The sequence below is a fragment of the Halopseudomonas sp. genome (assembly GCF_038130085.1).
GTDB lineage: Bacteria > Pseudomonadota > Gammaproteobacteria > Pseudomonadales > Pseudomonadaceae > Halopseudomonas.
In genome coordinates, this window is sequence record NZ_JAYPMU010000009.1 from 99203 (window position 1) to 154436 (window position 55234).

At 60.8% G+C, this 55234-nt stretch carries 44 protein-coding genes and 1 tRNA gene (1 of these 45 only partly in view); 14 read left to right on the plus strand and 31 right to left on the minus strand.

The genetic code is table 11. The features are described from left to right. From AAFM31_RS09005 to AAFM31_RS09035, 7 genes are all read right to left on the minus strand, one after another. Positions 1–436: the beginning of a PepSY-associated TM helix domain-containing protein gene (locus AAFM31_RS09005; protein ID WP_341707582.1), read on the minus strand. Its footprint begins 1247 nt before the window's first position; 436 of the gene's 1683 nt are visible here — the first part of the coding sequence; it begins with the start codon at positions 434–436; its stop codon lies off the left edge, out of view. After that, entirely contained in the window at positions 430–738 is a 309-nt protein-coding gene (locus tag AAFM31_RS09010; protein ID WP_341707583.1) for a hypothetical protein, read from the minus strand. Before AAFM31_RS09010 ends, AAFM31_RS09005 begins: the two co-directional genes overlap by 7 nt. Before the next feature lie 259 nt (positions 739–997). Further along, positions 998–1987, minus strand: coding sequence for an NADP-dependent oxidoreductase (locus AAFM31_RS09015; RefSeq protein WP_341707584.1), 990 nt, complete (start codon positions 1985–1987; stop codon positions 998–1000). A 97-nt stretch (positions 1988–2084) separates the two neighbouring features. Then, positions 2085–3509, minus strand: a complete 1425-nt coding sequence (locus AAFM31_RS09020) for an efflux transporter outer membrane subunit (RefSeq protein WP_341707585.1) — start codon at positions 3507–3509, stop codon at positions 2085–2087. Next, the gene (locus AAFM31_RS09025; RefSeq protein WP_341707586.1) at positions 3506–6643 is read right to left on the minus strand and encodes a multidrug efflux RND transporter permease subunit; all 3138 of its coding nucleotides are present in this window, start codon (positions 6641–6643) and stop codon (positions 3506–3508) included. Before AAFM31_RS09025 ends, AAFM31_RS09020 begins: the two co-directional genes overlap by 4 nt. Continuing rightward, positions 6643–7809, minus strand: a complete 1167-nt coding sequence (locus AAFM31_RS09030; RefSeq protein ID WP_341707587.1) for an efflux RND transporter periplasmic adaptor subunit — start codon at positions 7807–7809, stop codon at positions 6643–6645. The genes AAFM31_RS09025 and AAFM31_RS09030 overlap by 1 nt, the downstream gene beginning before the upstream one ends. 199 nt (positions 7810–8008) lie before the next feature. After that, positions 8009–8611 carry a TetR/AcrR family transcriptional regulator gene (locus AAFM31_RS09035; protein WP_341707588.1) on the minus strand — a complete coding sequence of 201 codons (603 nt, stop codon included), beginning with the start codon at positions 8609–8611 and terminating at the stop codon, positions 8009–8011. Positions 8612–8754: 143 nt separating this feature from the next. On the opposite strand from AAFM31_RS09035, the gene AAFM31_RS09040 reads away from it, so the two are divergent. From AAFM31_RS09040 to AAFM31_RS09055, 4 genes are read left to right on the plus strand one after another with little or no spacing between them, the layout of a single operon-like run. Then, positions 8755–9453 carry a paraquat-inducible protein A gene (locus AAFM31_RS09040; protein WP_341707589.1) on the plus strand — a complete coding sequence of 233 codons (699 nt, stop codon included), beginning with the start codon at positions 8755–8757 and terminating at the stop codon, positions 9451–9453. Continuing rightward, entirely contained in the window at positions 9450–10067 is a 618-nt protein-coding gene (locus tag AAFM31_RS09045) for a paraquat-inducible protein A (RefSeq protein ID WP_341707590.1), read from the plus strand. The genes AAFM31_RS09040 and AAFM31_RS09045 overlap by 4 nt, the downstream gene beginning before the upstream one ends. Next, on the plus strand, positions 10060–11670 hold the full coding sequence (pqiB, locus tag AAFM31_RS09050) for an intermembrane transport protein PqiB (RefSeq protein ID WP_341707591.1): 1611 nt from the start codon (positions 10060–10062) through the stop codon (positions 11668–11670). Before AAFM31_RS09045 ends, pqiB begins: the two co-directional genes overlap by 8 nt. Then, a complete protein-coding gene (locus tag AAFM31_RS09055) occupies positions 11667–12236 on the plus strand; it encodes an ABC-type transport auxiliary lipoprotein family protein (RefSeq protein WP_341707592.1) in 570 nt (189 codons plus the stop codon). Before pqiB ends, AAFM31_RS09055 begins: the two co-directional genes overlap by 4 nt. Positions 12237–12247: 11 nt before the next feature. Here AAFM31_RS09055 and AAFM31_RS09060 read toward each other — a convergent pair whose 3' ends face one another. Then, positions 12248–13051: a mechanosensitive ion channel domain-containing protein gene (locus AAFM31_RS09060; protein WP_341707593.1), complete on the minus strand. Its 804-nt coding sequence runs from the start codon at positions 13049–13051 to the stop codon at positions 12248–12250. Continuing rightward, a complete protein-coding gene (locus AAFM31_RS09065) occupies positions 13044–15833 on the minus strand; it encodes an ATP-binding protein (RefSeq protein WP_341707594.1) in 2790 nt (929 codons plus the stop codon). Before AAFM31_RS09065 ends, AAFM31_RS09060 begins: the two co-directional genes overlap by 8 nt. A gap of 214 nt (positions 15834–16047) precedes the next feature. Between AAFM31_RS09065 and AAFM31_RS09070 the strand changes: the two genes are divergently transcribed. The 4 genes from AAFM31_RS09070 to AAFM31_RS09085 all read left to right on the plus strand — a co-directional run bounded on the left by AAFM31_RS09070 (position 16048) and on the right by AAFM31_RS09085 (position 24820). Beyond that, a complete protein-coding gene (locus AAFM31_RS09070; RefSeq protein WP_341707595.1) occupies positions 16048–17031 on the plus strand; it encodes a helix-turn-helix transcriptional regulator in 984 nt (327 codons plus the stop codon). Positions 17032–17137: 106 nt separating this feature from the next. After that, entirely contained in the window at positions 17138–18799 is a 1662-nt protein-coding gene (locus AAFM31_RS09075) for a ShlB/FhaC/HecB family hemolysin secretion/activation protein (protein WP_341707596.1), read from the plus strand. 60 nt (positions 18800–18859) lie between these two features. Continuing rightward, positions 18860–23302: a GLUG motif-containing protein gene (locus AAFM31_RS09080; protein ID WP_341707597.1), complete on the plus strand. Its 4443-nt coding sequence runs from the start codon at positions 18860–18862 to the stop codon at positions 23300–23302. Positions 23303–23539: 237 nt separating this feature from the next. Beyond that, positions 23540–24820 carry an MgtC/SapB family protein gene (locus tag AAFM31_RS09085; RefSeq protein WP_341707598.1) on the plus strand — a complete coding sequence of 427 codons (1281 nt, stop codon included), beginning with the start codon at positions 23540–23542 and terminating at the stop codon, positions 24818–24820. A gap of 172 nt (positions 24821–24992) precedes the next feature. On the opposite strand, the gene guaA is transcribed toward AAFM31_RS09085, so the two are convergent. After that, a complete protein-coding gene (gene guaA / locus AAFM31_RS09090) occupies positions 24993–26570 on the minus strand; it encodes a glutamine-hydrolyzing GMP synthase (protein WP_341707599.1) in 1578 nt (525 codons plus the stop codon). Positions 26571–26682: 112 nt separating this feature from the next. After that, positions 26683–28155: an IMP dehydrogenase gene (gene guaB / locus AAFM31_RS09095; protein WP_341707600.1), complete on the minus strand. Its 1473-nt coding sequence runs from the start codon at positions 28153–28155 to the stop codon at positions 26683–26685. A gap of 174 nt (positions 28156–28329) precedes the next feature. On the opposite strand from guaB, the gene xseA reads away from it, so the two are divergent. From xseA to leuA, 3 genes are all read left to right on the plus strand, one after another. After that, the gene (xseA, locus tag AAFM31_RS09100; RefSeq protein WP_341707601.1) at positions 28330–29706 is read left to right on the plus strand and encodes an exodeoxyribonuclease VII large subunit; all 1377 of its coding nucleotides are present in this window, start codon (positions 28330–28332) and stop codon (positions 29704–29706) included. Between the two features lie 3 nt (positions 29707–29709). Then, positions 29710–30552 (plus strand): peptidoglycan DD-metalloendopeptidase family protein, encoded by an 843-nt coding sequence (locus tag AAFM31_RS09105; protein ID WP_341707602.1) that lies wholly within the window; start codon positions 29710–29712, stop codon positions 30550–30552. 214 nt (positions 30553–30766) lie between these two features. Then, positions 30767–32437 (plus strand): 2-isopropylmalate synthase, encoded by a 1671-nt coding sequence (leuA, locus tag AAFM31_RS09110; RefSeq protein ID WP_341707603.1) that lies wholly within the window; start codon positions 30767–30769, stop codon positions 32435–32437. A 32-nt stretch (positions 32438–32469) separates the two neighbouring features. On the opposite strand, the gene AAFM31_RS09115 is transcribed toward leuA, so the two are convergent. Continuing rightward, on the minus strand, positions 32470–32931 hold the full coding sequence (locus AAFM31_RS09115) for a helix-turn-helix domain-containing protein (protein WP_341707604.1): 462 nt from the start codon (positions 32929–32931) through the stop codon (positions 32470–32472). A gap of 36 nt (positions 32932–32967) precedes the next feature. Here AAFM31_RS09115 and AAFM31_RS09120 point away from each other — a divergent pair, with 36 nt between their 5' ends. Continuing rightward, positions 32968–34074: an alkene reductase gene (locus AAFM31_RS09120; RefSeq protein ID WP_341707605.1), complete on the plus strand. Its 1107-nt coding sequence runs from the start codon at positions 32968–32970 to the stop codon at positions 34072–34074. A gap of 51 nt (positions 34075–34125) precedes the next feature. Here AAFM31_RS09120 and der read toward each other — a convergent pair whose 3' ends face one another. From der to trmJ, 12 genes are all read right to left on the minus strand, one after another. After that, positions 34126–35547 (minus strand): ribosome biogenesis GTPase Der, encoded by a 1422-nt coding sequence (der, locus tag AAFM31_RS09125; protein ID WP_341707606.1) that lies wholly within the window; start codon positions 35545–35547, stop codon positions 34126–34128. Positions 35548–35639: 92 nt separating this feature from the next. Further along, positions 35640–36776 (minus strand): outer membrane protein assembly factor BamB, encoded by a 1137-nt coding sequence (bamB, locus tag AAFM31_RS09130; protein ID WP_341707627.1) that lies wholly within the window; start codon positions 36774–36776, stop codon positions 35640–35642. An 8-nt stretch (positions 36777–36784) separates the two neighbouring features. Further along, positions 36785–37429, minus strand: coding sequence for a tetratricopeptide repeat protein (locus AAFM31_RS09135; protein WP_341707607.1), 645 nt, complete (start codon positions 37427–37429; stop codon positions 36785–36787). A 39-nt stretch (positions 37430–37468) separates the two neighbouring features. Continuing rightward, positions 37469–38746 (minus strand): histidine--tRNA ligase, encoded by a 1278-nt coding sequence (hisS, locus tag AAFM31_RS09140; protein WP_341707608.1) that lies wholly within the window; start codon positions 38744–38746, stop codon positions 37469–37471. Positions 38747–38771: 25 nt separating this feature from the next. Further along, positions 38772–39884, minus strand: a complete 1113-nt coding sequence (ispG, locus tag AAFM31_RS09145) for a flavodoxin-dependent (E)-4-hydroxy-3-methylbut-2-enyl-diphosphate synthase (protein ID WP_341707609.1) — start codon at positions 39882–39884, stop codon at positions 38772–38774. 14 nt (positions 39885–39898) lie between these two features. Continuing rightward, positions 39899–40855, minus strand: coding sequence for a RodZ domain-containing protein (locus AAFM31_RS09150; protein ID WP_341707610.1), 957 nt, complete (start codon positions 40853–40855; stop codon positions 39899–39901). Then, positions 40852–41607: a type IV pilus biogenesis/stability protein PilW gene (pilW, locus tag AAFM31_RS09155; protein ID WP_341707611.1), complete on the minus strand. Its 756-nt coding sequence runs from the start codon at positions 41605–41607 to the stop codon at positions 40852–40854. The genes AAFM31_RS09150 and pilW overlap by 4 nt, the downstream gene beginning before the upstream one ends. A gap of 26 nt (positions 41608–41633) precedes the next feature. Continuing rightward, complete coding sequence (gene rlmN, locus AAFM31_RS09160; protein ID WP_341707612.1) at positions 41634–42791, minus strand: 23S rRNA (adenine(2503)-C(2))-methyltransferase RlmN; 1158 nt, start codon at positions 42789–42791, stop codon at positions 41634–41636. 39 nt (positions 42792–42830) lie between these two features. Next, entirely contained in the window at positions 42831–43256 is a 426-nt protein-coding gene (ndk, locus tag AAFM31_RS09165) for a nucleoside-diphosphate kinase (protein ID WP_341707613.1), read from the minus strand. Positions 43257–43368: 112 nt separating this feature from the next. After that, complete coding sequence (locus AAFM31_RS09170) at positions 43369–44520, minus strand: IscS subfamily cysteine desulfurase (RefSeq protein ID WP_341707614.1); 1152 nt, start codon at positions 44518–44520, stop codon at positions 43369–43371. An 11-nt stretch (positions 44521–44531) separates the two neighbouring features. Continuing rightward, positions 44532–45347 (minus strand): serine O-acetyltransferase, encoded by an 816-nt coding sequence (gene cysE, locus AAFM31_RS09175; RefSeq protein WP_341707615.1) that lies wholly within the window; start codon positions 45345–45347, stop codon positions 44532–44534. Positions 45348–45349: 2 nt separating this feature from the next. Beyond that, the gene (trmJ, locus tag AAFM31_RS09180; RefSeq protein WP_341707616.1) at positions 45350–46129 is read right to left on the minus strand and encodes a tRNA (cytosine(32)/uridine(32)-2'-O)-methyltransferase TrmJ; all 780 of its coding nucleotides are present in this window, start codon (positions 46127–46129) and stop codon (positions 45350–45352) included. A gap of 136 nt (positions 46130–46265) precedes the next feature. Here trmJ and suhB point away from each other — a divergent pair, with 136 nt between their 5' ends. Next, positions 46266–47081 (plus strand): inositol-phosphate phosphatase, encoded by an 816-nt coding sequence (suhB, locus tag AAFM31_RS09185; protein ID WP_341707617.1) that lies wholly within the window; start codon positions 46266–46268, stop codon positions 47079–47081. A gap of 154 nt (positions 47082–47235) precedes the next feature. On the opposite strand, the gene secF is transcribed toward suhB, so the two are convergent. The 5 genes from secF to queA form a co-directional block, all read right to left on the minus strand. Continuing rightward, positions 47236–48150 (minus strand): protein translocase subunit SecF, encoded by a 915-nt coding sequence (gene secF / locus AAFM31_RS09190; protein WP_341707618.1) that lies wholly within the window; start codon positions 48148–48150, stop codon positions 47236–47238. Between the two features lie 10 nt (positions 48151–48160). Further along, entirely contained in the window at positions 48161–50029 is a 1869-nt protein-coding gene (gene secD / locus AAFM31_RS09195) for a protein translocase subunit SecD (protein ID WP_341707619.1), read from the minus strand. Between the two features lie 61 nt (positions 50030–50090). Continuing rightward, positions 50091–50423 (minus strand): preprotein translocase subunit YajC, encoded by a 333-nt coding sequence (gene yajC, locus AAFM31_RS09200; RefSeq protein ID WP_341707620.1) that lies wholly within the window; start codon positions 50421–50423, stop codon positions 50091–50093. A gap of 103 nt (positions 50424–50526) precedes the next feature. Beyond that, complete coding sequence (gene tgt / locus AAFM31_RS09205; protein WP_341707628.1) at positions 50527–51645, minus strand: tRNA guanosine(34) transglycosylase Tgt; 1119 nt, start codon at positions 51643–51645, stop codon at positions 50527–50529. Positions 51646–51650: 5 nt separating this feature from the next. Next, positions 51651–52700 (minus strand): tRNA preQ1(34) S-adenosylmethionine ribosyltransferase-isomerase QueA, encoded by a 1050-nt coding sequence (gene queA / locus AAFM31_RS09210; RefSeq protein ID WP_341707621.1) that lies wholly within the window; start codon positions 52698–52700, stop codon positions 51651–51653. A 156-nt stretch (positions 52701–52856) separates the two neighbouring features. Here queA and AAFM31_RS09215 point away from each other — a divergent pair. Beyond that, positions 52857–52943 (plus strand) — tRNA-Leu (locus tag AAFM31_RS09215). A gap of 40 nt (positions 52944–52983) precedes the next feature. Here AAFM31_RS09215 and AAFM31_RS09220 read toward each other — a convergent pair. Both AAFM31_RS09220 and AAFM31_RS09225 read right to left on the minus strand, forming a co-directional pair. Next, positions 52984–54864: a DUF4105 domain-containing protein gene (locus AAFM31_RS09220; protein ID WP_341707629.1), complete on the minus strand. Its 1881-nt coding sequence runs from the start codon at positions 54862–54864 to the stop codon at positions 52984–52986. Between the two features lie 2 nt (positions 54865–54866). Continuing rightward, positions 54867–55178 (minus strand): DUF2388 domain-containing protein, encoded by a 312-nt coding sequence (locus AAFM31_RS09225; protein ID WP_341707622.1) that lies wholly within the window; start codon positions 55176–55178, stop codon positions 54867–54869. Positions 55179–55234: the final 56 nt, after the last annotated feature.

Consider the following 55234-nt stretch of genomic DNA (forward strand, 5'->3'; position numbering starts at 1 on the left):
ACAGGAACTCGCCAGTACGCGGGTCAACTGTCGCCCGGCCATGCACGTGCAGATGGTCATCCGCAGGGTCCTTCGGCTGATTGGGAATACCGAATTCACCGCCGATCAGCAGCACCGGATCGCGATGGGTGGTATAGGCAAACAACGACACCAGCGGCATGGCATCGGTGTCGGGCAATTCGCCGACGACCCGCTTGGCTGTCGCCGCCATATCGACCGGGTCCGGTTTCAGGCGGGTATACACATCGGCCAGCAGGTTATCGTAGGACGGCATCGGCTGTGGCTCGAAACGGGTCGCCGGCACCGCCCAGCGGTCAATCTCACGGTCGAATACCGACAGCGCACCGAAGAAGAAAGCGACCATCAGCACGAAACCGAGCACCAGCCCGAACCAGGTGTGTACCCAGGCCATGGAAAGACGGAAGTTGTTCAGCATACGGCCTCCGGGCAGAGCAGCAGCGGTTGCAGCAGCCAGGCCGCCGACAGCATCAGCGCCGCCCCGAGGCCGAGAACCAGCCAGATCCGCAGCAGACTGTTGGCCGCGAACACCCAGATGAACAGTGCAACGTAGAGCAGCAGCCCGAGCATGAGCATGCTCTGCTCAGCACTGTGGAATTCCACACCGATGGCGCTCAGAGCCACCATGCCGAGGGTGACAACGCCCCAGATAAAGGCATACACACCCAGCACCGCCGCGAGCACGCGGGAGACGATCAGAAAACGGGGAGCAGTCGTCATGGGCATGACGCTCCGCTAGAAGAAGGCACCATAAGATTCACCGCAGTGGCTTGTGCTCACACCCTTGCCGAGCGTGAGATGAACTTCTCCCTTGGGCTGCCAAGAGAACGAAGAGTCAAATGATAGTTATTATCATTACGATAAACAAGCCAAAGCTGCCGTCGGTGCTCAGTGACCGACGACACTTTAACGGCAATGTCCCTTTGCAGGTCATTACCGGCGCTTGCCGGTGGTTAGTCACCGGCAAGCGCAATCGTACTTACAGTTCAACCAGCAGCTTGCCCTGGTTACGGCCGTCGAACAGCATGTTGATGCCGTCAACGGCACTTTCCAGCCCCTTGAGCGTGTGCAGGCGATAGCGCAGCTGGCCCCGTTGCAGATAGCCGAGCAGCGCTTCGCTCATACGTTCCAGCTTGTCGTAATGGTCTGGCACCACAAAGCCTTCAACGCGCAATGCCTTGAGGTTGATCTCTTTCCAGTTCGGGCCAGGTGAGGGTTTATCACGGTTGTAATCGGCGATCACGCCGCACACCACAATCCGCCCCAAGCGATTCATTTGCTGGAACACCACGTCCTGTACAGGGCCGCCGGTGTTCTCGAAGAACAGATCAACGCCGTTCGGCGCTGCCGCCTCCAGCTCGGCCGCGAGGTCGGCGGTGCGGTAGTTGATGGCCTTATCGAACCCCAGCTCCTGTTCCAGCCAGGCGCACTTTTCATCGCTGCCGGCAAAGCCGATCACCCGCAGCCCTTCGGCCTTACCGATCTGGCCTACCAGCGAGCCAACAGAACCGGCCGCGCCGGTAACCACCAGCGTCTCGCCGGCCTTGGGTCGACCAATCTCCATCAGCCCCAGATACGCAGTCAGACCGGGCAGGTGCAACGCGCCAAGCAGATCGCCCACCGGCAGCTCCTTCGGCACCACCCGCATGTCCGGCCCGCCCAGCACATACTCAGCCCAACCGGTGCTGCCCAGTACCCGCGCGCCCACCGGGTACGCCGGGTTACGCGACTCGGTCACCTCACCAACGCCAAACGAGCGCATGATCTCGCCAAGCGCCACCGGTGGCATGTAACTGTCGTCGTATTCGTCCAGCCAGGTACGCATTGCCGGGTCCAGCGACATATGGGTCTGACGCACCAGGAACTGGCCCTCTTCCAGCGTCGGCAGCGGCAGGCTGACGGTTTCGAAAATATCCGCGGTGATGTCCGGGTTGGGACGTTTGACCAGCTTGATCGCTTTGTACTGCATGGATTACCTCCATCAGGCGCACTCAGACGAGCGCGCATTACGTTCCCCTTGTGGGGGTTTTTGTTGTGGTACGGGATCAGTACCACGCTGCGGTTACTCAGTGCTTGTCATTCTGTGACTCGGTCAACGCACTTTGCAGCACCTGATCTGACCAACCACCGCCCAGCGCCCGATACAGATCCAGATAGGCGTTCACCCGACTCAACTCGGCCTGGGCCAGCCCAATCTCGGCGCTGAGCAATTGGCGCTCGGCATCCAGCACATTGACGTAGCCGCTTACACCACTGACAAAACGGGACTTCTGCAGGGCCAGACTCTCATCGGCGGCCTGCGCATAGGTGGCGTGGGCAGCAATCACCTCGGCGGAATAGCTGAAGGCGTGAACGCTGTCGGACACTTCCCGAAGCGCCACCAGTACCGTACGGCGATAGTCCGTCAGCGCTTCGGCAGTCGCGGCGCGCGCGGCATCTTCATTACCCTTGGCGCGCCCCCAATCGAGGATCGGCAGGTCGATATAGGGTCCCCAACCACTGAAGTTGATCGCGCTGCCGCTGCCCAGATCGCCAAGATCCGCCGAATAGCGCCCGAACAGGCCGGACAGCCCGATAGTCGGTACCGGGAAGCGATTGGCTACCGCCACGCCAACCCGGGCAGTCGCCGCGTGCAGTCGTTGCTCGGCGGCACGCACATCAGGGCGACGCTCCAGCAGCTCGGCCGGCAAGCCGAGCGCCAGGTCGCGATCATCGATCAACTCCACCGGGCGCCGTTGCGGACGGTCGGCGAAGGCTTGCGGTGCTTGACCGATCAGCAGTGACAACGTGTTCTCGGCGAATACGATCTGTTGTTTGACCTGCGGCAGACGGGCCTGAGTGGAGGCGAGCTGGGCAATCGCCTGCTGCTCCTCTGCCCGCGAGGCAATGCCGCTGGCCAGTTGCGAACGCACCAGCGCCAGCGACTCCTCCTGACTGCGCAGCGTCCGCAGCACAATGCGCTGTTCCTCATCCAGTTCCTGCAGGCTGAACCAGCTCTGCGCCACACTGACCACCAAGCTTGACATCACTGCCCGCGCGCCGTCTTCGGTTGCCAGCAGCTCGGCGCGGGTGGCCTCGTCTGCGCGGCGCAGCTTGCCGAGCAGGTCCAGTTCCCAGTTAAAACCGATACCTGCGGTAAAGCTGGCGTCGTTGCCATCACCGCCCGGCGCCGGGGTATTGCCCATCGAGGCGCTGACCTGCGGACCAAACGCACTGCGCGATACGGCGGTGCGGGCTCGGGCCTGCTCAACACGCTCCAGTGCACCGGCCAGTTCAAGGTTGTTGCCGAGCGCGGTTTGAATCAACTGATCCAGATAGGGATCGTTGAACAGCGCAAACCATTCCACCGTTGCCAGCGAGCGCGCCTGTTTCAGTTCGATCGGCACCCGATAGTCCTGCTGCAGGACGTCCAGCTCCGGACGTTCAAAGTTCGGACCTACCGCACAGCCGGCCAGCAACAGCACGGATACCAGAGGGATCAACTTTTTCATTGGGCCGACTCCTTACGCTTGAACAGCGCCTTAACCCGCTCGGTGAGTGTCTGCACCAGCACGTAGAACGCCGGTACAAAGAACACGCCCGCCATGGTTGCCACCAACATGCCGAAGAACACCACGACGCCGACCGAGTTTTTCGAGGCGGCGCCCGCGCCGCTCGCCAGCATCAGCGGCAACACGCCAAGGATGAACGCGAAGGACGTCATCAGAATCGGGCGCAGACGCAGGCGCGCAGCTTCCAGTGCGGCTTCGATCAGGCCGTAGCCCTTTTTCTCGTAATGCAGCTTGGCGTACTCGACGATCAGGATCGCGTTCTTTGCCGAGAGACCGACCAGCGTCACCAGGCCAATCTGGCCGTAGACATTAAAATCCATGCCCATCAGCTGCAGCCCGCCGAACACGCCGAGCAGACCGAACGGCACCGCCAGCAGTACCGCAAAGGGCACAGTCCAGCTTTCATAGAGCGCCGCGAGGAACAGGAACACCACCACAATCGACAGCATCAGCACGTAGGTCCCGGTGTTGCCGGACTCGACTTCTTCCAGCGTCTGACCGGACCACTGATAGCCATAGCCGTCAGGCAGCACTTCGGCAGCGACTTCCTTCAGCGCTTCAACCGCCTGACCGGAGCTGTAACCCGCCGCCGGCGTACCGGTCAGTTCGGCGGTCGGATACAGGTTGTAGCGCATGATGTAACGCGGCGAAGTGCTCGGTTCATAACTGACCAGCGTGTCCAGCGGCACCATGTCCCCTGCCGCGTTGCGTACGTGCAGCTGTGACAGCGTAGAGATGTCGCGGCGGTACTCGGGCGCAGCCTGCAGGCTGACGCGGTAGTTCTCGCCAAACAGGGTGAAATCGTTGACCTGATAGCTGCCAAGGAACACCTGCAGGGAGCTGAACACGTCGCTGATCGGAATACCCATCTGCTTGATCTTTTCGCGATCAATATCCAGTCGGTAATTGGGTGTTGCCGCCGCGTAGGTCGTGCTCAGCTGAGCAATCTCCGGGCGCTGCATGGCGGCCGCGATAAACTCGTGAGACATCTGATCCAGTTCGGTGGGGCTCTGCCCGCGCTCCGCTTGCAGCATCATCGAGACCCCGGATACCGCGCCGTAGCCCGGCAAGGCCGGCGGGTTGAAGGCAAATACCAGCGCCTCCTCGGTTTGCGCGCCGATCTGCTGCGCCTGACCGATCAGGCTCTGAATCTGCTCGTTCGCTTCGGTGCGGTCAGCCCAGTCTTCCAGTTGCACAACCAGCAGGCCACCATTGGGCGCTGCCACCTGTGTCAGCAGGTCAAACCCGGTGATACCCAGCACCGCTTCCACACCCGGCAGCTGCTGCAGCTGGGTCGACAGATCCGCTACCACGGCTTCAGTGCGCTTGGTGGATGAGGCTTCCGGCAGCAACGCCTGAACGAAGAACGCGCCCTGATCCTCTTCCGGCACAAAGCCGGTGGGGGTCACCTTGCCCAGCGTCACAATGCCGACCAGCATGATCAGGAAGAACATCACCAGGCGCTTGAGACCGCGCACCATTTTCCCGGTCAGCCCCAGATAGCCTTTGGTAAAGCGCTCAAAGCCACGATTGAAGGCGGCAAAGAAACGCCCCAGCGGACCACCGCCAGCATGACGATGCTTGAGTAGCGCAGCACACATGACCGGCGACAGGGTCAGCGCGATCAGCGCGGAGAACAGCGTCGATACCGCGATAGTCAGCGCGAACTGCTTGTACAGCTGACCGGTCACACCCGGCACCAGCGCCATCGGAATGAACACCACTGCCAGCACCAGCGCCATGGCCACCAACGCGCCGGACACCTCGTCCATCGCCTTCTTGGTTGCCTCGAGCGCCGACAGGCCTTCGTTTTCCATTTTCTCTTCGACGGCCTCGACCACCACGATGGCGTCATCCACCACGATACCGATGGCCAGCACCATGCCGAACAGCGACAGCGTATTAATCGAGAAACCCAGTACCTGATAGCTGATGAAGGTTGCGATCAGCGAGATCGGCACCGCGATCATCGGAATCAGCGTTGCACGCCAGTTCTGCAGGAACAGGAACACCACCAGGGTCACCAGCACCAGCGCCTCAACAAAGGTCTTCACCACCTCGTCGATGGACGCCTCAACAAAGTTGGAGGTGTCGTACACCACCGAGTAAGCCATGCCGGACGGCATCTGCGCACTCAGGGCATCCATCTTCGCGCGCAGCTCCTCGGAGGTGCTCATGGCATTGGCGCCCGGCGACAGGTAGACCGCAAAGGCGGTGCTCACGTCGTCGTTGTGGTAGCCGTAGATGTTGTAATCCTTGGCACCCAACTCAACGCTGGCAACGTCCTTCAGACGCAGCAGCGAACCATCGTTGTTGGCGCGCAAGACGATGTCCTCGAACTCACTGACATCCGCCAGTCTGCCCTTGAGGGTCAGCGAGTACTGGAAGCCGCTAGCCGTGTCGGCCGGAGGCTGCCCCACCTGGCCGGCAGCGGCCTGCTTGTTCTGCTCCTGCACCGCGGCGACCACATCCTGCGCGGTCAGGCCAAGCGCAGCCATGCGATCGGGCTTGAGCCAGACCCGCATACCGAATTCGGAGCCAAACACCTGCAGGTCACCCACGCCGGGCACCCGCTTGAGTTCATCCACCCAGTAGTTGTTCAGGTAGTTGTCCAGAAAGTCGCGGTTGCGGCTATCGTCCGGAGAATAGAGCGCCGCAAACATCAGCACGTCCGGCGACGATTTCGCGACCGCGACACCAATGTCGTTAACCTCGGCAGGCAAACGCGAGGTCACCTGGCTTACCCGATTCTGGGTTTCCACGGCGGCGATATCGGCATCGCGCTCCAGCGCAAAGGTCACCTGGATTTTTGCCGAGCCGTCGTTGCCCGCTACCGCACGGATGTAGCGCATATCGCTGACACCGTTGATCTGCGAATCCATCGGCGAGATCACCGAATCGATCACCGCTTCGGCGTCCGCACCTGGGTAGACGGTGTTGACGGTTACTGTTGGTGGCGCGATATCAGGGAACTGGGCGACCGGCAGGCCGCGCATGACCAGCGTCCCGGCAAGCAGCAGAAACAGAGAAATAACGACCGCAAAGACCGGCCGATTGAGGAAGAAACGCGCCATCAGTGCTGTCCTCCCTCGGTGACATCACGCACCTGCAGCGATGCACCATTGCGGGCCTTCTGAATACCTTCAACAACCACGCGGTCGCCCGGCTGTACGCCGTCTTCGATGATCCACAGACCTTCCTGACGCGGCCCGACCTCAACCTGCACCTGCCGTGCAACGTCGCCCGTGTCGACCAGCGTCACGAAGTAACTATTGAGCAGTTGAGACACCGCCTTGTCGGGCACTGCGACCACGTCGTCACGCCGTTCGGTTACCAGCTGCACGCGAGCAAACATGCCCGGCCGCAGCATGCCGTCCGGGTTCGGGAAATCGGCACGCAAGCGGATGGTGCCAGTGCTGGCGTTCAGGGCACGGTCGGAGAAGGTCACCTCCCCTGCATAGGGATAGGCAACACCATTGCTGAGCAACAGACGGGCAGCCATGCCGGGCTCGCTGGCGGGACGTTCGATACTGCCGTGGGCCTGCTCGTAGGCCAGCAGTGCCGGCTCACTGACGTTGAAGTAAACCCAGGAGGCATCGACTGTGGACACCTTGGCCAGCATGGTAGAACCGGCACTGATCAGATCGCCGATATTTGCTTCGGCAGCACCGATACGACCGGAGACCGGCGAGAGAATCGAGGCGTACTCGACCGCCAGTTCCGCCTGCTCCACCGCCGCCTTGGCATTGTCTACCCGCGACGAGGCCGAGCGCAGGGTGGCGACTGCATTGTCATAGACCTGACGCGGGATTGCCTGGGTTTCCAGCAGCGGGCGGTAACGGTTCACGTCCAGCTGGGCACGTGCCTGGCTGCTCTGCGCATCGCTTAACGAGGCCCGCGCATCCAGCAGGCGCGCCTGCAGGTCACGGTCATCGATGGTGAACAGCAGCTGCCCCTTGCTGACCTGCGCGCCGTCGACAAAGTGCTTCTGCTGCAAGGTTCCGGAGACCCTCGCGCGCAATTCCACTTCCTGCGGGCTCGCCACCTGACCGGTGAAATCACGCACAAGCGCGATGTCCTGCGCCTGCACAGTGATGGCTTGCACCGGCACCGTCTGCTGCGCCGGTGGCTGCTCGCTTGAGCAACCGGCCAGCGCCACGGCAGCCGACAGCATGGAAGCCGTCCACAGGCGACGCTGGCGGGATGAAGACGGGAGTCCGTTGTCATGCTGTTTTTTCATGTCCATTCCCAGAAAGAGCTGATTGAAAGAGTGCTTGCTGGCGACTGCCGATGCAGATTCACAGCAAGAAACCGCCGGGCGGCTGTAAAGGACGAAAAATATACTACACCGTGCAGTGTACTTTCAACACAAAAAAAAGCAGACACAAAAACGCCCGAGACCAGCTCGGGCGTTTTTCCGGACAACAGCGCGCGTTGCGTCAGGCAGCCTGCGGCGCGTAATGCTTGAGGAACATGCCAACAACCGACTCCAGATAACGATCGCGTTCGGCGGCTGAGCGCAGTTGCTCGTCCTGGATCAACCTCGGCCAGAACTCGGTGGCGGTAATCATGCCGGCAAACTCGGTCGTTGCCTGCTGGGCATCAAAGGCCGGCATCAGGCCCTTGGCCTGCGCCTGCTCGATCCAGCGCTGGATCGGCATCTGTGGCTCGCGACCGGTCACCGCCGCACCGACCATCTGCGGCGATTGAATAAAACGTGACAACACCACCCGGGTCAGCTTGATGAAGTCGTCACTGGTCATCAGTTCGGCGTACAGGCGCCCTACTTGCTTGAGCTGATCATGCAGCGCCCCGGCCGTCGGTTCCGGCAACTGCAGGTGCCCACACCGGCTTACCAACTCCTCACGAATCGCCTCAAACAGGGCTTCCTTGGATTCAAAGTGGTTGTACACCGTGCGCTTGGAGACCTGAGCCTCCTCGGCGATGCGATCCATGCTGGTTTCCAGATAGCCGTGCTGCTGGAACAGACTCACCGCCGCACAGATGACATCGTCACGCTTTCCGCTTTTTCGACCGCTCATTACCTACCCCTTGTAGAACCAGAATGGCGTAACTATACTACACCGTGCAGTTTACTTTTACTGATTCAGATCAATTTACCCATTGATTCACACCGAACCGGCCCAGTGTGCCGGTTTTCCATCCTCGACCGCAGGAGCGCTGAATGACACGCCAGGCCCCGCCCAACGGCACGCAAACCCAGAGTTTACCTGCCGGAACGCCCGCGCACACACCCGCGACGGATTCGGCACGGCACGGACTGATTGCCTGTCACGAATGTGACCTGCTGGTGCGCCTGCCGACGCTGGAACAAACACATCGGCTGTCGTGCCCGCGCTGCAAGCATAGTCTCGGCCTGACCGGCGAGCGGCATCTGGAACGCGCCTTGCCACTGGGCATCTGCGCCGCGCTGTTGCTGGCACTGTCGCTGATGTTCCCGTTCCTGGCGTTCGAGCGCGCCGGGGTCTCCAATCAGATGACCCTGCTGCAAACCGGCATCGCGCTGGTGCAGGACGGTAGCCTGCTGCTCGGGGCGCTGGTGCTGCTGTTCATCATTTTGGCGCCTTGCCTGCTGGTCGGCTGCATTCTACTGATCGCCTGCAGTCTGCGCCTGCAGCGCCCGCTACCCGGAGTAAAGACGGCAGCACGGCTGATGCACCGCCTGACCAGTTGGAACATGGTCGAGGTGTTCATCATCGGCGTATTCGTCAGTCTGGTGAAGATCGCCGGGATGGCCCACGTGGCGCTGGGCATTTCGCTATGGAGCTATCTGGCGCTGGCAATCGTACTGACTGCTGCCGCCGGCTCACTGGAACGCATCAGCCTGTGGCGCCGACTGGCCGAGCTGGAGGCCCCAGCATGAGCGCCACGAGCGCGCGTTCGCGCGGACTGGTTGGCTGCGCCTGCTGTGCGCTGGTCGTATCGATCAACGAGCAACGCTGTCCGCGCTGCCAAAGTCGCCTGCACTCTCGCACCCCGGACAGCCTCCAGCGCACCCTGGCGCTGATCGTAGTCGCCTGGGTGCTGTACCTGCCTGCCAACTTGTTACCGATTACCAACACAGTCTATCTGGGCAGCAACGCACCAAGCACCATCCTCGGTGGCGTTGTCACCCTGTGGCAGATGGGCTCTTACCCGATCGCGCTGGTGATCCTGATTGCCAGCGTGCTGGTGCCCATCGGCAAGCTGCTGATGCTCAGCTGGCTGTGCTGGCAGGCCAGTCGCCCGCGCCCACGCAATCCGCAGCAAAGCGCCCGTCTATACCGGCTGACCGAGTTCATCGGCCGCTGGTCGATGATCGACGTGTTTGTGGTGGCCATCCTGGTTGCCCTGATCAAGCTCGGCAACATCATCTCGTTCTATCCCGGCTTTGCCGCCCTCAGCTTCGCGGCAGTGGTCATCGTCACCATGATCGCTGCAGAACAATTTGACCCCAGGCTTATCTGGGACAGCACAGAGTCCGAATCCAATGAATGAACCTACTGCTACCGTTACCCCACCACGGCGCATCAGTCGCATCTGGCTGTTGCCGCTGTTTGTCATGCTGATCGGCGGCTGGGTTACAACACGGTATTACCTGTCCCAGGGCGCCAGCGTGGAGATTACCTTCGCCACCGCAGAAGGGCTGGAGGCCGGCCGGACCCGCGTTCGCGCACTCAGTGTCGATGTCGGCGTCGTCAAAGACATTCAACTGGCCGACGACCTCAAGAACGTGCGCGTGAGCATTCAGCTCAACCCCGGAACCGACCGCTTGCTGCATGCCGACACCCAGTTCTGGGTAGTGCGCCCACAGCTGAACGCCAGCGGCGTATCCGGTCTGGGCACCTTGCTCTCCGGCCCGTACATCGAGCTGTATCCGGGCGACGGCGAACGTGGCGGCAGGCACTATACCGGCCTGGATGAGGCCCCGCACACGCCACCCGGCGTAGCCGGCATGCGCGTTGAGCTCTATGGTGACAGCGCCGAATCGATCAGCGTTGGAGCACCGATCCTGCACCGCGGCCTGCAGGTCGGCCAAGTGGAGTCAGTGGATCTGGACATGACCCGAGCCCAAGTGCGGATCTCGGCGTTTATCGACGCGCCATTCGACCAACTGGTAACCGCAGGTGCGCGTTTCTGGAACGCCAGCGGCCTGTCGGTTCGCACCGGCGCGGAAGGACTGGAACTGGATGCCGAATCACTGGCGGCGGTGGTCTCCGGCGGTATTTCCTTTGCTGTTCCCAGCCAGGGCAGCGCCGGTGAGCGAGTCGAGTCCGGTAGTCGCTTCGAACTGTTCGATAGCCGTCAGGCGGCAGAGGCCGACCCCTACCTGTTCGCCAAACGCTATGCCCTGCAGTTCGAGCAATCGCTGCGCGGCTTGGACGTAGGCGCGCCAGTCGAGTATCGCGGCATTCGCGTCGGCACCGTCGAAGACATCCGCCGTGAAGAGCTGGCCGAGGCGCACAGCAATGCCATCGCCGTGCCAGTCATTATTCGCGTCGAGCCCGGCCGCTTCGGCATGCCTGACAGCCAGGAGTCGATCAACCTGCTCGCCGAGCGGCTGCAGCGCGGGGTCGCGGAGGTCGGCATGCGCGCCAGCCTGCAAACCGGAAACCTGATCACCGGCGGCCTGTACGTGTCGATTGATCACCACCCAGACGCACCGGCTGCGGAGGTTGGCGAGTTTGATGGCATGAGCACTCTGCCAACCCTGTCGGGCGGCATCAAACGGCTTGGCCAGCAGCTGTCCGACCTGCTCGACAAGCTCAACGCCCTGCCGCTTGAGCAGACGACCGACGAACTTAACCGCACCCTCGCCAGCGCTCGCGCAACCCTGCAATCGGTTGAGCAACTGACCAGCAGTGACGCAGTGAACGCGCTGCCCGAGCAGCTCAACCAGACGCTGGAAACCGTCAACAGCACACTGTCGAGCCTGGGAGAGGGGTCTGCCCTGCAGCAAGACGCCACCCGCGCACTGAATGAGCTGGATAGCACCCTGCGCAAAGCCAATAACCTGATCGACAGCCTGCAGGACCAACCCAGCTCGCTGCTGTTCCCGCGCAAACATCAACCCGACCCGGAGCCGAGGATCAACCGATGAACCTGACTAACCTGCGCCATACCGCTGCCAGCGCACTGGTGCTGGCAGCACTGACCCTGGCGGGCTGCGCCAGCACCGGCAGCGATGTGCACCAGTACTTGCTGCGCGACTCAAGCGCCCCTCTGAGCGCCAATGAACAGGCATCAGTCGCCATCAGCCAGCTGACGCTGCCTGACTACCTGTACGACGACGCCATCGTGCTGCTGCTGGACGACCAGCAGATGCACAGCGCGCGCGTACACCGCTGGGCAGAGCCATCGCCTACGGCGATCAAACGCTATCTGACACAACGCATTGCGAGCCGCTTCGCTCAACAAGAGGAGATCCAACCGGTGCGCCTGGAGATCAACATTGACGAACTGATAGGCAATGTCGACGGCGACATCAGTCTGCGCGCCAGCTACCGGTTCAAGCGCCCTGATGGCACGCAACGCAGCGGGCGCGTCAATCGTCAGCTACAGCAACCGGCAGACGGCTACCCGGGGCTGGTAGCGGGACACGCGGCGATCCTTGACGACTTGGCAGCGATGATCGCGAACGACCTGAGCAATCAAATCGGACGTTAGTCGCAGCCAATTCAATGCCCGGGTCGGCGAACTCCCCGCTCACGGAAGAGCACGCTGGCACGGGTGGTGATATCGCTCTGGAAGGGCTTTTCGTAGGTCACATCGAGCACATAGGCCTTGGCGCGTAGGCGAATCGCCAGCCGCTCGGCAATCTGCACTTCCTCAATGGCAAAGGCAACCGGCTTCTTCAGGTAGGCAAAGCGACTGGTGACGATCACCTGACGGACGATGTCTTCGGCTTCCTTGATATCGGCATCCAGCGCCAAATGAAAGTCGGTCACCACCATCATGTCCATCGCCCCGAGGTTGCCGGAGGCAACAACGTCGGTAATAAAGCGCGAGTTGGGAATCGTGACGATGTTGTCGTCCAGCGTCTGCAGCCGCACCGTACGCAGGGTGATGGTGATGATCTCGCCATACACCCCGTCGAAGGTCACCCGGTCGCCAACGTGGAACGGCCGGTCAAACAGCAGGATCAGGCCGGACACCAGCGAAGCGGCGATGTCTTTCAACGCAAAGCCCATCGCCACGGCCGCCGAGCCGCCAATCGCCAGCAGAAACTCCTGCGGCGGCTGCAGCACCCCAACCACTACCCCAGCGCCGCCGAGAATGTAGAGGCTGAAACTCAGCAGGGTGCCCAATTGCATGATGGTGAAGCGCCGCGCGGGAAAGCGCGCCATCAACTTGACCATGCTGTAGCGCACGCACCAGTTCGCCAGCCACAGGGCAAACAGGCAGATCAGCAGCAATACCAGCTTGCCGGTGTCGAACATGTCGACGAAAGTCGTCAACTGGGAAGCAAGTTCGTTATTCATGCAACAGGTTCTTCCGTGCCAGCAACCGAGTGATCAGCGGATACCAGAGCGCTACCACGCGGTAGCGACGGTTGTTCGCCCGTTCGATAAAGCCCATGTCCTGACCGGTCTTGAGTGCGCGACGCACCACCCGCTCGGGCAGTGCAGTGGCGACAACCAGCTCGTCACTGCTCATGTTGTCGTGGATCAGGATGGCCGCGTAGACAAAGTAAAGATCGCTGTGCAGCGACTCCAGACCAGCCCCCGACACCTCCTCCGGCAGGCCAACCACCACGGTATCGCCGACCATCCGAATCGACTTGAGCCACAGCTGCAGGGCGAGGCGCGGATTGCCCAGGCAGGCATCCCAGAGCAGGCTGAAATACAGCTGCTCTGCATTGCGAATGCTGCCAGCCTCCGGCCCGCGGGTCGCCAGCAGGATGTTGTCGTAACGAATGCGGCAGCCGCTCAGATGATTGCGTGACAGCACCAGCGAACGCACATCGCTCTGCGACCAGCGCCGCGCCACCTTGATGCTGCGAAACTGGTAATCCCGGCCGTAGACGTTGCCCAGATACGCCCAGCTGTGGTTGCTGGTCAGCACCAGCCAGAACAGGTTTTCGACCCGGGCGTTGACCAGCCCCAGCAATGCTTCCCAAGCCGCCAGACCGCCCACCTGACGCAGGAACAGGTTCTGTGCATCGTCAATCACCACCAGCGTTTGTTTGCGGTCGGCATCCGAGCGCACCAGCGCCGACGGCCCCTCGGACAGATCGGTGCCCAGCGCCCAGCCGATCATATCCAGCAGGCCTTTAGCGGTCGTGACCTTGTCCTCGATCCGCAGCAAACACTGATTCAGCTCCGGCTGCTGGCTGGCCAGATCCTGACACAGGCGATGCAGAACCGTGGTCTTGCCCGCGCCATCGGGCCCGGTGAGCAACAGCGCATTATCGTTGGCCGAGTCCGCCAGCCATGGGTCGAGGCTCTTGCGCAACTGGGCATACAGCCCGGAATCGATAAACGGAACGCTGGTCGGGTCAGACTGGGTAAACCACTCGGCATAACTGCTCAGCGCCTTGGCGTCGGACACCACCTCTTCCTGTTCCGCCTCAACGGCAGCCACCCTCAGTTTGAAGCTGCGAGCGAATAACCGGCGGTACCAGTCATAGGCGAACAATGCCTTGTGCATAAAGCCAATCAACAACGCCAGCAGCAGCGGCGGCGCAGCGATAGGGGCAACCAGCATGAAGGTTTTTTGGCCGAGCAGCTGTTCAACAACCCGATCGCCAGCGGAGGGTAAAAACGACTTCAGTGCTTCAACGAAGTCCTCGCGTCGGCTGCGCAGCAGCAACCCCATCGCCAGCAACACGCCGACCACACTGGCTACCTGACCCCAGTCGAGCAAGCGTGACGGACCAATCCCGAGGGCGATGAAGTCACTGATCAGCATCGGCAATACGGCAACCGCTGATGCAATGCGCGCAGCCCGTTGCACCTGCCCCTGCTGCTCATCATTCAGATAACTGCCTGCCTGCTGGGCGGTGCGTTGCAGCAACCACTCGCCAGCCAGACACAGCAGCCCGTAGAGGATATACAGCCGTGCCAGCGGCAACAGGGTAATCAGCAGCGGCAAGCGAAGCTCAGCGAAGAAAGCGTGCAGCAGCCCAAGCCCCAGCAGACCTATCAGCCAGGGCAGCAACAACGGCACACTGGCGGTCACCCGACTGACCGGGCCAGCCAAGCGGCGGCCGCGACTCCAGCGCGCAAAGCGGCTTTGCAGACTGCCAGCCGGGGCTTTGGTGCGCCGCGCCACCCAGATCAAAAGCGCCGCAGCACCCAGGCCGATCAAATACTCGATCACCTTGATCCAGGCAGGTGTGCCGGCGCCCTCGGCACCGGGGTGGCGGTAACCGGTCCGAGTATCGGTGATCAACCAGTCGAGACGGGTGTTGAAGGCTCGCAGTTCGTCGAGTAGCAGACCATCGGTTGCTTCGCTGCCCACCTGTTCGGACGCCGGCTTGGCCGTATCCCAGAGAAAACCGCGGATATCGTTCATGGCGTTGCGCAACACCAGCGTATCCAGCCGGGCCAGACGAAACGCAAGCAGCACCTGCTCGGCCAACTCCTCAGGCAGCGCGTCCAGCGTTGCGCGCTCCGGCAGTGCTGCAGTAGGCCGGAATGCATTGGCTTCGCGCCACAACGCCAGCAGCGCAGCAATACGCTCCGGTTCAGGGTCAGCCTGCAGATGCTGGGACAGACTGAACAGTCCCCGGCGCAGGCTGCTGAGGTCTGCCAGCACACCACTCAGAGCCGCCTGCACCGCAGCCGCTTCAGGGCCGCCATGGGCGGTCAAGCCATCCTGCAGCTGATCTTCAAAGGAGAGCAAGCGCTCACGCGAGAGCCAGACCCGCACCAGCGGATCGCGGAGAGCGGACGGCTGCTCATCCCACGCTTGCTGCTGACGGATCAGCCTGGAACGTACCCGCTCATACTCGGTCAGCGCCGCCTGGTACTGATCAGCCAGCGTGTTGCACTCCAGCCCTTCCGGCCACTCACGAAGCACGCCGTCGCTGCCCGCTTCAAGCGCATCGGCCAGAGACAGGTCAGCGGGAAAATCATCGTTGTAGATAGAAGCGAAAACCGCACGGCGGGTGTTTAGGTCCTCAATCGCCGCCTCCAGCGAGGTCAGCACTTCGCGCTCGTCAACGCAGTCAGCCAGTTGCGCACCGGACGGTCTAGCATGCACCCACGAGGACGCCAGACAGAACATCAGCGTCAAACAGAAAAATCGAATAGCAGCCATCGTACCCCTGCACCCATCGCAACCACCGCCACAGCGGTGGGTTCCCTACCCCCTTTGGGGCGCCAGGCAGCCTTCAAGCACTCACGGCCGCGCTCAGATTATAGACACAGCAGGCAAGGCAGCGACGAATCAATGCCGCCAGCCCAACCATTTGACACCGCAATCAATTTACGGAACCCTCTTGGCTGCGTCTCAGGAAGAGGTCGGCACGCAAATGGCTTACATCACTTTTTCCACATCAAGCTATCCGGAAGCCGAGCGCCTGGAGGCCTCACTCGACATCTATGCGGCCATGGCCAATATCGACGTTTCGCTTCCACGGGGCAAAAGTCCCGATATCGAAACCCGCATCCGCCTGCTGCCTGGTGTATCAATAGCCCTTATCCAGTGCTCGCCACTCATTGTGAACCGGCGTTCCCGGCAGCTTCAGGACGGCAACGACGACTTTGCTCTACTGCTCAACCCCACCGGCAATGCCCCTTGGCGCTCAGAACTGGCCGGCGTTGGCGAGGTAGAGTGCAGCCCGGGCGCCGGCTGTTTCAGCTTCAACGACCGCCCCGGCACCATCGAGTTTCACGGCAGTCGCACCTACATGCTCAATATCTCCTTCTCTCGGGCCCTCCTTGGCCCGCTGGTAGGTGACCTCGAACGGGCGAGCAAAAAACCCCACTTGTCCCGAGAGACATTCGCCCATCTGGCCCGCTGTGCAATCGACCTGGTAAAAGAACCCGGCCTGAAAGGCACCGACATCCTCGCCGAAACCAACCGGCTGCTGGATCTGGCCGCGCTCTCGGTTGGTGCCCCGCGCGATATTGAAATCACCGCCCGGCATCGCGGCCTGAAACAGGCCCGCCTGCGTGCGGTCAAGGCAGACCTACGCGTCAGTGCCTGGCAGGGCGAGACCTCCCTGGGCTGGCTGGCCAAACGGCACGGCGTCTCGCCCGGTTACATTCGCGCCATGTTCGAACAGGAAGGCCAGAGCTTTACCGACTATGTCCTAGGGTTGCGGCTGGAGCGGGTGTTCCAGTGTCTGACCAGCGCCGCGCACGCCCACAAGAAGGTCGCTGACATTATCTACGACGCCGGTTTCAACAACCCCTCCTGGTTCTATCGTGCGTTCAAGCGGCGCTTTGACCTGACGCCCGGCGAAGTGCGTGAACTGGTCAGCACAGGACAGCCTGCCAGGGAGCCTCTCTAACGGCACCCAAAAGCGGTGTTGTGGCGCTGAGTGGAAGCCCCTGTATTAGCCCGTTGCTACCCTCCCCGGCTTCGAGAACCTCGCGAACCTAGGGAAGGAACACAACGTGAAGAAACTGGCCGCCGTATCGAGCCTGCAAACTGCTTGCCTGCTTTCATGCCTGGCAGCTTTACCACTGCAAGCCGCAGAAACCGCCGGTGGCGCCCTTCGCGACCTCGAAACCAGGCCGCTCGATCTGCCGCCCAAACCACCAGCAGACACGCCCACGCTGACGCCACCACCAGCCAGCGAGCAGGCCGCCGGTGGGCAGACCGTCAACATCCTTGGCTTTCGCTTCACGGGCAACACCGCCTTCAGTGATGACCAACTGGCCGCCCTGCTGCTCGACCTGTCCGGCCAAGCCCTCACCCTTGGGCAGCTGCAACAGGCCGCTGACCGGATTACCGCCTGGTATCGCCAGCACGACTGGCTGCTCGCCCGCGCCATCCTGCCCCCCCAGGAAATTGATGACGGCTACCTGACCATTCAAATCGTCGAAGGCAAATACGACCAGGTTCGGCTCAACAACCAGAGCGAGCTGCCTGACCGCCTGCTGCAAAACGCCACTCGCGGCCTGAGCGCCGGCGACGGCGTGCGCGCCGGCGCACTGGAAAACGCGCTGATGAGCCTCGATGCGCTGCCCGCCAGCCAGGTCAACTCGCGGCTGTCTCGCGGTGAGCAGGTCGGTACCAGCGCATTGGATATCGACGTAAACGACCTGCCAGCGCTGAGCGGGCAACTGTCGCTCGACAACTATGGCAACACCTACAACGGCGAATACCGACTGACCGGTGGCCTCACCGTCGCCAATCCCTTCGGGCTGGGTGACAGCTTGCAACTGCAGGCGCTGGTCTCCGACGGCGACCAAAAATACCTGAGCACCCAATACGAACTGCCAGTGGGCCCGTGGAACACCCGTGTCGGGTTTGGCCTGTCCTGGCTGGAATACGAACTGGGCAAGGACTTCGACAGCCTCAACGCCAAGGGCAAAGCCGCCACCGGCAGCCTGTTTGCCAGCCAGGACTGGTGGCAGCAACGCAGCTGGGGCGTATCCAGCCGCATCGAATGGCGCTACCGCGACCTGGAAGACGAGCAGCTTGGTGTCGCCAGCGAGAAAACCCTGCGCAGCGTCACCCTCGATCTGGTCAACGGCTACTGGCGTGACGACCTGCTAGGCGGCAGCGCCAACAGCTACCGCCTGAGCTGGACCCACGGCGAGCTGTCGCTGGACAGCCCCTACGCCGTCGCATCCGACTTTTACGGCACCGAAGGCCGCTACCACAAGGTCAACCTGGCCGTGCTGCGTCAGCAGCGTCTCAGCCCGCGCTTCACCCTGAACCTGAACCTGCGCGGCCAACTGGCCGACGGCAATCTGGATTCCGTCGAGAAGATGAGTCTGGGCGGCGCCTACGGCATCCGCGCCTTCCCGCAGGGCGAAGCCTCAGGTGATGAGGGCTGGCTGGCCAGTACCGAACTGCGCTACGCCCTGAACGGCCAATGGCAGCTGGGTGCTTTCCTGGAAGCCGGTGAAATCACCTACAACAAGGACCCGCTGCCTATCGGCGACCGCCATCGCAACCTCACCGGTGCCGGGGTTGCCGCCTATTGGCGACCGCATCACCAGTGGCAAATCAGCGCAATTGCTGCCACCTCGCTGGATGGCGAAGAAGCTGTCAGCGACGAACCGGAAGACGTTTACCTCTGGGGCCAAATCCAGTGGATGTTCTAGATCCGCAGCCTGCCAACACACGGTAAACAGCACGCACCAGCCGCCAGAAAGGAATCCACCATGACCACCACACGCCCCAACTTCGCCCCCACCGCTCTGGCCATCGCCATCAGCCTGAGCGCAGCCAACCTGCACGCCGCCGACCTGCCCACCGGCGGCAACATCGTCGGCGGTTCCGGCAGCATCAGCCAGAATGGTAACAACCTGAACGTGCAGCAGAACAGCGACAAGCTGATCACCAATTGGGACAGCTTCGACATTGGCGCGGGCCATACGGTCAACTTCTACCAGCCAGGCAGCAACTCGGTGGCGTTGAACCGGGTGATTGGCGAAGACGCCTCGGCGATCTACGGCAACCTCAATGCCAACGGCAAGGTGTTTCTGGTCAACCCCAACGGCGTGCTGTTTGGTCAGGGGGCGGCGGTCAATGTGGGGGCGTTGGTGGCCTCGACCCTCAGCCTCAGTGATGAAGACTTTAACGACGGCAATTACCAGTTCAGCGGCGATGGCAACAACGCTGCGGTCATCAACCGCGGCAGCATCACTGCCGACGGCGGCGCGGTCGCGCTGCTGGGTGGGCAGGTCAGCAACCACGGCATCATTCAGGCCAATCAGGGCACAGTAGCGCTGGCCGCCGGCGACAAGATCACCCTGGACTTTGCCGGTGACGGCCTGCTCAACGTGACCGTGGATGAAGGCACCCTGAATGCGCTGGCGGAGAACCACCAGCTGGTTCGCGCCAACGGCGGCCAAGTCATCATGACCGCCAACGCCACCAACGCGCTGCTGCAAACCGTGGTCAACAACACCGGGGTGATTGAAGCACAAACCCTGGACAACCAGAACGGCACCATCGTGCTCAAGGGTGGCTTTAATGGCGGCACGGTGAATGTGGCCGGCACACTGGATGCCTCAGCGCCAAACAGCGGCGACGGCGGTTTTATCGACACCTCTGGTGCCCACGTCAAGATTGCCGACGGCACTCGGGTTACCACCAAAGCCAACAACGGCACCACTGGCGAATGGCTGATCGACCCGACCGATTTTTACATTACCGACAGCATTGACCTTCCAACCGAAAGCAGCATTGGTGCCATAACCCTCAGCGACAATCTGGAATACAGCAATGTCACACTGGCCACCGCTGACGACGGCACCGAGCCCGGCGATATGTACGTCAACGGGGCAGTGAGCTGGAACGCCGACCACACCCTCAGCCTAAACGCCCACAACGACATTCATATCAACCAGGCCATCACCGCGACCAACGGCGGCCTGACCCTGAATGCCGGCGGCGCGATCAGCGCAGACGGCGCGGTCAACGTCGACACCTTTAATCTGCAAAGCGGCGCCTGGAGCCAGTTGGGCAGCACTCTTGCCGATTTCTCAGCCAGGGACTTCCGCCTCAATACGGCTAACGCCAGCTTCCTGCGCGCCAACGGTGGTGACGGCAGCGAAGGCAACGCCTACCGGATTTTTGATATCTACGGCCTGCAGGGCATGGCCTCACGCAGCCTGTTGAGCAGCCACTTCGCGCTGACCAACAATATCGACGCCAGCGGCACCGCCAACTGGAATGGCGGTGCGGGCTTTGTGCCTATTGGAGACGATGCCAATCACTTCAGCGGCAGCTTTGATGGCCAGGGCCATAGCATCAATGGCCTGACCATCAACCGCCCAGGTACCGATGACGTCGGCCTGTTTGGGGTGATCTCCGCTAGCCAGATCAGCAATATAGGGCTGACTAACGCCACCATTACTGGACAGCTCCGAGTAGGTGGACTGGTGGGTCAGGGGCTTAATAACAGCCGTATAAGCTACAGCTCGGTACAAGGCGATATTAGTGCTTATCTGAACGGTGGAGGGCTGACAGGAAACTTCGCCGGCACCATTGAGCACAGCCACAGTGCCGGCACCGTATATGCCACTGAGTTATCTGGCGGACTAGTGGCATATCTCTTCGGGCAGATCAGCGATAGCTACTCCACCGCCAGTGTGAAAGGCGACTTCGGGGGCGGGCTGGTCGGCATTATGCGTGGAGGGCAAATCAGTCGCAGCTATGCCTCCGGGCAGGTAACCCAAAGCCAATTAGGCCCAATCGGAGGACTAATAGGTAGTAGAGATAGTGGCACCATCACCAACAGCTACTGGAACACCGAAACCAGCGGCCAGGCCAGTGCGGTGGGCGGTGGCAGCTCCGCCGGCATCACCGGCCTCACCACCGCGCAGATGTTCGATGCCGCCAACTTTACCGGTTTTGACTTTGCTGGCACCTGGGCCAATGCCGACAATCAGACCACCCCCTACCTGCGCGCGCTGGCCGGCAACCGGGTGTTCAACAAAAACGACCTGCCCACCGGCACCATCGACGCCACCAACCACCCGGCGCTCTATACCGTGATCCAGAACGTCGAGCAGCTGCAGGCCATGCGCGACGACGTCACGGCCAACTACCTTCTCGGCAACCATATCGACGCCACCGCTACCGCCGGTTGGAATGGTGGCGCGGGGTTTGTGCCCGTTGGGGACGGAACTAAACGTTATACCGGCAGCTTTGACGGTCTGGGCTATAGCATCAACGACCTGACCATCGACCGCAGTGGTACGGACTTCGTTGGCTTGTTCGGCGCTACCGGCAGTGGCAGCGTGATCCGCGATATTGGGCTGATAGGCGGCAACGTCTTCGGCCGTAACCATGTCGGCGGGCTGGTCGGAGTCAGCTCAGGCATCATTAGCAACGCCTATGCCACCGGCAGCGTTGAGGGCAGTGATAACTACATCGGCGGGCTGGTCGGATACAACACTGGAACCATCAGCAACGCCTATGCCACTGGCAGCATTAAGGGTAGTGATAACTACGTCGGCGGGCTGGTCGGACACAACGCTGGAACCATCAGCAACGCCTATGCCACCGGCAAAGTTGAGGGCAGTGGAAGAGTCGGCGGGCTGGTTGGATACAGTTCTGACAGCAGCACCATCACCAACAGCTACTGGAACACCAACACAAGCGGCCAGGCCGACGCGGTGGGTGAAGGCAGCAGCTCAGGCGCCACCGGCCTCACCACCGCACAAATGCTACAAGCCGACAGCTTCGCTGGCTGGGATATTGATGCGCAGGGCGGCACGGGTACGGTCTGGCGTATCTACGAAGGGTATACCGCCCCGCTGCTGCGGCACTTTTTGACCGCCCTTGAGGTGACCGGCGAAAACAGCACCACCACCTATAACGGCACGGAACAGGGCGGCAGTTGGGACGCCGCTGGTGAGTACGATGCTGATCGCATTTTCGGTCAGCCCATCGGCGGCAAAAACGCCGGCACCTACGCTCTCGACATGAGCGGTCTGCACTCCGATCAGCAAGGCTACGACCTGATCACCACGGGTGGCGGCACCCTGACCATCAACAAAGCCCAGGCCACCGTTACCGCCAACAGCGGCTCCACCACCTACAACGGCACTGAACAAAGCGTCAGTGGCTTTACTGTCGACGGCTTGGTTAACGGCGAAGATGCCAGTGTGCTCACCGGCGTCACCACCAGCGGTGGTAAAGGCACTAATGCCGGCAACTACGCATTGACCGCCAGCGGCAGCGATGGCAACTATGAGCTGAGCTTTGTCGACGGCAAACTGACCATCAACAAAGCCCAAGCCACCGTCACCGCCAATAGCGGCACTACTACCTACAACGGTACCGAGCAGAGTGTCAGCGGTTTTACCGTAGATGGGTTGGTTAACGGCGAAGATGCCAGCGTGCTGACTGGCGTGACCACCAACGGTGGCAAGGGTACTAACGCCGGCAGCTACAAGCTGACCGCCAGCGGCACCGACGGCAACTACGAGCTGAGCTTTGTCAACGGCACCCTGACCATCGAACGCAAGGCCATCACCGGCAACATCACTGCCGACGGCAAGACCTACGATGGCAGCACCTTCGCCAACACCCACGGCACCCTGGACGGCGTAATCAGCGGCGATGATCTGCAGTTCAACACCACCGGCGCCTTTGCTAACAGGCACGTCGGCACCGGCAAGCAGGTCACCGTCAGCGGCTCACTCGGTGGCGGTGATGCGGGCAACTATGTGCTCACCACCAACAGCAGCACCACGGCCAACATCGACCGCAAGACCATCACCGCCAACATCCGCGCCCTAGACAAGCTGTTCGACGGCTCGCTCGCGGCAACCCTCGAAGGCGTATTGAACGGCACCATCAGCGGTGACGACGTTGCGCTGCAGCTCAGCGGTTTGTTCGCCAGCCTCAAGCCGGGCGAGAACCGCGTTCTGGTGGATGCGTCACTGACCGGTGCTGACGCGGGCAACTACCAACTGGTCGCCCCGGATTCGGTAACCGCCAACATGCAGGGCTTTGTTCAGAGCGAAGACTACCAATCGGCCAATGTGAGTCAGCCGCCTGAATCACGCCAGTTGAGTGCACCGGGTGACGCTGGCTACGTGCTCGACATTGATGATGACGCCCTGCGCCTGACAGCCTCTGGACAGTAAACGGCATGGGTATCGACCCGCTGTGGGCCGATACCCGGAGCGTTTGCTGCAGCGCAACCACCGTGCAGCCACCGTGAATTAGCGCTTTTTTGCGCCCGTTACGATCACCGCCAGTCAACCCAGGCCCCTGCACAGCCCATGGGCAGCAGTAACCGCTCCTCGGTAGTTGCCAGCGACAGAAAGGATTAGTCTGTCGCTAAACAGAGGCGATGGCGACAGGGTGAGATGAACGGAATCGTGAACGATTTTCTGCTGAGCAATCAGCAGGCTCTGAACTTGGGCGTAGCCCTGCTGCTGGGAGCAGTGATCGGCATTCAACGGGGCTGGCAGGCCCGCAACAGAAAGGCCGGCGAGCGCATTGCTGGCGTTCGCACCTTTGCCCTGGTCGGCCTGTTTGGGGGCATCAGCGCCCTGCTGGCAGAGGAAATAACCATCTGGTTGCTGCCGGCAGCGATGCTGTCACTGACTGCCATTACGCTGGTGGCCTTCAGTCATCAGGCACGTCAGCAAAACACCTTCAGCATCACCAACCTGATTTGCCTGCTGCTGACTTTCAGTTACGGCGCAGTCACGATTGCCATTTCACCCGCACTCGCGGCGGCCGCCGCCGTCATCACCGCGATTATTCTCGACAATCGGGAGGAGATTCACAGCCTGCTGCACCGTCTGCAGGAAAAAGAGCTGGATGCCGGCCTGAAACTGCTGCTGATTACCGTGGTCATGTTGCCACTGCTGCCCAACAGGGGCTTCGGACCCGGCGACGTCCTCAATCCCTACAACATCTGGATTATGGTGGTGCTGATCGCCATGATCTCCTTCATCGGCTACTTTGCCGTCCGTGTTGTAGGGACTGCCAAAGGTATCCTGTTCACCAGCCTGTTTGCCGGGCTCAGCTCGTCCACCGCACTGACATTGCACTATGCCAAGGCATCGCGTTCGGCCGATGAGCTGAGCCCACAGCTGGCTGCGGGCATTCTCATTGCCTGTGGCACCATGTTCCCGCGCATTTTGGTGTACTGCACATTGCTGAATCAGGCACTGCTGCCCGTGCTGCTAGGGCCGGTACTGATCACCGTGCTGTTTATCTATGCCCCCGCCCTGCTGCTCTGGTATCAGCATCGGGACACGCTCACCACAGAGCAGCCCACACTTAACAAGAACCCGCTGGATCTCAGCTCGGCACTGATGTTCGGCGCGCTGCTGGCGGCGATTCTGCTGCTGGCGGAGCTGCTCACGCAATGGCTGGGCAACAAGGGTGTGCTGATGTTGTCGGTGGTATCGGGCCTTGTGGATGTGGATGCAATCACCCTGGCCATTACCCGCTTGTCTCTGGAGTCACTGGACCAGGAGACCGCGGTCATCGCCATCCTGCTGGCGGCCCTCAGCAACAGCCTGATCAAGGCAGCTATGGCACTGGTATTCGGCACCCGCAGCCTGGGGCTGAGAGTCGCCATTCCCATGATTATTGCCGTCGGCGCAGGGGTACTGGCCGCCTGGCTGCAGGCAGCCATGAGCTGAAGCGGCGAACTGACAGCGGTCTTGTCGGGCAAGGCCCGCTCAACTTGCTGAAGGTGCGGCGTTCTGCACGACTAAAAGAAAACCCCTGACTGCAATAACAATCAAGGGTTTGCTCTACAGACTCATATACAGGCCATTATCTAAATTTAAACAATGGCTTACATATAAAGACTTACTCCCACTCGATGGTCGCCGGCGGCTTGCTCGATACGTCGTAGGTGACGCGGGAGATACCTTCGATTTCGTTGATGATGCGGTTGGAGACCTTCTCCAGCAGCTCATACGGCAGGTGCGCCCAGCGAGCAGTCATGAAGTCGATGGTTTCTACCGCACGCAGGGCAACCACCCAGGCGTAGCGACGGCCATCACCGACCACGCCAACCGACTTGACCGGCTGGAACACGACGAACGCCTGGCTGGTCTTGTGGTACCAGTCGAAGTTGTGCAGTTCCTGAATGAAGATATGATCCGCCAGACGCAGCAGGTCGGCGTATTCTTTCTTCACTTCACCGAGGATACGCACACCCAGACCCGGACCCGGGAACGGGTGACGGTAGACCATGTCGTAGGGCAGGCCGAGTTCCAGACCAATCTTGCGCACCTCGTCCTTGAACAGTTCGCGCAGCGGCTCGACCAGTTCAAAGGCCATGTCGTCCGGCAGACCGCCGACGTTGTGGTGCGACTTGATCACGTGAGCCTTACCGGTCTTGGCGCCAGCCGACTCGATCACGTCCGGATAGATGGTGCCTTGGGCGAGGAATTTCACGTCCTGCAGCTTGGTCGCTTCGGTGTCGAACACTTCAATGAAGGTGCGGCCGATGATCTTGCGCTTCTCTTCCGGATCGGCAACACCAGCCAGACGGCCAAGGAACAGGTCTTCGGCATCAACACGGATGACCTTGACGCCCATGTTCTCGGCGAACATGGCCATGACCTGATCCCCTTCCTGATGACGCAGCAGACCGTTGTCGACGAAGACGCAGGTAAGTTGATCGCCAATGGCCTTGTGCAGCAGCGCAGCGACGACAGAGGAATCGACACCACCAGACAGGCCCAGCAGTACCTTGGAGTCGCCTACCTGTGCACGCACGGTGGCAATGGCGTCTTCCACGATATTGGCCGGCGTCCACAGCGCTTCACAACCGCAGATGTCGAGTACGAAGCGCGACAGGATACGACCGCCCTGCTTGGTGTGGGTCACTTCCGGGTGGAACTGCACGCCGTAGTAGCCGCGCTCGTCGTCAGCCATCGCCGCGATCGGGCAGCTGGGTGTGCTGGCCAGCACGTGGAAGCCTTCCGGAATCGCAGTGACCTTGTCGCCATGGCTCATCCAGACATCGAGGCCCAGTACGCCGTCAGCGTCGACGTGATCCTCAATGCCATCGAGCAGGCGGGCCTTGCCGACAACATCGACACGGGCGTAGCCAAACTCGCGAACGTCAGAACCTTCAACCTTGCCGCCCAGCTGCTCGGACATGGTCTGCATGCCGTAGCAGATGCCAAACAGTGGCACGTTCAGGTCGAATACCGCCTGCGGCGCGCGCGGGCTGTCGGCGGCGTGCACGGACTCCGGGCCACCGGCCAGGATGATGCCGCGCGGAGCGAAGGCGTTGATGTCCTCGGCACTCATGTCCCAAGGGTGGATCTCGCAGTAAACGCCAATCTCACGTACCCGACGGGCGATGAGCTGGGTGTACTGAGAACCGAAGTCCAGAATCAGGATGCGATGAGCGTGAATATCGTGGGACATGAGCTTTCCTTGGGAAAGTGCTTGAAGCTGAAAGCCGGAAGCAGGAAGCGGGCTGTCGAAGTTACCCTCGAATCGCCCGCTTCCTGCTTCCGGCACCTGTCAAATAAGTCGATCAACCGACCCGGTAGTTCGGCGCTTCCTTGGTGATCTGCACGTCGTGTACGTGCGACTCACTCATGCCGGCGCCAGTAATACGAACGAACTCGGGCTGGGTACGCATCTCATCGATGGAGCTGGAACCGGTATACCCCATGGAGGCACGCAGGCCGCCCATCAACTGGTGGATGATCGCCGACAGCGCGCCCTTATACGGTACGCGGCCTTCGATCCCCTCAGGAACCAGTTTCTCGGCACCAGCGGCAGAGTCCTGGAAGTAACGGTCAGCGGAACCACCACCGGCGTTAGCCATCGCGCCCAGCGAACCCATGCCACGGTAGGCCTTGTAGGAACGACCCTGGAACAGCTCGACTTCGCCCGGCGCTTCTTCGGTACCGGCGAACATGGAGCCCATCATCACAACAGATGCGCCAGCAGCGATGGCCTTGGCCAGATCGCCAGAGAAGCGAATACCGCCGTCCGCGATCAGCGGGACACCAGTGCCTTCCAGCGCGGCGGCCACATCGGCAATGGCAGAAATTTGCGGCACACCAACACCGGCAACGATACGGGTAGTACAGATGGAGCCCGGGCCAATACCGACCTTGACGGCATCGGCGCCGGCGTCAGCCAGTGCCTTGGCAGCAGCGCCGGTAGCGATGTTGCCCCCGATCACCTGAATATCCGGGAAGTTCTGTTTGACCCAGCTGACGCGGTCAATCACGCCCTTGGAGTGGCCGTGTGCGGTATCAACGATGATCACGTCAACGCCAGCAGCGGCCAGTGCTTCAACGCGTGCCGGGGTTTCCGGGCCGGTACCCACAGCGGCGCCAACCAGCAGCCGGCCTTGATCGTCTTTAGCAGCGTTCGGATAGGCACGGGCCTTTTCGATGTCCTTGACGGTCATCATGCCCTGCAGGCGGAAGGCATCATCAACGATCAGCACTTTCTCGATGCGATGAATGTGCAGCAGCTGACGCACTTCGGAGGCGGCGACGCCTTCCTTGACGGTCACCAGCTTTTCCTTCGGCGTCATCACGTCGCTGACCAGCGCATTCATGCGGGTTTCGAAACGAATGTCGCGGGCGGTAACAATACCGACCAGATCGCCGTTGGACAGCACCGGCACACCGGAGATGTTGTTCTGATGGGTCAGCTCGATCAGCTCGGCAACGGTAGCGCTGGCGTCGATGGTGATCGGGTCACGGACAACACCGGACTCGAACTTCTTGACCTTGCGTACTTCGGCGGCCTGCTGCTCGACGGTCATGTTCTTGTGGATGATGCCCATGCCACCTTCCTGCGCCATGGCGATTGCCAGACGGGCTTCGGTGACGGTGTCCATGGCAGCGGACAGCAGCGGGATGTTCAGTTCGATACGACGGGTCAGACGGGTCTTGAGACTCACGTCCTTGGGCAGGACCTCGGAGTATCCGGGCACCAGGAGAACGTCATCAAAGGTAAGTGCTTCTTGGCGAATACGCAGCATAGCAGGCTCCCGAGCGGGAAAAATGGAAGCGCGACATTATACCTATCACCCCCGCCACACTCAATTGGCTTTAGTGTTCTAAATGGCAGAAGAATACAAGGGACGCAGCGGCCACGGCGAATGGGTTAGCAGGTAGTTGAAAACGTAGGCGAAGCAGCCTGCTAGAATGCGCCCATGAATGATGACCTCCTGTTTCAAAAGCTGACCGCCGAGCCCGATGTGCTTAGCGTCAGCCAACTTAATGCCCGCGCCAGACAGCTGCTGGAAGACGTGTTCCCGCGCATCTGGGTCGAAGGCGAGCTGTCCAACCTGTCGCGCCCCAGCTCCGGCCACATGTACTTCACTTTGAAGGATGACCGCGCGCAGATTCGCTGCGCACTGTTTCGCCAGAATGCCGCCCGGGTACGACTGGCCATGCGCGACGGGCAGCAAATCCGCGCACGTGGCCGGGTCAGCCTGTATGAGGGACGCGGCGATTACCAGCTGATCGTCGACAGCGTCGAGGCGGCCGGTGACGGCGCGCTGCGTCAGGCGTTCGATGCATTGAAGGCCAAACTGCAGGCCGAGGGCCTGTTCGACAGCGAGCGCAAACGCCCCCTGCCCGCCCATCCTACCCGGATCGGCGTCATCACCTCACCGAGCGGTGCGGCAGTACGAGACATCATCAGTGTATTCGGCCGCCGAGCGCCGTTCATCGAGCTGGTCATCGTGCCCGCCGCAGTCCAGGGCCGCGAGGCGGCACCGCAGCTGGTCAAGGCGCTGGAGCGGGCTGACCGTGCCGGCTTTGACGCCATTATCCTCAGCCGCGGCGGCGGCTCGCTGGAGGATCTCTGGCCGTTCAACGAGGAAAGCGTCGCGCGCGCCCTCGCCGCCTGCCAAACGCCAACCATCAGCGCGGTCGGGCATGAAACCGACTTCTCCATCAGCGACTTTGTTGCCGATGTGCGCGCTCCTACCCCGTCCGCCGCAGCAGAGCTGCTCAGTCCGGATCGACTGGCCCTGCTGCGGCAGATCGAGCAACTGCAGCGTCGACTGCAGCAACGCCTCAACGAACGTTTGAGCCGAGCGCGCCTGCAACTCGATGGCCTGCGCCGCCGCCTGCGTCATCCGGGCGAGCGTCTGGCCCAACAGGCTCAGCGGCTGGACGAGCTGGAAATGCGCCTGCGCCGTGCCGTCGACAATCGGCTGCGCCAGCGTGCCGATCGCCTGCACCACATGCAGACGCGCCTCAACACCCAGCATCCGGGCCGTCGCCTGCAGCGCCTGCACGAGCAGTGGCAGCAATTGGATCAGCGCCTGCCACGCGCCATGCAGCAACAGCTCAAGCTACAACACACGCGCCTGCAGCAGCAGGTGCAGGCACTGCATCTGGTCAGCCCGCTGGCAACCCTCGGTCGCGGCTACAGCATCCTGCTCGACCAGCAGGGCAAGGCCATTCGCAGTGCCGGGGACACCCGCCCCGGCCAGCGCCTAAACGCCCGCCTGCACGACGGCACCCTCGCGGTAGAAGTCATAAAAGACGAACCCCATACCCTCTCGCTGCTGGACTGATCCATGCCTGGAAATCGATTGCGCCGCCCGCTGGCGGCACTGCTTCTCGCCGCCCTCAGCCTGCCCGCGCTGGCCGACGGATTTATCACCCGCCTGCTCAACAAACCGGTGCCCGGCGGCGTTGCCGTCGTGGCGCTGCCCGAGCAGGCCGAGGCGCCACGGGCAACCTTTCAGGGCAAACCGCTGCTGACCATCCGCGAGGATGGCCAGCGCTGGATCGCCATCGTTGGACTGGGCCTGGATGTCACCACCGGTACGCAGCACATCGAGCTGGCAGACGGTCGCCAACTGGCATTCAATGTCGGCCCACGTGAATACGCCCAGCAGCACATCACCCTGAAGAACCGCAGCCAGGTCAATCCGGATCCGGCGCAACTGGCGCGTATTGAGCGTGAACTGAAAGAGCAGACCGATGCCTACGCGCATTTCAGCCCGCGCCAACCCAGTAACCTGCTATTTGATCGCCCGGTGCAGGGTCGCCAATCGAGCCCCTTCGGCGTGCGCCGCTTCTTTAATGGCGAGGAACGTAACCCCCACTCCGGCCTCGACTTCGCCGCCAGCACCGGTACGCCGATCAAGGCACCCGCTGCCGGCCAGGTCATTCTGCTAGGTGACTACTTCTTCAACGGCAAAACCGTCTTCGTCGACCATGGGCAGGGACTGATCAGCATGTTCTGTCACCTGTCCGCCATTGATGTCGACTTGGGGCAGGAAGTTGCCCGCGGCGGGGTACTCGGCAAGGTCGGCTCGACCGGCCGCGCCACCGGCCCTCACCTGCACTGGAACGTCAGCCTCAATGGCAGCCGGGTGGATCCGGCGATCTTTATCGGCACCTATCAACCTTGATGGCGCCCTGAAACAGCCGCGCAAACATCTGGCAGAATTCGCACCGCAGCGACAATAAAAACCAACATTTATTGCTCACGAAGTGATTTCTGCCAATTTTTTTCAAGTTGTTGCAACCAAAAACCCAAGACATTACCTTCTACTGCAACGAACTCTTATCTGTTACTGCCTTTGGCCTTCACGAGAGGCCAACCAGCCCAGGGAAACCCAGACCATGAGCATGCTCAAAGACCCGTCCAGCAAGTACCGCGCGTTCCAGCCGATCGACATTCCCGACCGCCAGTGGCCCAGCCGCACCATCACTGAAGTTCCGGTCTGGTGCAGTTCCGACCTGCGTGACGGTAACCAGTCACTGATCGAACCGATGGATCCGGCGCGCAAGCTGCGCTTCTTCAAGACGCTGGTCGCCGTGGGTCTGAAGCAGATCGAAGTCGCCTTCCCGTCAGCGTCGCAGACCGATTTCGACTTCGTACGCACCCTGATTGAAGATGGCCACATTCCGGATGACGTCACCATTCAGGTACTCACCCAGGCTCGCGCCGACCTGATCGAGCGCACCTTTGAGTCCGTTCGCGGCGCCAAGAAGGTCATCATTCACGTCTACAACGCGACCGCACCTAGCTTCCGCCGCATCGTCTTCAAACAGGACAAGCAAGGCGTTACCGATATCGCCGTCAACGCCGCGAAGCTGATCAAACAGCTGGCCGCCAAGCAACCGGACACCCAGTGGACCTTCCAGTACTCGCCGGAAATCTTCACCTCCACCGAGCTGGAGTTCGCCGTTCAAGTCTGCGACGCCGTGCTGGATGTCTGGGAGCCAACGCCCGATAACAAGGTGATCCTCAACCTGCCGGCCACCGTCGAGGTGTCTACCCCGAACATCTACGCCGACCAGATTGAATGGTTCTGCCGTCATATCAGCCGCCGCGACAGCGTGCTGGTCAGCCTGCACACCCACAACGACCGTGGCACTGGTGTTGCAGCCACCGAACTGGGCCTGATGGCCGGCGCCGACCGCGTCGAGGGCTGCCTGTTTGGCAACGGCGAACGTACCGGCAACGTGGATCTGGTCAACGTGGCACTGAACATGTACACCCAGGGTCTGCACCCGGGTCTGGACTTCTCCGACATCGATGCTGTGCGCAAGGTCGTCGAAGAGTGCAACCAGTTGCCAGTCCACCCGCGCCACCCGTACGTGGGCGACCTGGTGCACACTGCGTTCTCCGGCTCGCACCAGGATGCAATTCGCAAAGGCTTTGCCCAGCAGGATCCGAACGGCATCTGGGAAGTCCCCTACCTGCCGATCGATCCGGCCGACATCGGCCGCAGCTATGAAGCGGTTATTCGCGTCAACAGCCAGTCCGGCAAGGGCGGTATCACCTATCTGCTGGAACAGGAATACGGCATCAGCCTGCCGCGCCGCATGCAGATCGAGTTCAGCCAGGTGGTTCAGGGTGAGACCGATCGTCTGGGTCTGGAGCTGACTGCAGCGCAGATTCACGGCTTGCTGGAGAAGGAATACCTGCAAGCGACCAGCCCCTATGCGCTGATCCGTCACCGTCTGCAGGAAGAAAACGGCACCAGCGCCGTCGACGTTGAAGTGCTCAATCAGGGCAATACCCTGCATTGGCGCGGCTTGGGCAAAGGCCCACTGGAAGCACTGGTTGCCGGTTTGCCGGTTGCCGTGGAGATCATGGACTACTCTGAGCATGCCATCGGCTCCGGCACCAACGCCAAAGCCGCAGCCTATGTAGAGGTCCGTATGGATGGTGGTCGGCCGGTACACGGCCTTGGAATCGACGAGAACCTGACCACTGCCAGCTTCCGCGCCCTGTTCAGCGCGCTCAACCGCGCACTGCGTCAGGCCGAAGCACAAGCAGCCTAAGCCGGAAAGTCCGCAGGGCAGCCCCCTGCGGATCAGTCATTCGCGCTGGCAGCCCTCTGCTGCCAGTGCTCTCTCCCCCACGCACACATTGCTGCCAACACCGGCTGCAGGCTCGCACCATGCTCGGTAATCCGGTACTCGACCCGGGGTGGTACCTCGGCAAACACTGTGCGACTCACCACACCATCCCGTTCCAGCTCGCGCAGCTGCTGGGTCAGCATCTTCTCGGTGATCCCCGATACCAGCCGCTTCAACTCAGAGAAGCGTTGCGGTCCCTGAATGATGTGGTATGCCAGCACCGCCTTCCACTTGCCGCCGATTACATCCAAAGTAACTTCGATCGGCGTCGAATAGGTCTTATCGCCCCGCACCAGCCGCTTGCTTTCGGCGATACGCAACTGTTCTTCCGTCATCCCATGATTACCTTTTGGTAAGTGACTGCCGAAATCGTACGTACTTGTTAAAAAGATTGCCACCCCCATAATGACCGGCATTGGCAATCCACCAGTCACTGAATCCGGGAGACATCCATGCCCAGCAATACCCTGTTTCAACCCGCTCGCCTCGGCAGCATTGACCTGCCCAACCGCGTCGTAATGGCCCCACTGACTCGCCAACGCGCTGCCCAGCCCGGCAATCTGCCCCATGCGCTTAACGTCGAGTACTACACCCAGCGCGCCAACGCAGGCCTGATCATCGGCGAGGGCGTGCAGATCAGCCCTGAAGCGCAGGGCTACGCCTGGACTCCGGGCATTCATAGCGCGGAGCAGATCGCGGGCTGGAAAACGGTTACCGATTCGGTACACGCCGCCGGAGGCCGTATTTTCCTGCAGCTGTGGCACGTCGGTCGCATCTCGCACACGCTGATCCAGCCAAACGGCCAAGCGCCGGTCGCGCCGTCGGCCATTGCCGCCAAGGCTGACGTGTATGTCCAAGAGCCAGACGGCAGTCATCACAAAGCAGCAGCCTCGACTCCGCGTGCGCTGGAGACCACCGAGCTGCCACAAGTAGTAGAAAGCTACGCCCAAGCGACGCGCAATTCCCTGCAAGCAGGCTTTGATGGCGTTGAGATTCACGCTGCCAACGGCTACCTGCTCGACCAGTTCCTCTGCTCCAACAGCAACCAGCGTACCGATGCCTATGGCGGAAACGCAGAGAACCGGGCACGCCTGGTATTGGAAGTAGTCGATGCCGTGATTGCCGCAGCAGGCGACGCCGGTATCGTCGGCATCCGCATCTCGCCGCTCGGCACCTTCAACGGCGTCGAAGACGCCAACCCGCTGGAAACATTCAGCTACCTGCTGGAGCAGCTGAATAATCGCGGCCTGGCCTATGTGCATGTGAATAAGCCCGACTGGGCCGGTGGCAGCTACGAAGGCTTTGACGAACTGCTGGCCGAACTGCGCAAGGTCTACAAGGGGGACTTCATCCTCGCTGGCGGACTGGACGGCGAAAGCGCCTCTGCGGCACTCGAGAGCGGCCTTGCGCAATTTGCCGCCTTTGGTCGCCCCTACATCGCCAACCCGGACCTGGTTGCCCGCCTGCAGGCTGGCGCACCACTCAATCAGGTCAACCCGCGCACGCTGTACGGCGGCGGTGCCGAGGGCTACACCGATTATCCGGCAATGGAAGCCTGAGTATCAGACACAAAAAAGCCGGCTGATGCCGGCTTTTTTGTTTGAGCAGGATCAACGCTTATCCTTGCTCTTCTTCTTCATCTTCTTGTTGTGACTCATCAGGCGACGCTTCTTGTTTACCTGACGCTCAGTCAGCGTGTTCTTGCGGTCAGCGTAAGGGTTATCACTGCCCTTGTACTCGACCCGAATAGGCGTACCGGTCAGGCGCAGCACCTTACGGAAGGTGTTCTCCAGATAACGGGTATAGGAGCGCGGCACCGAATCCACCTGATTGCCGTGCACGACGATAATCGGCGGGTTGGAACCACCTAGGTGAGCATAGCGCAGCTTGATGCGGCGACCATTGACCATCGGCGGCTGGTGTTCACTAACCGCATCCTCAAGAATCTCGGTCATGCGGCGTGTCGGGATCTTGGTCATCGCGGCCTGGTAGGCCTGATCGACCGACTTGTAGAGCAGACCTACGCCACTACCATGCAGCGCCGAAATGAAGTGGAGATCAGCGAACTGAGCAAAGATCAGCCGGCGTTCCAGCTCGGTCTTCACGTAGTCCTTCTCTTCCTGCGCCATGCCGTCCCATTTGTTGACGGCAATCACGAGCGCGCGACCGGCTTCGAGCACAAAGCCCAATAGGTGCAGATCCTGCTCAACGATACCCTCGCGGGCATCGACCACAAAGATCACCACGTTGGCGTCCTGAATGGCCTGCAGGGTCTTGATCACCGAGAACTTCTCGATGGCCTCGAATACCTTGCCACGGCGGCGCACACCGGCCGTGTCGATCAGCGTGTACGGCTTCTCAAATCGCTCGTAGGGGATATAAATACTGTCGCGGGTCGTTCCGGCCTGATCGAACACCACAACCCGGTCTTCACCGAGCATGCGGTTAACCAGCGTGGACTTGCCCACGTTCGGGCGGCCGATAATGGCGATTTTGGTGCCGATCGGTTCAACGACGCGGCCTTCCTCGCCAGTGACCTGCAGGTTCTCATCGTTCAGCACCGCATCCAGCATCGGGTTGATATTGCGGCCGTGCGCGGCAGCAATACCGAGCGGCTGACCCAGACCCAGCGTAGCGAACTCGCCAAGGATGGCGTCCGGATCCGCGCCATCGATCTTGTTGGCGATGAGGTAGGTGTGCTTGTTGCGCTTGCGCAGATGCGCAGCAATTTGCTCATCACCGGCGGTGCGGCCAGCGCGGGCATCGACCAGGAACAGTACCGCGTCTGCTTCTTCAATGGCTTGCAAGGACTGACCGGCCATCATCAGATCAAGACCCTGCTCGTCGCCGGTGAGGCCACCGGTATCGACCACAATGTACGGCTTGCCCTGCCAGACTGCCTCTCCGTACTGACGGTCGCGGGTAAGGCCGGCGACGTCGGCAACGATGGCGTCACGACTCTTGGTCAGACGGTTGAACAGTGTGGATTTGCCGACATTCGGCCGCCCCACCAGAGCGATGACAGGAACCATGATTACTCCGCGCACATATGCTGTGCAGAAAAAACAAAACGGCCGCTGCACCTGATTGTGCAGCGGCCGGGCAAGTATAACCGCTTTTCGGGTTACTTCAGCTTGTAAGCCGCCAGATCGCCACCGTTGCCGTAGACGAACAGTAGGTCGCCAATGACCAGCGGGCTGGCGCGCAGACCATCACCGTCGACCTTTACACGTCCAGCCATGCGGCCGTCAGTCTGGCCCAGCAGATGCAGGTAGCCAGCAAAGTCGCCGACTGCTACGTAGTTGCTGAAGGCAACCGGCGCAGTCAACTGACGGCGCGCGAGCGACTCGTTGCTCCACAACTCACGGGCGCTACCGGAATCCAGCGCCTGCACAGTACCGTTCGCCTCACTGACATAAACGCTACCAAAGCCAACGCCCGGGCCAACGTAGCTGGAAGCCGGATGCTGCCACAGCGGGCGGCCCGTCTGTGCATCCAGCGCGGCTACATTACCCTGGTAAGACACAACGTAGAGGCGCTGATCATCCAGCAGCAGCTGACCGTCGATATCGACCATGCGCTCCAGCTCGGAACGGCCCTTGGGCTGAGCGATACGCTGCTCCCACAGCGGGATACCCGTATCAGCCGCCAGAGCCACGACCTTACCGCTGGCCAGGCCGGCGAACACCTGACGCACGTCTACGATAGGCGTGCTGTGGCCGCGCACGGTCAGCACCGGCAGCGACGATTCATAAATCCAGCGACGCTCGCCGTTGCTGATATCCAGCGCAACCAGCTTGTCATCCTGGGTCTGCACGACAACCACATCGCCATTGGTCTGCGGCGGTGCCAGAACCTCACTGGAAGCCTGAGCGCGCCACTTCTCGCTACCGTCGTTCTCGTCCAGCGCAATAACCTGACCGTCGAGCGTACCGACGATCACCAGACCACCGCCGGCACCAACAGCACCAGACAGCGGCGCCTTGAGTTTGACTTCCCACTTCTCGTCGCCGTCTTCACGATTCAGAGCAACGACACGGCCCTTGGCGTCCGCAGCGTAGAGGGTAAGACCGTCCAGTGCGGGCGTGAGGTTGTTGAACAACTCACCCTGACCAACACCAATATTGTGTTTCCAGACGCGGTCCAGTTGAACCTCTGCGTCAAATTTCTCCAACTCTGCCGGCGGCAATTCCTTCTTACCGGAGCTACCGCAGCCGGCCAGCACTGCAGCAGCCAAGCCCAGCACCAGATAACGTGACATCACTTTCACTAGGCTTCCTCCGCCAGATCATCCAGCTTCAATTGCAGTTGCGGGCGAGAGGACGCATCCTCAAGCGCTTCAATTGCAGCCTCATAGGCAGCACGCGCTTCGGCCTTGCGGCCCAGACCAACCAGCAGATCACCGCGCACTTCCTCGCGGCTTGCCTTCAGTTCGCTACCCTCGACCGGTGCAGCAAACAGAGCCAAGCCTTCCTCGGCACGCTCCTGCTGGGCCAATACACGGGCAAGACGCTGACGGGCAACTTCCTGCAGCGCTGCGTCCTCGCTGGTGTCGACCAGCTCGCGCAGGCTCTTTTCGGCAACCGAATAGTCACGCGCCTCAACGGCCAAACGGGCCTGCATCAGCGCCGCATAATCAGCATAACGGGAGTTTGCATAATCGCTACGCAGCTGCGCAGCCAACTGAGCGGCGCGGGCACGGGAGGCCTCGGAGTCACTGCCCAGGACCGATTCCAGCATGGCCTGATAGAGCGCGGAGGCACCCTGTGCCTGCCCCTGCTGATAATTTTGCCAGGCTTGCCAGCCGAATACCCCGGCCAAAGCGATGGCCACCCCGGTCAGCAGCGGTACGCCGTGACGCTGCCAGAGTTCTTTCAGCTTCTCTACCTGTTCTTCTTCTGTCTCGTAAGCCACCCTTCACTCCTTAGCCAAACCAGTAACGACAAACGCCGCTCAGATAATCTCTGCCAGTCGAGCCGGCACATCCTGCCAGCTCAAGGTTTCCTGCTCTTCGCCACTGCGCAGCGGCTTGAAGCCAATCTGCTGCACCGCAACTTCATCCTCCCCCAACACCAATGCATAGAGGGCGCCCGACTTGTCAGCCTTTTTGAACTGACTCTTGAAGCTGCCACCCCCGGCATGCACAACCAGGCGCAGCGAAGGCAGCGCATCGCGCAGTTGTTCTGCCAGACGCAGACCCGCCTTCGCCGCAACGTCTCCCAACGTGACCAGGTAGACATCGACCTGTCGAGCCAGTTCAGACGGCACGCGCTCAAGGGTTTCGATCAGCAGCAACAGCCGCTCGATACCCATAGCGAAGCCAACCGCTGGAGCGGGCTTGCCCCCCAACTGGCTGACCAGACCGTCATAACGACCGCCGGCGCAGACAGTACCTTGGGCACCGAGCTGATCAGTCACCCATTCGAACACCGTCAGGCCGTAGTAGTCCAGCCCGCGCACCAGCTTGGGATTGATTACATAGGGAATACCGACTTCATCAAGTAACGCACGCAGCCCTTCAAAGTGCGCTCGCGCGTCGTCATTCAGGTAATCCGCCAGCTTGGGAGCGTCAGTCAGCAGCGCCTGGGTCTCCGGCACCTTGCTGTCGAGAATACGCAAAGGGTTGCTGGCGAGCCGCCGCTGGCTATCCTCGTCCAGTTGCTCGAACCGCTCCTGCAGGTAAGCGACCAGATCGTCGCGATACCGCGCGCGATCTTCAGAGCTGCCGAGACTGTTCAGCTCCAGCTTTACCGCATCACTGATCCCAAGACGCTGCCACAGGCGCCAGGACAGCACGATCAATTCGGCGTCGATGTCCGGACCGGTCAGATTGAAGGTTTCCACGCCAATCTGGTGAAACTGGCGATAACGCCCCTTCTGCGGGCGTTCGTGGCGGAACATAGGGCCGTTGTACCAGACCTTCTGCGCAACGCCGCCGCCCAGCAGACCGTGCTGCAACATGGCACGCACACAACCGGCAGTGCCTTCAGGGCGCAGAGTCAGGGAGTCGCCATTGCGATCATCGAAGGTATACATCTCTTTTTCGACGATATCAGTCACTTCACCGATGGAGCGCTTGAACAACTCGGTCGGTTCAACGATCGGCATACGTACCTGTTGATAACCGTAGGTGGTCAGCAGATCAGCCACAGTGCGCTCAAAGTACTGCCACAGGGCGCTATCTTCGGGCAGAACATCGTTCATGCCGCGAACGGCTTGCAGGGTCTTCAAAGTCTCTTTCCTATTACTTGGTCGCTCAACCACGGGCGATGGTATTGGCATCCAGCGCCTGTTTGGCAGCCACTTTATCTCGAATCATTTTTTCCAGCCGGTCGACCAGTTCGACATTATCCACCTTCTGGTCCGGCTTGCCGTCCTGATAAATCAGGTTGTTCGGCGTGCCGCCAGTCAGGCCAATATCAGCCTCCTTGGCTTCACCCGGGCCGTTGACCACACAGCCGATAACGGCAACATCCAGCGGCGTCAGCACGTCTTCAAGACGGGCTTCCAGCTCGTTCATGGTTTTGACCACATCGAAGTTCTGGCGCGAGCAACTCGGGCAGGCGATGAAGTTGATCCCGCGCGAACGCAGGCGCAGCGACTTCAGAATGTCGAACCCGACCCGAATTTCCTCGACCGGATCCGCCGCCAGCGAAATACGGATGGTGTCGCCAATCCCCTCGGCCAGCAACATACCGAGCCCGACTGCCGATTTGACGGTGCCGGAGCGCAGACCACCCGCTTCGGTGATACCCAAGTGCAGCGGCTGTTCAATCTGTTTGGCGAGCAGGCGATAGGCATCAACGGCCATGAACACGTCAGACGCCTTCACGCTAACCTTGAAGTCCTGAAAGTCCAGGCGATCCAGATGCTCGACATGACGCAGCGCAGACTCAACCAGCGCTGCCGGTGTCGGCTCGCCATATTTCTTCTGCAGGTCCTTTTCCAGCGAGCCGGCGTTGACGCCAATGCGGATCGGAATACCGTTGTGGCGGGCGGCATCGACCACCGCCTTGACGCGATCTTCACGGCCGATGTTGCCCGGGTTGATACGCAAGCAATCCACGCCGAGATCCGCGACCCGCAAGGCAATCTTGTAGTCAAAGTGGATATCCGCCACCAGCGCGATATCGACCTGCTTGCGAATTTCACCGAACGCTTCGGCGGCTTCCATGCTCGGCACGGATACACGCACGATGTCGGCGCCTACTGCTTCCAGTCGGCGAATCTGCTCGACCGTGGCGGCCACATCACAGGTTTCGGTATTGGTCATGCTCTGCACGGAGATCGGCGCATCGCCGCCCACCAGTACCGAGCCAACCTTGATCTGCCGGGAGATACGACGTTTTACCGGCGACTCATGCTGCATAACTGTCTGACCTCTTACTCGCCCAGACGCAGCCGGACGACACCGGACTGGCTCTGCGGCGGCAGTGTAACGGGGTTGCCCTTGAAGCGTAGGGAGGTAACCGCACTGCGATCACCAATGACCAGGTTCAATGCACCATCATGGGGAATATCAAGCGACTGCCCTTCACGCAGCAGCCCGCTGTGCAAAACCGCACCGTCAGCGGCACTGACCTGCACCCAGCAGTCGGCAGCAACGCTGAGCTGCAAACCGGCATCAGCGGCTGGCGCGCTATCCGCAGGCTCCGCAACAGCAGCGGTTGAAGCCTCGGTAGCCGGCGCCTCGACATCGGCCAGCGCTGCCGCATCGGGCTCCGCTGCTCCAGGCTCGGTCTCACTCTGTTCTGCGGCCAGCTCAGCCTGCTCCTCTGGCGGCATCAGGTCCGCCGGAATGCCATCAGTTTGCTCGGCAATCGACTCAGGCAGCGTCATAGCGTCGACTTCAACATCATCCAGCAGCAGCTCGGACTCAAGCTCGTCCATTGGCGGCAACGGCTCTGGTGCCGGACGCTTGGACTCATACCACCAGAGCGCGGACGCAACCAGCACCAGCACAATAAACAGGGTCGTCCAGCGCATACCAGAGCGACCTGAACCGTGCGGCAGGTTGACGCGTGAAATAGAGCTAACCGGACGTTCCCGCGTCTCGATACCACGGTAGCGATCAAACTCAACGGCCAGACGGTTGGGATCCAGCGACATCAGGCGGGCGTAGCTGCGAATATAGCCACGCGTAAAGGTGTCCCCTGGCAGCCGATCGAACTGACCTGCCTCGATCTGCTCTACGGCCGTACGCGATATCTTAAGCTCCAGCCCAACCTCGGTAGTGCTTAGCCGACGCGCTTCACGCGCCTCGCGCAAGGACTCACCTGGGTTACGCAGGGTGCTCGGCTCTGCCATGTCTGCTGCTGCATCATGACGCTCGGAACTCATGACTTTTCGGACTCCATAAGCGCTTTGGCTTCGGGACTGTTGGGGTAAAGGCGCTTGAGCTGCAGCGCGTAGCTTGCAGCCTTGCTGTGATCTTCGAATCGACGCGCCAGCCGCACGCCCAGCCACAGGCTGGCGGCGTTCTGCTCGGACAACTGATCGAACCGGCGGTAATGATCCCACGACGGTACAAAGTCGCCGGAATTGAATTCAAGCTGAGCCAGCTCCAGCAGCGCACGCGGCTGGCGACTGTTCAAACGCAGAGAACGCTCCAGATTTTCCCGGGCGGCTTCGGCATTCCCCATACGCAGATAGGCAATCCCCATATTCTCGAATACCCGCGAGCGCTCGCTGTACAGGGTGTCGGCCGCCGCCTTGTTGAAATACTGCAGCGCCTCCTGATAGCGCTCACGATCGAGCAGGAAAGCGCCATAGTTGTTCAGAATCCGCGAGTTATCGGGCTCTGCGGCCAGCGCGGAACGGAAGTGCTGCTCGGCCGAGCCGTATTCGCCTTCCTGCTGAAACACCAGCGCCAGCACCATGTGCGCCGACGCGGAACGCGGGTCCAGCTTCAATGCTTCGCTAAGCGGTTGCTTGGCGCGCTCGGTTTCACCCTTCTGCAGGTAGCCAATCCCGAGTTGAACATAGGCATCACGTGCAGCCTCGGGATCGACTTTACGACCGGTCTGGCCAGTGCTGACACAGCCCGCCAGCAGCAGACAGAGAATCAAAATCGCGGCGCTTGGCTTGCTCATGTCAACATCCTTTCCGGCCTGAGTGATTAACCTGCGTTGTGCCGCGTTGGTGCTGGCGCGGCTTCCGTTGCATCAGCAGCGAGCTGGCGCACGGCAATATAGCGTTCGCTGCGGCGAGTGCGATCCATCACCTGCCCGACCAGCTGGCCGCAAGCGGCGTCGATATCTTCACCACGCGTGGTGCGCACGGTGACGTTATAGCCTGCCTGATGCAGCATGTCCTGAAAACGGCGGATAGCATTATTGCTGGGGCGCTCATACCCTGAATGCGGGAACGGGTTGAACGGGATGAGGTTGATCTTGCACGGGATGTCGCGCAGCAGCTCGATCATTTCGGCCGCGTGTTCCGGCTGATCATTGACGCCCTTGAGCAAGGTGTACTCAACGGTCAAGGAGCGTTTTTCGCCCAATCCGGCGATATAGCTCTTGCACGCGGGCAGCAACACTTCCAGCGGGTACTTCTTGTTCAGAGGAACCAACTGATTACGCAGTGCGTTATTCGGCGCGTGCAACGACAGCGCCAGAGCAACATCCACTTTCTCGGCGAGTTTCTCGATCATCGGCACCACGCCGGAGGTAGACAGGGTCACCTTGCGCTTGGAGATACCGTAACCGAGGTCGTCCATCATCAACGTCATGGCGTCCACAACGTTGTCAAAATTCAGCAGTGGTTCGCCCATACCCATCATCACCACGTTGGTGACCGCACGGTCGGCGGTGGCTGGGACGGAACCGAAGGACTTGCTGGCAATCCACACCTGGCCAATGATTTCGGCCACGGTCAAATCACTGTTGAAGCCCTGTTTGCCGGTCGAGCAGAAGCTGCAGTCCAGCGCACAACCCGCCTGAGACGACACGCACAGCGTGCCACGCCCATTTTGCGGAATGTACACCGTCTCGACACAACTGCCCGAGGCAACCCGGACGACCCACTTGCGTGTGCCGTCGCGGGAAATATCTTCGCTGACCACTTCGGGACCACGAATCTCGGCCGTGGCCTTGAGCTTTTCGCGCAGGGCCTTGCCGATATTCGTCATGTCATCGAAGTTGTCCACGCCATAGTGATGCATCCATTTCATGACCTGGCCGGCACGAAAACGCTTCTCTCCCAATCCTTCGAAGAAAGCTTCCAGTTTCTGCTGTGTCAGACCCAGCAGATTGGTCTTGCTGGTGGTATCAGTCATGGCGATCACATCACTCGGCTGAGCAAACCCGACCCGGCCTTAGCGCGGGCAGAGTTCGGTTTCGGCGAAGAAGTAAGCCACTTCGCGTGCAGCGGAAGTGGTGGAGTCGGAGCCGTGAACAGCGTTGGCATCGATGGACTCGGCGAAGTCAGCCCGGATAGTACCGGCAGCAGCTTCTTTCGGGTTGGTAGCGCCCATCAGATCACGGTTCTTCAGAACGGCACCTTCGCCTTCCAGAACCTGAACGACAACCGGACCGGAAGTCATGAAGCCAACCAGATCCTTGAAGAAAGGACGCTCTTTGTGCTCGGCGTAGAAGCCTTCGGCATCGGCCTGGGACAGCTGAACCATCTTGGCAGCGACGACGCGCAGGCCAGCCTGCTCGAAGCGGGTCAGAATCTGACCAATGACGTTTTTAGCTACGGCATCGGGCTTGATGATGGACAGGGTACGTTCAACGGCCATAAAACTCTCCACAGAGGTAGTTACAGAATGAAATTACAAAAGATGGTTAACCCGCGGATTATACGCAGGTTAAAGACAAATAGATAACAGCAGCTTAGCTGACGGCGGACCGTCAGCTGGCACGCAGACGAGCAACCACCTGACAAATGATCTCGGCAGCCCGCTGAACGTCCTGTTCTGTCGTAAAACGCCCCAGCGACAGACGGATCGAGCTGTGCGCCAACTCATCGCTCAGACCAATCCCCCGCAGGACGTAGGACGGCTCGACTGCCGCGGAGGTGCAGGCAGACCCGGTAGACAGGGCCAGATCCTTGAGCGCCAGCAGCAGCAGCTCGCCATCCACACCGGCGAACGCCAGATTGAGATTATGCGGCACACGCTGTTCGCCACTGCCATTGAGGCTGACGCCATCCAAGCCGGACAGGCCATCGAGCAACGCGTCGCGCAAGGCTGAAACTCGCGCGATCTCCGACCTCATCAGTTTACCGGCCATCTCGAAGGCCTCGCCCATGCCGACAAGCTGATGGGTTGCCAACGTGCCGGAACGCAGACCGCGCTCATGACCACCGCCATGCATCTGCGCCTGCGGCTTCGGCGTCAGAGTACGCCGCACAAACAGCGCACCGACGCCCTTGGGGCCGTAGGTCTTGTGTGCGCTGAACGACATCAGATCGACCGGCAACACCTTCAGATCAATGGGCAACTTGCCCGTCGACTGCGCAGCATCAACGTGGAATACCGCCCCACCCGCATGCGCAATCTCGCCCAAAGCCTGAATGTCGTTGACCGTACCAATCTCGTTATTAACGTGCATCAACGACACCAACACGGTGTCGTCACGCATCGCTGCCTGCAGTTGCTCCGGGGCAATGACCCCTTCGGCGCCCGGCGCTAACCAGCAGACTTCGAAGCCTTCCAACTCCAACTGCTTGAAGCAATCAATGACCGCCTTATGCTCGATCTGCGAGGTGATCAGGTGCCGCCCCTTGGACAGCAAAGCGTGCGCCATGCCCTTAATCGCGAGGTTGTCCGACTCGGTCGCCCCGGAGGTCCAGACAATCTCACGCGGATCCGCGCCCACCAGATCCGCCACCTGACGCCGAGCGTTCTCCACCGCCTCTTCAGCCTTCCAGCCGTATACGTGTGAACGTGACGCTGGATTGGCGAAATTACCGTCCATGGTTAAGCAGGCGACCATTTTCTCGGCAACCTGGGGATCAACCGGCGTAGTGGCGGCGTAATCCAGATAAATCGGCTGATTCATCAACAACTTCCTCAAGGTTTCTCGGCGGCAGTATCTGTGGCTACCGCGCCAGTCTCATCATCCTTGAGCAACTCAAAATCTTCGCCACCGAGCGCCGGCAGCTCCTTAGCGCAATAGTCACTACCCAACTCGCTCAGGGCCTTGCACATCCCTTCGAGTCGGCTGTCCACTGCATGCATGTGATCCAGCATTTGACCAATCGCACGCGCCACCGGGTCTGGCATATCGCGGCTGACACCGTAGGCATCAAAGCCAAGCTTCTCAGCCATCGCCTGACGGTTAGCCTGCTGCTCGCACTCGGCGGACGGCTCTGGCTCCTTGGGAATGATCCGACCGGGAATACCGACCGCTGTCGCACCCGCCGGCACAGCCTTGGTCACTACCGCGTTGGAGCCAATCTTGGCGCCAGCACCAACAGTGAACGGCCCAAGCACCTTGGCACCTGCTCCCACAACAACGCCGTCTTCCAGCGTCGGATGGCGCTTGCCCTGATCCCAACTGGTGCCACCCAGGGTCACACCCTGATAGAGCGTGACGTCGTTACCGATTTCAGTGGTTTCCCCAATCACGACCCCAAAGCCGTGATCGATAAAGAAACGACGACCAATCTTGGCACCAGGATGAATCTCAATCCCGGTCAGCCAGCGCGCGAAGTGGGACAGCATCCGCGCCAACAGATAAGCACGACGCACCCACAGGGCGTGAGACACCCGATGCAACCAGACCGCATGCAAGCCGGGATAACAGGTCAGCACTTCCAGCGTGTTGCGCGCGGCAGGGTCACGATGGAATACGCTGGCGATATCTTCTTTCATGCGATCAAACATGGTCAGGATCTCCGCTCGCCGGCTGCTTTGACGCCGACGGCCTTCTGGGTTTCGGTCAGGATGCCGCGCAGGATATTCATTTCCATTCGATTCAAATGGACCCGCCCGTACAGACGGCGCAAGCGCGGCATCAGCTGCCGTGGTTTTTGAGGGTCATGAAAGCCGATTTCAACCAGCACCTGCTCAAGATGCTGATAAAACTGCTCAAGCTCGCCCGCGGTCGCCGGAATTTCATTGAACACGGCTGTCGTTTCAACTTTGTGCATCTTGGTCGGCGCACCCTCGCGCTGCAGACCCTGCATGCGCAGCTCATAGGCCAACACTTGCACAGCCGCCGCGAGATTCAACGAACTGAAGTCCGGCATTGAGGGAATGTGTACGTGATACTGGCAGCGCTGCAGCTCATCCGTCGTCAGCCCGGAATCCTCGCGCCCGAACACCAGCGCAATCTGCGCATCCGGAACCTGCTCAAGTTGATCCAATACCTTGTCGGCAGACTCACGCGGGTCCAGCACCGGCCAGGGAATCCGCCGGTCACGCGCACTGGTGCCCAGCACCAGCGAGCAATCGGCAATGGCCTCTTCCAGCGTGGCAACAATCTTTGCATTAGCCAGCACGTCGTCCGCGCCTGAGGCACGAGAGACCGCATCCGGATCGGGGAAGCGCTCGGGATCGACCAGCACCAACTGGGTCAACCCCATATTTTTCATGGCCCGCGCAGCGCCGCCGATGTTGCCAGGATGACTGGTGTTGACCAACACCACACGCACGTTATTCAGCACAGCGACACCTTCAAGCCAAAAATGGGACCCTGCATCTTACAAAAGCTGCGTCCCGATAGCCATGATGCATTTCTGTTCATTTTTAACTCTGCTACAATGTCCGGCTTTTCATCTTCCCGACAGAGACATACCCCATATGCAGCCTATGCTGAACATCGCCCTGCGTGCCGCGCGCAGCGCAGGAGAGCTCATTTACCGTTCCATGGAACGCCTCGATGTGCTCGCCGTGGACGAAAAGGACGCGCGCGATTATGTTTCGGAAGTCGACCGCGCCGCAGAACAGGCCATCATCAGCCAGCTGCGCAAGGCCTACCCCGATCACAGCATCCAGGCCGAAGAAAGCGGCTTCCAGCCGGGCCACGGCGACGGCGCCGACACCGTCTGGATCATTGACCCACTGGACGGGACCACCAACTTCATTCGCGGCGTGCCGCACTTTGCCGTCAGCATTGCTTGCCGCGTCAAGGGCCGCATTGAGCACGCCGTGATTCTCGACCCGATTCGTCAGGAAGAATTCACCGCCAGCCGTGGCCGCGGTGCAGCACTGAATGGTCGCCGCCTGCGCGTCAGCACGCGCAAGACTCTGGACGGCGCTCTGCTTGGCACCGGCTTCCCGTTCCGCGCAAACCAGATCGACTCTCTCGATAACTACCTCGGCATGTTCCGCAGCCTGGTCGGCCAGACTGCAGGCATCCGCCGCGCCGGTGCTGCCAGCCTCGACCTGGCCTACGTTGCAGCAGGCCGCTTCGATGCGTTCTGGGAGTTCGGCCTGGCCGAGTGGGACATGGCCGCCGGCGCCCTGCTGATTCAAGAAGCAGGCGGCCTGGTCAGCGACTTCAGCGGTGGCCACCAGTTCCTCGACAAGGGACAGATCGTCGCTGGCAACCCGAAGTGCTTCAAGGCCGTGCTGACCGCCATTCAGCCGCACCTCACGCCTAACATGAAGGCCTGATCAGCACCTCGCACAAAAAAGCCCGCCCGGCCTCCGGTGCGGGCTTTTTTATGTCCTGCCTCTCCCTCTTACGCAAAGACAAAAAGAAACCCCGCACCTGAACAGGCCGGGGTTTCCGTTTATCGCCAGCTCGACAAGCCAGCTTTACCGCGTATCAGGGACGATCGTCGACCGCCTCTTCCACTTGCGGCGGGATCAGATCATCACGCGTCAGCCTCATGGTTACCAGCAGGCCGCCAGCGATGTAGATGGAGGAGTACGTACCCACACCAACACCGATCAGCAACGCCGTCGCAAAACCATGAATGTTCTCGCCACCAAACCAGAACAGCGCCAATAGCACCAGAATGGTCGAGAACGACGTGGCCAAGGTACGCCCCAAGGTCTGGGTCGTGGAAATATTGATGATGTCGGTCAGCTCGGTCTGGCGCATTAACCGCATGTTCTCCCGAACCCGGTCGAACACCACGATCGTATCGTTAAGCGAGTAACCGATGACCGCCAGCACTGCCGCCAACACCGTCAGATCGAAGGAAATATTGAAGAACGAGAACACACCCAGCGTGAAGATGACGTCATGCACAAGCGCCAGAATAGCCGCTACAGCAAACTTCATCTGGAAGCGCAAAGAGACGTAGAGCAGGATGCCGCCGATGGCGACGAGCATGCCCAGACCACCCTGATCGCGCAGTTCTTCACCCACCTGCGGCCCGATAAACTCAACCCGCTTGACCGACACATCACCGCCATCGGCCGTCTTGATCATCTGAGCGACCTGATTACCCAGGTTTGGGTCCTCACTCGGCAGACGAATCAGAACATCAGTGGACGCGCCAAAGTTCTGCACAACAGCGTCACCCCAGCCGTTTTCGCGCAGGGTAGCGCGAATCGCTTCAAGGTCAGCCGCCTCACTGTAGTTCAACTCAACCAGCGCACCGCCAGTAAAGTCCAACCCCAGATTCAGCTGCTTCACCGCCAGACTGCCGATAGACGCCAGCATCAGCGCAACCGCAACCACGAAGAACAATTTGCGCAGGCGGAGGAAATTAATGGGTTTACGAATATTCATCAGTGATTCCTCACAGCCAGAGCTTTTTGATGTCGCGACCGCCGACGGACAGGTTGACCATCGCGCGAGTCACCAGGATCGCACTGAACATCGAGGTCAAGATCCCCAGCGACAGGGTGACAGCGAAGCCCTTAATCGGGCCTGAGCCCATGGCAAACAGAATCACACCGACCAGCAAGGTAGTCAGGTTACCGTCAACGATTGCCGAGAAGGCCTTGTCGTAGCCCTCATGCACCGCTCGCTGCGGCGACATGCCATTGGCAATTTCTTCTTTGATACGCGAGAAGACCAGCACGTTCGCGTCAACGGCCATACCTAGGGTCAGCACGATACCGGCGATACCCGGCAGGGTCAGCGTGGCGCCAAGCAGCGACATCAGCGCCAGCAGCAGCACCAGGTTGAAGCTCAGAGCGATGCCGGCGAACACACCAAAAGCACGATAGACCAGCACCATGAACACCAGCACCAGAGCAAAGCCGACCTGCGTGGCAGTCACACCCTTGGCGATATTCTCGGCACCCAGGCTCGGGCCGATTGTGCGCTCTTCAACGAAGTGCATCGGTGCCGCCAGACCACCAGCACGCAACAGCAGCGCCAGCTCCGAGGCTTCGGCTGGAGAATCCAGGCCGGTGATACGGAACTGGTTACCCAGCGCACTCTGAATGGTTGCCAGGCTGATGATCGATTTCTCTTCAACGAAAGCCGGAATCTCGACTTCCTGCATCACGCCGTCGACTTCCTGCATGACCTTGCGGTTAACCTGACGCTGCTCGATAAAGAGCACCGCCATGCCACGACCAATATTGCTGCGGGTCGCCCGGTTCATCAGCTCGCCGCCGTGGCTATCGAGATTGATATTGACCTGTGGACGACCATTCTCGTCGTAATTGGAGCGCGCGTCGGTAACCTGGTCACCGGTAATGATGATGCTGCGCTCAACGTCGGCAGTGCGACCCTCGGCACTACGGAACGCGAACGACTCGGTAGTCGCGCGCGGCGCGTCCGGTTCGGCAGCCAGACGAAACTCGAGGTTGGCGGTCTTGCCCAGGACGCGCTTGGCCTCCGCAGTATCCTGCACACCCGGCAACTCAACCACGATGCGATTGGCACCCTGGCGCTGCACCAGCGGCTCGGCCACACCCAACTCGTTGACCCGGTTACGTACGGTAGTCAGGTTCTGCTGCACCGCGTAGTCACGAATGGCCGCCACCTCAGCCTCGGAGAGGGTAAGCTGCAGCACAGCCTGATCCTTGATCTCGGCATTGGTCGTCACGAACTGGTTGTACTTGCCGGCAATCAGGCGGCGCGCTTCGCTGCGCTGCTCTTCGTCGGCAAAACCAAACTGCAGCATGTTGCCCTGAGTCGGCAGGCTGCGATAACGAATACCCTCGGTGCGCATCAGGCCGCGCAACTCGCTCTGGTAGACATTGACGCGCGACTCGATCGCCTTGTCCATGTCGACCTGCAGCAGGAAGTGCACACCACCCGACAAGTCCAGACCCAGCGTCATGGGACCAGCGCCAATATTCGACAGCCAGTCCGGTGTCGTCTGCGCGAGGTTCTGCGCCACAACGTAGCGAGCACCAAGCGCATCGCGGACGACGTCTTGCGCTTTGAGCTGATCGCTGCGATTGACCAGGCGCACCAGACCCGAACGACCATTGGCACCCAACTCAGTACCCTTGGTTGGCAGATTGGCCACCGCCAACGCTTGCTCGATGCGATCAAGGTCGGATTGTTCGATTACCTGGGTAGAGCTGGCCCCGGAGATCTGAATGGCTGGATCGTCCGGATAGAGATTGGGCAGTGCATAGATCACGCCGAGTGCAAGCACGGCCACGATCAGCAGGTATTTCCAGAGGGGATAACGGTTGAGCATATCAGAGCCTGATAGCAGTCCGGGCGCCTGATTGGCGCCCGGATCTGGGTCTACACGAGGATTAGATGGCTTTCAGCGTGCCCTTGGGCAGGACAGCTACAATGGAGCCTTTTTGGAACTTCAGTTCCTGGCCTTCGCCAACTTCCAGTACGACAAATTCGTCGGTGACCTTCTTGACCTTGCCCAGGATACCGCCACCGGTTACCACTTCATCACCAGTAGACAGGCCGGCCAGCAGATTCTTGTGCTCTTTGGCACGCTTGGCCTGGGGACGCCAGATCATCAGATAGAAGATGACGACGAAGCCGATCAGAAAGATCCACTCAAAACCGGTACCCGCCGGTGCGGCTCCGCCTGCAGACTGTGCCATGGCGGCGGGAATGAAAAAGCTCATGTGACGCTCCTGTTATTGAACTGCGAAAAATCGGTTATGGGGGCGCTTCGGACACTATTCAAGCGCAGGGGGCGTGCTGATCGGCTCCGCACACCCCACGCACTCAGGACTCCAGCGGCGGTACCGGCCGGCCCAGTTTGGCGTAGAAGTTTTCCACAAAGGCGGTCAATGTACCCTGTTGAATGGCACCGCGCAAACCTGCCATAAGCCGCTGATAATGCCGCAGGTTATGGATGGTATTGAGCATGCTGCCGAGCATTTCGCCGCACTTGTCCAGGTGATGGAGATAGGCGCGAGAGAAGTGCTGACAGGTATAACAATCACAGGCCGGATCCAGCGGTGACTCGTCATGGCGATGCACCGCGTTACGAATCTTGATCACGCCCGCCTCGGTGAACAAATGACCGTTGCGCGCATTACGGCTGGGCATAACGCAATCGAACATGTCCACCCCGCGGCGCACACCTTCCACCAGATCCTCCGGCTTGCCTACCCCCATCAGGTAACGAGGTTTTTCCGGCGGCATGTGGCCCGGCAGGAAGTCCAGCACACGAATCATTTCTTCCTTCGGCTCACCGACCGACAGACCGCCGATGGCCAGGCCGTCAAAGCCAATCTCGCTCAGCCCCTCCAGCGAACGCAGGCGCAGCTCTTCATGCATGCCGCCCTGAATGATGCCGAACAGCGCCGACGGGTTGTCACCGTGCGCCTGCTTGGAACGCTTGGCCCAGCGCAGCGACAGCTCCATGGAGCGACGCGCGGTGTCGACGTCCGCCGGGTAAGGGGTGCACTCGTCAAAGATCATGACGATGTCCGAACCCAGCGCCCGCTGCACCTGCATCGACTCTTCCGGCCCCATGAACACCTTGGCGCCATCAACCGGCGAGGAGAAGTAAACCCCCTCCTCCTTGATCTTGCGCATGGCACCCAGACTGAACACCTGAAAGCCGCCTGAGTCGGTCAGAATAGGCCCCTGCCATTGCATGAAATCGTGCAGGTCACCGTGCTTGCGGATGACCTCGGTGCCGGGGCGCAGCCACAGATGAAAGGTGTTGCCGAGGATAATCTGCGCACCGATAGCTTCGATATCGCGCGGCAGCATGCCCTTCACCGTGCCGTAGGTACCCACTGGCATGAAAGCCGGCGTTTCCACCACACCACGGGGGAAGGTCAGCCGACCACGGCGCGCCTTGCCGTCGGTGGCTAGCAATTCAAAGGACATGTGACTCATGACGACACCTCAGGCCCGGTCGGGACAGGATTGCGGGTGATGAACATCGCATCACCGTAACTGAAAAAGCGGTACTTTTCGGCCACCGCTGCGCGGTAGGCAGCCATGGCTTCTGGATAGCCAGCGAAAGCCGACACCAACATCAGCAGCGTCGACTCGGGCAGATGGAAATTGGTCACCAGCGAGTCGACCACATGAAACGGCTTGCCCGGATACAAAAAGATATCGGTGTCGCCACTGAACGGCTTGAGCACACCATCGCGGGCGGCCGATTCGAGCGAGCGCACACTGGTGGTACCAACCGCGATGACACGCCCACCGCGTGCCTTGCAGGCCTCGACGGCAGCAACCACCTCCGGCGTAACTTCCAGCCACTCCTGATGCATGACGTGCTCTTCAATCTTATCGACCCGCACCGGCTGAAAGGTACCAGCGCCGACATGCAGGGTGACCTCAGCCGTCTGCACGCCCAGTTCGGCGATGGCGTCGAGCAGCGGCCGATCGAAATGCAGCCCGGCAGTCGGCGCCGCCACTGCGCCTTCGCGCTTGGCGTAGACGGTCTGGTAGCGCTCGCGATCAGCCTCATCATCCGGACGGTCGATGTAGGGCGGCAGCGGCATATGCCCCACCCGCTGCAGCAGCGGCAGTACCGGCTCGGCAAAACGCAGCTCGAACAACGCATCATGGCGGGCGACCATCTCGGCCTCACCGCCGCCATCGATCAGAATCCGGCTGCCCGGCTTGGGCGACTTGCTGGACCGAATATGCGCCAGCACCCGAAACTCGTCGACCACGCGCTCGACCAGCACTTCCAGTGCCCCGCCGGTCTCCTTGCGGCCGAACAGGCGCGCCGGGATTACCCGGGTATTGTTGAACACCATGAGATCGCCCGGGCGCAGATAGTCGAGCAGATCAACAAACTGACGGTGCGCGAGAGCACCGCTGGGGCCATCGAGACACAGCAGACGGCTGCCACGGCGTTCGGCCAGCGGATGACGCGCGATCAGCTCATCAGGCAGGTCAAAATGAAAGTCACTGAGACGCATGCAGAGAGGAAGTCCGGAGTTACTGGGGAAAGGCCGCTATAGTAGCGGAAAACGGCAGCCGCCGCGATGCGGGCCGACTACGTACAGGATTGACCTCAGGCGCATGTGCTCCGTATACTCCGCGCCAGCCAGCGTACGCTCGTACGCACCTGCATTGCCCCGATGGCGGAATTGGTAGACGCGGCGGATTCAAAATCCGTTTCTGGTGACAGAGTGGGAGTTCGATTCTCCCTCGGGGCACCATTCGTTTTTAACGAATGGATTTCAGCACACCCTCTCCCGGTTATCTCTCAACGCTTTTCAGTCGACGAACCTGCTCCTGCAGCCGTTCCAGATTGTCCTGCCCAGCCGCCAGGCGTTGTTGCTGCTCGACCGACAGCAGCGTGGGCAACACTGCCTCCAGTTTGTCTTCCAGCCCCAGCAACACGTCCTTGCGCTGTTCGCTGAGCTGACTCAAAGCCTGCCACTCTGCTGGCTGCGGCAGACCATAGCCCGCGCCCAGCAAATCCGCCGGACGACTGAGAAAACCGCGTTCACGCAGCAGTGTACCAACCAGCTCTCCAGCGGCGCGCACACTCTCCTCCCTATCGGTGCCGCGCAGATAACGCACCTTCAGGGTGTGCTGCGCCTCAAGAAGCTGCCGTCGCAATGCTGCCTGTTCAAGCAGCAATAACGCCGCAGTCGAACGCAAATCAGCTTGAGCAAACCACCGCGCACGCGCATCAGGAGACAACGCCAGCCACTGCTCGAAATCCGAGACCTGCAGTCCTAGCCGCTCCCGCAAGGACGCGAATATGGAGCGATAGCGTTCAGCATAAGAATCGAACCGATAGCCAAGGCGCAACGCTTCGGTCGCATCAACCAGCACGCTGGAGTTTGCCAACCCTCGCGCTTCAAGCAACTGTAGCAAGCCGATTGGGGTCTGACTTTCGAGATCAACCAGGCGCGCGCTGCGACTACCAGTACGCAGCAACTTGAGCGTTTCGACGGCGCAGTTATTGCCAATGAAAAAATAACGCCCGTCGTATCCCCAGTGCAGCTGGGCAGCCTGCAGCACCACACCTTCAATCTCGGCGCGGCTCAGCTGCAGCGGTACCGAGCGCAGGGAGCGCAACTCCAGCTTGGTGTACTCGTCGACTACCTGTGCGAGCGGCAGCATGAACAGCCGCGACGGGTACTCTCCTACCAGCCCATCCCAGTGCGACAACTGCACATCGTCGACGTAGGCCCGGAACGAAAACACCAAATCCTGCTCCAGATCGAGCAGACAGTCCGGCCCACGAGGACGCCCCGGCGCACAGATCACCAAGCGCAGCATACTGTGCCCCCAGCGACTGGCCAGGGTTTGCTCCGGCTCCGCCAACAAATAATGCACCGCGTAGACCCGCTCGGGGTCAAGCCAGCCGAGCAGCGACTGCTGCTTGTCGGCACCCGCGTTCAGGTAAGGATAGGCATCCGCGCAGCGGGTATCGAACGGCGCCCAGCCAAAGTGCTCAACAAAGAACCGATAGAGTGCCGGCCGCCGACACGCATAACTCGGGTCGAGCAGAAAATACTCGGCGTTAACCGCTGTGAACTCGGCAGGACTGCTTAACTCGTAGGCATCAGGTGAGCGCAGCAGCTGGCGATTTTCGCGCTCACGCCCACCGCGGCTACCCACCCGCTCAGGCCAACCAGCCAGATCCAGCAGTCGCGGATCATCACGCAATCGAAAGCGCCGTTCGGTCTGCCCGCGACAGTGAGGCGGCAGCCCTATTGGCCCCTGGGTCTGCATCCGCGCAGCACAGCGCCAGTCGAGACCGACCGGCCCCAGCCGATCATAGAGGTGCGCCAATTCGTGCACCAGGGTACGCTGCGCCAGCACGTCATCCTCATCATCCAGCAGGCGCGCGTTCAGCAGAATTTCATGATCAAAGGTCGCGCGGCCCACTACGCGCGGATTGAGGTCGTCTGCCCAGCGCACACTGACAGTCTGGTCAAGTTGCTGCTTCAGTAGCGGCGGCAGGCGCTCGTCGATCTGCCTGAGCAGGTCATGTGTAAAGCGTTGCTGCTGGGCGGTAAGCCCTGCCAGCTCTGGCTCCAGTCGCAAGGCGGCGCAGATCTGCACACTCCAGACCAGCGCCAGCAGCACGACAAACCGACACGGCAGGCCGGTCAGAACCATGTTCAACGGGCCAGAATATCCTCGGCCAACTGCATGTCGGTGGCCAGCGTCGCCGGCTGTCGAGCCCGCAAATGCGTCAGCGCAGCCTCCAGATGCACACCGCGGATAGCCCCATCACTGGCGACAAAGCTGGCAGCATCATCTCGCGCCTGCAGAACGACCTTGTCGTCGCCGCCAGTACTGGCATCACTGCTCGACTCGGCGCTGTTGGCGAGCGAGGAGCCGATCGCATCGGTAGTGCCGACAAAGCTACTGGCCGAGGCAGTGCCCGCCAGCGAAAGCAGTGCTGCCACCATCAGATAACGTGATTTCATCTAGGGAAACGCTGATCAAATCAGATTTGCGCATCACCCGCGCCGATCAACTGAGT

What these genes read in the sequence shown, in the direction of transcription:
- guaA (WP_341707599.1), bottom strand. Translation starts at nt 26,570, where the DNA reads ATGTCCCACGATATTCACGCTCATCGCATCCTGATTCTGGACTTCGGT.
- AAFM31_RS09170 (WP_341707614.1), bottom strand. Translation starts at nt 44,520, where the DNA reads ATGAATCAGCCGATTTATCTGGATTACGCCGCCACTACGCCGGTTGAT.
- AAFM31_RS09020 (WP_341707585.1), bottom strand. Translation starts at nt 3,509, where the DNA reads ATGAAAAAGTTGATCCCTCTGGTATCCGTGCTGTTGCTGGCCGGCTGT.
- xseA (WP_341707601.1), top strand. Translation starts at nt 28,330, where the DNA reads ATGAATGATGACCTCCTGTTTCAAAAGCTGACCGCCGAGCCCGATGTG.
- tgt (WP_341707628.1), bottom strand. Translation starts at nt 51,645, where the DNA reads ATGTCCTTTGAATTGCTAGCCACCGACGGCAAGGCGCGCCGTGGTCGG.
- bamB (WP_341707627.1), bottom strand. Translation starts at nt 36,776, where the DNA reads ATGTCACGTTATCTGGTGCTGGGCTTGGCTGCTGCAGTGCTGGCCGGC.
- AAFM31_RS09120 (WP_341707605.1), top strand. Translation starts at nt 32,968, where the DNA reads ATGCCCAGCAATACCCTGTTTCAACCCGCTCGCCTCGGCAGCATTGAC.
- suhB (WP_341707617.1), top strand. Translation starts at nt 46,266, where the DNA reads ATGCAGCCTATGCTGAACATCGCCCTGCGTGCCGCGCGCAGCGCAGGA.
- AAFM31_RS09220 (WP_341707629.1), bottom strand. Translation starts at nt 54,864, where the DNA reads ATGGTTCTGACCGGCCTGCCGTGTCGGTTTGTCGTGCTGCTGGCGCTG.
- ndk (WP_341707613.1), bottom strand. Translation starts at nt 43,256, where the DNA reads ATGGCCGTTGAACGTACCCTGTCCATCATCAAGCCCGATGCCGTAGCT.
- AAFM31_RS09045 (WP_341707590.1), top strand. Translation starts at nt 9,450, where the DNA reads ATGAGCGCCACGAGCGCGCGTTCGCGCGGACTGGTTGGCTGCGCCTGC.
- AAFM31_RS09150 (WP_341707610.1), bottom strand. Translation starts at nt 40,855, where the DNA reads ATGAGTTCCGAGCGTCATGATGCAGCAGCAGACATGGCAGAGCCGAGC.
- AAFM31_RS09030 (WP_341707587.1), bottom strand. Translation starts at nt 7,809, where the DNA reads ATGAAAAAACAGCATGACAACGGACTCCCGTCTTCATCCCGCCAGCGT.
- guaB (WP_341707600.1), bottom strand. Translation starts at nt 28,155, where the DNA reads ATGCTGCGTATTCGCCAAGAAGCACTTACCTTTGATGACGTTCTCCTG.
- AAFM31_RS09055 (WP_341707592.1), top strand. Translation starts at nt 11,667, where the DNA reads ATGAACCTGACTAACCTGCGCCATACCGCTGCCAGCGCACTGGTGCTG.
- AAFM31_RS09225 (WP_341707622.1), bottom strand. Translation starts at nt 55,178, where the DNA reads ATGAAATCACGTTATCTGATGGTGGCAGCACTGCTTTCGCTGGCGGGC.
- AAFM31_RS09080 (WP_341707597.1), top strand. Translation starts at nt 18,860, where the DNA reads ATGACCACCACACGCCCCAACTTCGCCCCCACCGCTCTGGCCATCGCC.
- rlmN (WP_341707612.1), bottom strand. Translation starts at nt 42,791, where the DNA reads ATGACTGATACCACCAGCAAGACCAATCTGCTGGGTCTGACACAGCAG.
- AAFM31_RS09065 (WP_341707594.1), bottom strand. Translation starts at nt 15,833, where the DNA reads ATGGCTGCTATTCGATTTTTCTGTTTGACGCTGATGTTCTGTCTGGCG.
- AAFM31_RS09010 (WP_341707583.1), bottom strand. Translation starts at nt 738, where the DNA reads ATGACGACTGCTCCCCGTTTTCTGATCGTCTCCCGCGTGCTCGCGGCG.
- ispG (WP_341707609.1), bottom strand. Translation starts at nt 39,884, where the DNA reads ATGCAGCATGAGTCGCCGGTAAAACGTCGTATCTCCCGGCAGATCAAG.
- AAFM31_RS09115 (WP_341707604.1), bottom strand. Translation starts at nt 32,931, where the DNA reads ATGCCGGTCATTATGGGGGTGGCAATCTTTTTAACAAGTACGTACGAT.
- AAFM31_RS09035 (WP_341707588.1), bottom strand. Translation starts at nt 8,611, where the DNA reads ATGAGCGGTCGAAAAAGCGGAAAGCGTGACGATGTCATCTGTGCGGCG.
- AAFM31_RS09060 (WP_341707593.1), bottom strand. Translation starts at nt 13,051, where the DNA reads ATGAATAACGAACTTGCTTCCCAGTTGACGACTTTCGTCGACATGTTC.
- yajC (WP_341707620.1), bottom strand. Translation starts at nt 50,423, where the DNA reads ATGAGCTTTTTCATTCCCGCCGCCATGGCACAGTCTGCAGGCGGAGCC.
- der (WP_341707606.1), bottom strand. Translation starts at nt 35,547, where the DNA reads ATGGTTCCTGTCATCGCTCTGGTGGGGCGGCCGAATGTCGGCAAATCC.
- AAFM31_RS09105 (WP_341707602.1), top strand. Translation starts at nt 29,710, where the DNA reads ATGCCTGGAAATCGATTGCGCCGCCCGCTGGCGGCACTGCTTCTCGCC.
- secD (WP_341707619.1), bottom strand. Translation starts at nt 50,029, where the DNA reads ATGCTCAACCGTTATCCCCTCTGGAAATACCTGCTGATCGTGGCCGTG.
- leuA (WP_341707603.1), top strand. Translation starts at nt 30,767, where the DNA reads ATGAGCATGCTCAAAGACCCGTCCAGCAAGTACCGCGCGTTCCAGCCG.
- cysE (WP_341707615.1), bottom strand. Translation starts at nt 45,347, where the DNA reads ATGTTTGATCGCATGAAAGAAGATATCGCCAGCGTATTCCATCGTGAC.
- AAFM31_RS09070 (WP_341707595.1), top strand. Translation starts at nt 16,048, where the DNA reads ATGGCTTACATCACTTTTTCCACATCAAGCTATCCGGAAGCCGAGCGC.
- pqiB (WP_341707591.1), top strand. Translation starts at nt 10,060, where the DNA reads ATGAATGAACCTACTGCTACCGTTACCCCACCACGGCGCATCAGTCGC.
- pilW (WP_341707611.1), bottom strand. Translation starts at nt 41,607, where the DNA reads ATGAGCAAGCCAAGCGCCGCGATTTTGATTCTCTGTCTGCTGCTGGCG.
- AAFM31_RS09040 (WP_341707589.1), top strand. Translation starts at nt 8,755, where the DNA reads ATGACACGCCAGGCCCCGCCCAACGGCACGCAAACCCAGAGTTTACCT.
- AAFM31_RS09015 (WP_341707584.1), bottom strand. Translation starts at nt 1,987, where the DNA reads ATGCAGTACAAAGCGATCAAGCTGGTCAAACGTCCCAACCCGGACATC.
- secF (WP_341707618.1), bottom strand. Translation starts at nt 48,150, where the DNA reads ATGAATATTCGTAAACCCATTAATTTCCTCCGCCTGCGCAAATTGTTC.
- AAFM31_RS09025 (WP_341707586.1), bottom strand. Translation starts at nt 6,643, where the DNA reads ATGGCGCGTTTCTTCCTCAATCGGCCGGTCTTTGCGGTCGTTATTTCT.
- queA (WP_341707621.1), bottom strand. Translation starts at nt 52,700, where the DNA reads ATGCGTCTCAGTGACTTTCATTTTGACCTGCCTGATGAGCTGATCGCG.